This window comes from Vibrio sp. UCD-FRSSP16_30 (assembly GCF_001676025.1).
In the GTDB taxonomy this organism is placed as follows: Bacteria; Pseudomonadota; Gammaproteobacteria; order Enterobacterales; family Vibrionaceae; genus Vibrio.
In genome coordinates this window covers 1-46497 of sequence record NZ_LZFW01000017.1, presented here as the reverse complement: position 1 = coordinate 46497, position 46497 = coordinate 1, and the positions used below count along the sequence as shown (strand labels likewise).

Sequence of the window (46497 nt, the reverse complement as noted above, 5' to 3'; positions counted from 1 at the left end):
CAAGAGCATGCGGGTCACTTACTAGAAGTGCTTGAAGATCGTTATCAAAACAGCAGCACAATCGTCATCAGCCAATTACCCGTAAAGGAGTGGTACAACATGATCGGTAACGCTACCGTTGCAGACGCGCTAATGGATCGGCTCGTACACAATAGTCATCGAATAGAACTGGGAGGTGAATCAATGAGAAAACTGGCGCAATCCGATCACTTAGAGTAAAAATAAGAAGAGAGAAAAACGGCAGGATCTGGTGATCGGAATAAACCGAAACAGCTGATCGCAATCACCGGAATACGCAGTGTAACTGCGCGACGCGTTTTTGTTGATTTCAACATAGCATGTGCTTCTTCTATGCCCTCCGCGTCATTTCTTTCTTGAGCTGTAGCAAGTAATTGCCTTGCTAATACAGCTTCTTCGCGTTGCTCATCTGTTTGTGCTTGATATAAAGAGTGCACATAATCTGTAGCACTGGCCGCATGTGCGCCACTGCTACCGTCGTTTGCAAATACTCGAATCACCGTCATAACGTCGAATCCTCACGCAGACGTTTTAATAACAACTTTGTACTCAGCGACGTTTGCAATGTCGAAAACTCTGTCGATAACGCATCAAGTTGAGTAAGAACAGCAATAGCGTCCGCTGCGGACTTGTAGGTGTTACACCACTTAGCGAGTTGATTAACCAAAGAATTAAAGCGTACTAATTCTTGTGCTATGGCATTCAACTCAGTTGTTGGCATGACATGTATATTCACTCGTGTCATTGCCGACTCGACAGTCTGAGATAAACTTCGAGTAGTTAGGTCCGATTTATGCTGCCACAGCATTTTGTTTTCTATCGATGTACGAAGTTCAATGCGCGCTTTTTTGTCATTAAGATAGTACTGACAGAAAGCATCAAACTTTGCATCTTCAAATTGTGTCGATTCTTTAAGTGCACTCTTTGTGACTGCTTTACTGGAGATAATTAACGAATGCAATGCAGCGCTAAAAATCTCATGGTCGGATTCATTTTTTAAAAGTGAAAGGGCAACTGCCCTTGGAGTTGTGGACATAAGCGTTACCTTTGTTTTTTTATTATTGGTAAATAGCGACAGCACAAAGTGACATGCGAAGTCAGCATCAAGCTTGCAGCTTTGACGCAAAGACTGAATAGAACGGTTTGATTGAAAAACAAGCGATACGCAAGAGGTAATATCACAATGTAGATGTGATGAATAATGAAGTGCGCTTGTTAATGGCAGAGTTTTAGCGAGAAAACTCTCGCAAAATTGAAGGGTGAAACGATGTGATATTGAGTCTAGTTTAGTTCTAGTTTTTTCCGTTATTAGCATGAAACTTTTTATCTTATTTGATTAAGTTATCTCATACTGAACAGAAGAACTCAACATTTAATAAAAACTTTTTACTCTCTATCGATATCGAATATAATCCTAATTTATACATTATTTTATGCAATACAGCCAAATACTTTACAGCTTACCTAGACCTGTAAACCACGTTATTGAGTGTGAATGTGCGAGATTACGCGGTCTGGGCGCGTAGCTCAGGCGGTTCTTAGGTGGCAACCTAAGCAAGGTCTGAAGACGGAGAAATTTGAAAAATTTGTACGGCGAAAGAGTAACCTTGCTGTTCGCTTTTATCTTAATCTCAGCATCAAATATTAACGACAGAAATGTCAATTTAGTAGGTGGCAATTCTCCAGTATTTCACACGACTTACCCACTCAAAATCACTTCATTGAGAACAGAATAAAAATAGGCAACGAATACTCGTCACCCATTTTTGATACGATAATAGCTTAGTGTAAAGCATCATATTTGGATTGAAGATAATCCAAAGCGTTCGTCGCGAGACCATTTTTTTCATACCCCGAGAGTACACAACGCTGAAGAAACACCGTCATCGCACCAGACATATGGTAAGCCGTTTTTAACGATTGTTGTCTTGGAATGCTTCGTTGTTGTAAACGCATAAAAATAAGCTGCCTTAGCTCATTTTGATAATGCTTCCAGTCATAGTTTGATTCTTTAAATTGGTTGGGGGTTTCTAGTACATCTAGAATGCAACTAGAGCAATGTACTACCAGGCCTGCATAATTTGTCGTAGTCATAACATCCCTTACAAATCTGTTAAGTTGATTGAATTCTCTCCCTTTCTCTGTAGCAAAAAAAGGAAAGTTGCAGTACATTACACATCATTATTTACCATTAAATGAGCTAAACGCACGTTTACCGTGTATTTATAGTAACACTACAGAAGCTCATTACAAGTATTTTTTACACGGAAAACGTACACAATGAACATTAAATGCAACCTATCTCGAATTCTCGGTGAACGGAGAATGAAGATTTCAGATTTATCAAGAGAGACAGGGGTCCACAGGAACATCCTAACCCGTATCTATAACGAGACGGCTAATCGAGTCGACTTAGACGTAATTTCGGCAATCTGTATAAATTTGTCTATTGATGTTGGAGAGTTGTATGAAGTTTGCTCTAAAGATAAATAACGCACTAAAAAGTAGTTTTTGTGGCGAAGGACTGCTGCTCTGCCTGTAGGATCACAAATTTGGAGTTATGCTGACTATCACGGTTCTGGACAAAATCACTTAAGGAAAATATATATTAGCTATTCATGAATAACGGCAAGTATGGGAAAATGCTTAATCAGGATCAGGGATCAAATACTGATGGTACACTTCAGGTAAACTGTTACAGACTCCAGTTAATATAACGCAATCAGTCCCAACAATTGAAATCCAACTCAAATTAGTTCATGCAATGCCCTACTTCAACTCCGAGCTGCAACATCCTAAATATTCAGATAGCCTCCATCATTTCTTTACAAATTACAGCAGGTTGTTTGAACCTCTAAACTAAACACTAGCGAAATCTATCTTTTCTTAGTCGAATTTGAATAAATGCTTCACTTATATAACTTTTATTTTTTCTGTCATAGGTAATAGTAATTGGGTCAGAATTTTTAAAAATGACTGCGAGTGACTTAGCCTTAAAATCGATTATGATCTGGTCGACAATTTTCAATAACATTTGTTTCAGCTGAACTCTCAAATCTCCTGATTTAATGTCCTGACATTCATCGACTAACTGATTGAGCTTGATATGATCTTCACATCTAAGCTGAGGGGTTTCTGTTTCTAGTTCAGCAAGCTCATCTTCGAGTTTAATCTTTTCTTTTTCTAAGCTCTGTATCTTATCTTTCGCTTGAACTAAGAAATCGTTATCATTTATATCTAACAGTATTTCAAACATTTTCGTCAACTGAGTTTTTAAATCTCCTATTTCAGCTTTCTTTGAATCAATGCTGTCTAAGTCTATACTCTTCTCTTTTATTTCAGATGCTGAAATATTTGAAGCAACAGCAGATAAAAAGGCTTTTTCCAATTCAGACGCTTCAAAACTCTTACAGCAATCAAGAGTCTCCTTGTGCTTGCCACAGTGAAGTCTATAAGCCGTTTTTGTAAACTCCCCTTTTCGGTTATACTGTTTTTGCAATTGGGAGCGAACCGTTGTTCTACATACGCTGCAAACCACTTTATTTTTTCCATATGATGAGAGAAAGTATGTATTATTTCCGTACGATTCCCTGCTGTTTGTCCTTGAAGCTTTTGCTGCTTGAATCGACAAAAAGTTAGCTCTTGTTGTTATAGATGGGTAATACCCTTCTAATTCAAATTTTTCAATTATCTCTCTGCCATTTAGTAATGATTTCATCTTGAAGGCTTTAAGCCCGTATAATGCAGGATTATCAAGAATTTTGCGTATAGTTGTCACGCCCCATGAATCGCGTTTGTTAGAAGGTGTCGAATACCCATTTTCAGTTAAGTAACGAGCTATTTGATTCAAGCCTTTGTTATTTAAATACTGTTCGACTATCACTTTAACGGAATCACTATTTTCATTGAGCTCATAACCATTTGGGGTTTTTGATATCCAATACGGAGTTGAACCAGCTACATCACCACTACCATCGAGCTTGAACTTCTTAACTTGTTGCTTAATAAAAGCTACAGAGCGCTTTTGTTTAGTCAACGACTCATCATGAGCACGTATCATCAAAGCAAGAGGTTGTATAAATTGTAAGGGTTGTTCTCGCAGAGATTGTTGGCTATAAACTTGTTCATCTATAGCGGTGACTATCGTAATCCCGCGATTTACCAGACTCAAAAACAAAGTTTGTGCTGACAAAATGTCTTCCCGACTAAGGCGATCAAGAGATTCAATAATTAAGACTGACCCTTCATCTACAAGACCGCTTTCGACTGAACTCATAAACAGACCTAACGCACCCCGTTTAAGATGCTTAGCATGAAACGCAGATAATCCCTCATCCGTCATAATCAATTCATCATTTATTTTCAAACCATATTTTTTGGCGATGTTCTTTGCATATTCTGCCTGACGTTCGAGTGAGCCTCCTTTTCTCTGTTCAACACTTGAGAATCGATTGTATAAATAAACTTGAGCTGCCATCTGAAATCCATTATCCATTTTAACAAAACCAATATACATGCAGGATACATTTAACACTAGGGCGATGGAAGTTTCGGCTACTTCCCAAGCTACACCCTAGGCGCGATGTATGCAGCGCAATTTATGGCGGCAATGAAGAAAACAGTCAATGTTGATGGTGTAATTGAAAGCGGAGACCTTTCTCCTATTTTTACATGGTTATCGGATAATATCTGGAGTAAAGGCAGTTCATTAACGACGGATGAATTGGTAAAACAAGCAACCGGTGAAACACTTAATGCTCAGTTCTTTAAAGATCATTTAAAGAACCGTTATCTATAAGCTATTAATCAAAAGAAAGACTATCAAAGTGGCAGCGGTTATTCCTGCCACTTTGTTTAACGAAATACAAAGCTTTATCTGCCTCAACAAATAAGGCATTAAACTCCGCCTTGCCAGTATGATCTATCGTGGTTGCGCCAATACTCAAAGTGACGTCAACATGAGTGGTTTCTAACTCAAAACTGACCGGTTTTTGCAATCGCGTCATAACCTCAATCACTTCGGTTTTATTGGTGTTTGGGCAAAGAATAATAAACTCATCCCCTCCCCAGCGCGAAAGCAAATCATAGCTACGAACTTGTTTTCGCAAGTGATCAGCAACCGCGATTAAGGCTTTATCACCCACCTGATGCCCATAATTATCGTTAACGCTTTTAAAGTAATCGATATCAATCAAAATAAGAGAGGTATTGGCTTTGTTTCGTTTTGCGCGAGAAAGCTCCGTTTTAGATAGGCTCTCAATCGCGCGCTTATTAAATGTATTTGTCAGAGGTTCAATTTCAGCAATACGATTTTGATGTACAAACATCTTGTGAACGCCAAAGGTCGCTAAAATCAACCCGCTAATGGACAATATATCACCCACAAATATCTCCAAAAACGCACTGTCATGAAGAATATGTTGCAGCTCTGCAGCTTGCTCAAGACACTCAAAAAACTCTCGAATCAAGATACACAATAAACCCAGTGTAATGGTGATATCTAATGTTTTGCGGCCAAAAACGACAATTCCGGTGATTAGAGTAAATGACAAGGACTCAAGTAAAAAATCAGTAAGGTTTATAATCTCGAAACTAAAGAAGATAAATATTGGAATGCAAATAGTGGGCAAAATAAGAAGGTAGCTCATATCAGGTCACCTCCTTGACTAATCGAGACTGAAATAATACACATAATAATTTTATGGAAATCACTGTATTACAATAATTTACAATACCTAATGAGCATATCGTTTCATAAGTATAAGTGCAAATAGAGTCTGGTTTTTAGCCGTTTTTACTCGGTAATAATTACGGCTAAAAGGGCTAGATAAGAGAAATGTGCTAAATACAAAACATTAAACAAAAAATGCCCCATTTAGGGGCATTTAAATTAAAGACTGATTGATCAATATTTCTTATAAGAAATGGAAAGTCGCATTTAACGTATAAGTATCAACAGCATCATGGCTTAGTTCAAATCTTTGGTAACCTGCACCAACAGAAATCATATCCATAACAAAGTACTCAGCGCCTACGCCGTACATGATATTGAAGCCATCATCATCTTGCGCGCCTGCATTGCCACTCAAGTCGTATTGGTGAGCACCTAAACGTCCGTAAAGGTGAACCGGACCTAAATCAATGCTTGGTTTAATGCCTGCATAGAATGTTTGAAGCTCATAGTTTCCTACTGAATCATCAAATGATCCTAGGTTCCAGTAGCCGGCTTCTAAACCAATGATAGGTAAGATACCCGTACCAACATGAAACCCGAAGGTGGTGTTGTTATCACTTTTAAAAGAAGACTGCCCTACTGAGCCACCTGCGTATAGCCATGAGTCCGCAGCGGCCATTGATGACGCGCCCATTAGGCCAATTGCAAGTGCATATTTAACGTACTTCATTCTAACTTCCTGTTTTGTTACTGCTTTTGAATCATATTATTATGTATCACAAATGAGAGTTTCGCAGTAAAGATTTACACATTTTGTATCGCATTTCGTATTCTCTTATCCGATATAGGATAAGGAGTACCCAATTGTTGAGCAAAAAAGCTCACCCGCAGTTCTTGTAGCATCCAATGAATCTCTTTAACAGACTCAGGTACTACCGCCCCTTTGGGTATTTTGTTCTTCAATTCTTGATATTCTTTAGCCACCGCTTCTACTTTTAGAATATGCAGTCGGTCGCGATTAGGGTCGATTGGCAGTTTTTCCATTCGTCTTTCAATTGCGCGCATGTATCGCAAAATATCAGGCAATTTTTTCCAACCACAATCGGTGGCAAAACCGCGATAAATAAGCCCTTCCAGTTGCGCTTTAATATCCGATAGCGCAAAAGCCATGCTTAAATCAACGCGACCTTTCAGCTTTTTATTAATGCTAAATGCAGTGGTAAGAATGGTTTCCACTTGTTTAGCGATATCCACGACTGTATCACCAAGCTCTGCACGAACATGTTCTTTTAAGGCTTCAAACTGTTCGGCTTGCCAAACCAATCCGCCACGCTCTTGAATCAGTTTATCCACACCACAGGCAATACAATCATCAATCAAATCTAAGACTTTACCGTATGGGTTAAAGTACAAACCAAGCTTTGATTTGTTCGGTAGATTTTGATGCAAATATTTAACCGGTGACGGCACATTCAAAAGCACTAAGCGGCGCTGACCTGCTTGCATTGCTTGCTGCTGCTCATACTCAGTTTCAAACAGCTTGATCTCAACACTTTGCTTTGCATCAACGATGGCAGGATAAGCTTTCACCTGATAGCCACCACGTTTTTGCTCATACACTTTGGGTATTTCGCCAAAGCTCCAAGTGTGTAGATCTTTTTGCTCTATATCGTCATCAGCCACTTTAGACAGTGTTTGCTGAACCTTTTCTTTTAGCGAGTCTTTTAGCTCGTATAAATCCGCGTGCTCTTTTAGCTTACGGTGACGATGATCAACGGCGCGGAACGTTACTTTAAGATGATCTGGGATTTGTTCAATTCTCCAATCTTCTCTTAACACTTCAGTACCGGTCATACGGCGCAGTTCTTTTTCTAAACTGTCGAGTAACGGCGCTTCTAATGGGGTCACTCTTGATAAAAAGGCGTCCGCGTAATTGGGCGCAGGCACAAAATTACGACGTAAAGTTTTTGGCAGTGATTTAATTAAGCTGACCACAAGCTCCTGACGTAAGCCCGGGATTTGCCAATCAAAACCTTCCGGTTGTACTTGGTTTAATACCGGTAACGGAATGTGTACCGTGACACCGTCACTATCATCACCGGGTTCAAATTGATAACTAAGCTTGAGCTTCAAGCCGTTTTGATGCCAGAAGTTAGGGTAATCAAGCTCGGTAACATGAGAAGCATCACTTCTAAACAGCATTTCCTTTTCAAAGTTAAGTAACTCTGAATTGGTTTTACGCTCTTGATTCCACCAGCTATCAAAATGACGCCCAGAAATCGCTTCTGTAGAGACACGTTGATCGTAAAAATCAAACAACTCATCATCATCAACCAAAATATCACGGCGACGAGATTTGTGTTCAAGCTCTTCCACTTCTCGTAATAACTTACGGTTTTGCTTAAAGAAACTGTGTTTGGTTTCCCAATCCCCTTCGACCATAGCCGAGCGAATAAATAACTCACGACATAAAGGTGGATCAATTGGGCCGTAATTAACCGTACGTTTAGGGACGATTGGAATGCCATACAAAGTCACTTTTTCGTGAGCTTGCACTGCGGCAGGTTTCTTCGCCCAATGAGGCTCACTGTAGCTACGCTTAATTAAGTGCCCAGCAAGGGGTTCAATCCATTCAGGCTGAATTTTGGCAACAATTCGCCCCCATAGACGCGATGTTTCCACCAGCTCTGCGGTCATCACCCATTTAGGCTGTTTCTTAAATAACCCAGAGCCTGGGAAGATATGAAAACGCGCATTACGCGCCCCTTGATATTCGTTCTTCTCTTGATCTTTAACACCAATATGCGACAACATGCCACTAAGCAGAGCGCAATGCACCGCTTCGTAATTTGCCGGTTCTTGGTTTACTTTAATGTCTAATTCACGCAGTGACTGGTTTAACTGGAAGTACAAATCTTGCCATTCACGCACTCGCAAATAGCTCAAGTAATCTTGCTTACACTGACGGCGGAATTGATTGGAAGACAACTCTTTTTGCTGATCTTTCAGATAATCCCAAAGATTAACAAAACTTAAAAAGTCTGAGTCTTTATCAGCAAAACGGCGATGCTTTTCATCAGACGCTTGCTGCTTGTCACTTGGGCGTTCTCTTGGATCTTGAATCGATAAAGCAGACGCAATCACCATCACCTCTTTTGCACATCCCAAACGAGGCGCTTCAATCACCATGCGACCTAAACGAGGATCAATAGGTAGGCGAGCTAATTTGCGACCAATGCCTGTTAAGCGTTTACGAGGATCGGTTACCGAACCATTAATTGCGCCTAACTCTTCAAGTAGACGCACACCATCTTGGATATTACGACGATCTGGCTTTTCGACAAAGGGGAACGCTTCAATGTCACCAAGCCCTAGTGCGGTCATTTGCAAGATAACCGAGGCAAGGTTGGTTCGCAGAATTTCCGGATCGGTAAACTCTGGACGCGATAAGAAATCTTCCTCATCGTACAGACGTATACAAATACCTTCCGCTACACGTCCACAACGACCCTTACGCTGATTGGCACTGGCTTGAGATACAGGTTCAATAGGCAATCGCTGAACCTTAGTGCGGTACGAGTATCGACTAATACGGGCGCTACCTGGATCAATAACATAGCGAATACCCGGTACGGTCAATGAGGTTTCTGCCACGTTGGTTGCTAGAACAATACGGCGACCAGTGTGAGACTGGAAGATACGGTTTTGTTCAGAGGAGGATAACCTTGCGTATAACGGCACCACTTCCGTGCTGCGAAGATTACGTTTGGTTAACGCATCCGCGGTATCACGAATTTCTCGCTCACCATTCATAAAGATCAGGATATCCCCTAACCCTTCATCACACAGCTCATCTACTGCATCAAAAATACCTTGCAGCTGATCTCTATCCTCATCATCGTCACCCGATAATGGACGATAGCGAGTATCCACAGGATAAGTCCGTCCCGAGACTTCAATGATTGGCGCGTTATTAAAGTGCTTTGAAAATCGCTCAGGATCGATGGTTGCTGAGGTGATGATGACTTTTAGATCGGGGCGCTTTGGCAAGATATTGCGCAGGTAACCCAATATGAAATCGATATTAAGACTGCGTTCGTGCGCTTCATCAATAATGATGGTGTCGTATTGGTTTAAGTAACGATCATGTTGGATTTCGGCCAGCAAGATACCATCGGTCATTAGCTTGATTTGTGTGTTTTCACTGATCTTATCGTTAAAACGAACTTTATAGCCAACAAACTCACCAAGCTGGGTTTCCATTTCCTCGGCAATACGACTGGCAACGGAGCGCGCCGCTAAACGTCTTGGCTGAGTATGACCAATCAGCCCGGTTTTACCACGACCCAGTTCGGCGCAAATTTTTGGCAGCTGAGTGGTTTTACCCGAGCCTGTTTCACCGGCGACAATCACGACCTGATTATTGGCAATGGCTTCGCTAATTTCGTCACGCATTTGGCTGACGGGTAAAATTTCTGGGTACTCAATGGTCGGCATATTGGCGCAACGCGCCTGCACCGTCATCATTGATTTAGCAATATCTAAGGCTATTTCATCAAATACGGCATTTTTAGCGCCCTCTTTATTGATGCGACTGGCACCTTGAATGCGTTTAGAGAGGCGAAAACGGTCTTTAATCATGCACTCTTTAAGTGCTGATTTTAATGAAGAAGCGGTGTTTGTCTGTTTTTGAGGATGAGATTGGGTCAAAACAATTCCGAACTGATAACGATTGAAAGGTAGAACTGGATAAATTGTATCACAACAACCATAAAAAAAGCGCAGACCATTTTGCCTGCGCTTTACTTGTTGTATTCAAAAACGATTAACTCACACTAAAAATCAAATTGAACGTACACAGAGTTGTAGTTACTGCCGCCTTTAATGCGTCCATATTGCGACGATTTTTCAAAGATGGCCGAGCGATGGTGAATGGAATAACCAAGCCATACATTATCAATTGAGCGCGCGTTAAACATTGAGCCTAAGTTGACGTCCAAAGAGAAATCCAAGTAATTGAGGAAATTATTTGGCTCTTTGCCTTTAGTAGCAAATTCGTTCTTCTCTAGTGAATTGATCTTAGAGGTATAAGACATCCCCTCAGCAACACCAAAGCGCCAATCAAACGGCCATGTAAAAGTATAATAAGCTTTGATGGCTAAGATATATTCTTGGCTAGAAGCTTGATCTTGATGACTCCAATGCCAAGCAAAACCTGGGGTTAAGTAAATATCCAGTGGCAATCCAAACAAGCTATCCGTCAGTGGATGACCATAAAATAACGAAGTCAGTTGGCTGTTGTATGGATCATCTTCAATCTCTCCACCGATGATATCGCCAAGATTGGATGGCGTACCCCAGCCATGGGCAATTCTTAAATACGGTTTATTCGATAGGTGAGATTTACGCTTTTTATCAGGATCATTGAAAAAACCAATCCCTAAGTAGTATTCCGTCTGTAACTGGTCATCAATAACCGCAGAATGTTCAGCGTTATTATCCAACATATGCAGATTTACAGCGCCAAGCAGATACAGATTTGAGATAACATGATAATTGGCGCGAATACCAGCAAAGTAATCCACCCCTGCATCGATATCTTCAAAACCTAGAGCGTAATAAGCGCTGTTAAAATCACTACTTTTTAAACGAAGTGAGGCGTGGGGTTGCAGCGTTAAACTGCCAAATGCGTATTCGCCTTCTGTGCCTAGCGTGGTATACCAATTACCGTGTTTATCCGTCATTAACTCCGAATAGGCAAACCAATCCTCACTATACTGATATTCGCCGCGAAGCCCCATATCCAAGGCATCGGCGCCATACGCATTTTGAATTTCAGCGGGGATATCAACAAATCGAAGGCGACCCAATAACGATACATTCCAATCACTGTCTTTAGGGTTATAAACATAGCCCCCAATGGTGAGTCCCTTTACATACACATAATCATTTTCAAAATAAAGCATAGGGATAAAGGTGGTGACACGCTCGGCATCATCAAGATCGAGCCCATTGACATAAGGGACAGAAGCGGAGCGTACCACCCCGGCAAGACCCCAAGTTTGTTCAGGGTTTTGAGATTCTAATGGGGGCTCTGTTTGTGTTTGTGCTCGCGCCGCGGTTGCTAATGGCTTTTCTTCAACCGTTTTTTCTGCCTTGTTTTCCGCCATGGCAGGTGAAAGAGCAACTAATAAAGAGGCCGCAAGTACCCTTGGTTTAACTGTATTCATAGAGTCCTTTCATAAATAAGTAGTGTTCAAACTAAAAACCACTATTTATTATAGGTTTACATCTATGAAATGTGACAGTTTATTGCAAGTTAAGATGATTTTTTTGTTAGCAAATACCCTGCCAAATCGCATAACTGCCACTGACTAAACACAATAATAACGAAATGCGCCTCATCCACTGTTTAGACAAATACGCCACACTGCGCGTTGCCGCCCAATAGCCCAGCATGGCACTGGGAATAAGCGGTAAAGTTAACCCTACGTGTAGCATGGTAAATCGCCCAACCGCAAACAGTACTGCCAGAGAAATAAACGAACTGAACACAAAAAATGCGGATAAATTGCCTCTGAGGCTATTGGCTTCCTGATGCTGTAGCAATAACGCCATTGGCGGGCCACCGATCCCCGAGCTTGTGCCCATGAAGCCCGACAAAAAGCCGGCAACTAACATTCGATTTGGTGTTGGTTCTAAGCGATACGGTAATAAACTAATCATAACGGCTAATAAAACGAAGATACCCAGCGCCAGTGATAACATACTGGCAGAGACATACAATAGAATCATGCCTCCTAATACAGAGCCAGGAACTCGTGCATATAACGCCAGTTTTAATCCGCCAAGACTAATATCAGTACGATACTTGAGAGCATTAAACAGCGAGATACACAGCCCCACCAAACAGATGGGCGCAGGAATGTAATCCATAGAAATATGAAACAGTAACGGCGCTGAAACTATGGCTAATCCAAAGCCGATGCTAGTCTGAACAAACGAGCCAAGGAAGATTAATAACATGGCTAATAAGGTTGAGGTTTCAAATAAACCAAGCGTGTGCATGGCAACTCCAAAGTAGTTTTGCAAAATTCGTTATTGACTTCATAGCCTCTCCTGCTGCATAAAATGATGAGTTAAATCACAACGCAAAGGTAAATCGCATGTTCAATACGCTTCAATCTCTATTTAAAAAGCTATTAGATGGCAACGATCTCGCCAGTCATACTCAAGCTCAGCCAAAGCTCGCGATTGCCGCTTTATTGTGTGAAGTTACCGCAGCCGATCATGCACAAACAACCCAGGAGCTCACGGCTGAAGTTCAAATGCTGCAAAAACTGCTTGATATGACAAAGGAAGAGGCAAGCAAATTGTTAGACAATGCTCGGCAACAAACAACACAATCTGTGTCACTCTATGATTTCACGTCTCAGCTAAGAGACTTACCTCGCCCACAAAGAAATGAGCTGATTAAAGCGATGTGGACAGTTGCCTACGCTGATGGTGTGCTTGACCCTATTGAAGAGTCAGTCATCCGAAAAGTGGCAGAGCTTATTTATGTCGATCACAGTGACTTTGTGAAAACCAAGCTAGAGATCCAAGAAACGCAATTAAAAGATTAGCGATTAAAAGACAGCTTAAAGCATCGTAAGAGCAAGTTTTGCCAAATTATAAGCGTCGGCATAACCTGAGTGTTGTCGACCTTCCCACTCAATATTGACCGCTTCTTGCGCCGCTTTATGCCCAATGCGTTTTTCTTTTAGGCGATGTTGCATGCGATACAAGGTCGCTAAATTGACGAACTCAACAAACGGAAAATCGATGCCTTTAGCAAGGCATTCATTTCTAAAAATAATGTCGTCACGTCCCCAACTGGCGTAGATTTTATTTGGGCCACCAAAGTTTTTAATCATTGATTGCATCACCGCTTGCAATGGACGCCCTTGCTTTTCAACGGTTCTCGGGGTGATGCCCGTCAATTCCACACAAAACTTAGACACTTCGTCTTGCTCTGGTTTCACGTAATATTGGGCACGTTTAACAATTTTTTGCTTAGCGAGATCAATCTCAGCTAAGCCAATTTCGATGATTTCACCAGTTATGCCCTTGCCGTTTTCATTCCAGCAACACATTTCTAAATCAAAACAAACAACTCGGTTATAGTTCATTAAATCTTGTTCATAAGCGGGTTTAATTGTCGCTAAGTTTACCTTAATTTGACACACTCAAACACTAACTAAATTCATTTAACACCTTGAATTTCTCTTTATTAGCCCGCACATTTAGAGCAATTACCTTTTTCCATAACCTTATCTAACGAGACTGAAATCATGATCATCGACCTATCCGTGCCACTGACCACGTTTGATATGCTTCATGCAGGTTTGGCCGCATCAAGTGTAGTCCTGCTGATTATCGCAATTGCACGTAAGCCAAAGACCATCGAAAAAATTGTAGAAAAGCCGGTTGAGAAAATCGTCGAAGTTGAAAAGCCTGTCGAAAAAATCATTGAAGTAGAGAAAATTGTTGAAGTTGAAAAAGTGGTTGAGAAAGTCGTTGAAGTAGAGTCAAAACTCAAAACTGCCTCAACGGATTCCGCGCTACAACTGTTGTCTCTTTTGCAACAAGAAGCTCGCCTTATCGACTTCCTAAAAGAAGACATCTCCTCTTTTGCCGATGACGAAGTGGGCGCAGCTGCACGTGTTATTCACAGTGGCGGACAAAAAGTACTGAAAGATTATGTTTCACTTTCTCCAGTACGTGACGAATCAGAAGAAAGTAACATTCAAGTTGTTGAAGGCTTTGATCCTCAACAAATTCGCTTGGTGGGTAACGTAACAGGTCATGCACCTTTTAACGGCGTACTCATCCATAAAGGTTGGAAGGCTGATAAAATTGAGCTTCCAAAACTTGCAGAAAACTATAACGCAACAATTATTGCGCCAGCTGAGGTTGAGCTTTAATGACTGAATCTTCAAAATATATCGTTGGTATCGATTTAGGTACGACTCACAGTGTGCTGTCATTTGTTGATAAACAACAACAAGATGCCAAAGTACAAGTAATGCCTATCGCCCAACTCAGTGCGCCAGGTCAGGTGGAAAGCCTAAATCAACTGGGTTCGTTTATCTACCAACCCAGTGAGCACGAAATGGGCGCAGGCTCTCGCACGCTTCCTTGGACGCAATCACCAGAAGCGTTGGTTGGCTCGATTGCCAGAAAATTAGGCAGCAAGACCCCTATTCGTTTGGTTGCTAGCGCAAAGTCTTGGCTTGGTCACTCAGCGGTTAATCGCCGTGAAGCCTTCCTACCAGCTGGTAGCCCAGAAGAAATCACAAAAATCTCGCCACTGCGCGCGACAGAGCTGTATTTAGAGCACTTAATGCAGGCGTGGAATCATCAGCACCCAGACAACTTATTACAAGATCAAGATGTCACCATCACCGTCCCAGCTTCGTTTGATCCTGCGGCGCGCGATCTTACCGCAGAGGCGGCGCGTAATCTTAATCTGCACCATCTGACCTTGTTAGAAGAGCCACAAGCGGCGCTGTATAACTGGATTGAGAAAACCGGTGATGATTGGCGCAACCAACTGAGCTTAGGCGATGTGGTGTTAGTGGTTGATGTGGGTGGCGGTACGACCGATTTATCACTCGTAGCTGTTACGGAAGAAGATGGCAACTTAACGCTAGATCGTGTCGCGGTCGGTGAGCATATATTGCTTGGCGGTGACAACATGGATCTTGCCTTAGCTTATCGCATCAAAATGAAGATGGCCGAGCAAGGTAAAGAACTGCAACCTTGGCAAATTCAAACCATAGTACACGCTTGTCGTGATGCTAAAGAAGCGCTGCTGAACGATAAAGAATTGAGCTCAGTACCGATCGTGATTCCTAGTCGCGGCTCAAAGCTTATGGGCAGTACGCTAAAAACAGAACTGACAGCAGAAGAAGTGCAACAAACATTGGTTGATGGTTTCTTCCCTGTGGTGGACATTAATGAGCATCCAAAACAAGCTCGTCGCGGTGCATTAACTCAAATGGGTTTACCTTACGCGCAAGACGCTGGTGTCACTCGTCATATTGCCGCTTTCCTTAGCAAGCAAGCCGAATCTACCTCAGATGTGTTTGGCGGTATGTTTGGCTCTGATAAACCAGATTTTGTTAAACCAACCGCGATTTTATTTAATGGTGGCGTACTCAAAGCGGACACATTATCAGAACGCTTATTTGAAGTGATTAACCTTTGGCTGTCAGGCGCTGATGCACCGGAAGCGAAACTTCTACTTGGTTCTGATCTGGATTTAGCCGTGTCATCAGGCGCGGCTTATTACGGTCAAGTGCGCCTTGGTAAAGGGGTTCGCATTCGCGGCGGTATCGCATCGAGCTATTATGTTGGCATCGAAAGCGCCATGCCGGCTATTCCAGGTATGGCTCCGCCTATGGAAGCGCTTTGTGTCGCGCCATTTGGTATGGAAGAAGGCTCTGCGGCAGATGTACCGAGTCAAGAATTTGGCCTTGTGATTGGTCAACCTGTGCATTTTCAGTTTTATGGATCTAGTGTGCGCCGTGATGACAGCGCAGGTACACACCTAGATTACTGGCAAGATAGTGAACTGGATGAACTGCCGGAAATTCAAGTTACTTTGGATGCTCAAGAAGGCCGACAAGTGGGCGAAATTGTCGCGGTAAAACTGGCATCTCGCGTCACCGAGCTTGGCACCTTATATCTTGAAGCTATCGCCCAAGACAATGGCCAGAAATGGCACGTAGAATTTAGCGTCAGAGAAGAGTCCCCTTCTCTTTAATCGACAATCCTGCAACAGCACTGAGTCATTCAGTGCTGTTTATTCTATTCTGGCTTTGAGTTAATTATGGCAACCTCAACAAAATCTCGCTTTCTCGTCGGCATCGATCTTGGTACCACCAATACCGTGGTCGCCTTTTGTGAAAACAGTGACCCTCTCAAAGAATCACCGTTACAGCTGTTTGAAATTGATCAATTAGTCGGTCAAGGAGAAGTCGCTCGTCGCCCGCAATTGCCTTCATTTCGCTTTCATGCAACTGCTGAGCAATTTTCCCAAGATGCTCTGCAACTGCCCTGGACGCAGACAGCCATTGACGGTGATATCGAACATGTGATCATCGGTGAATGGGCTCGCGAGTTGGGCTCTCAAGTAGAAGGTCGACAAGTTTGCAGTGCCAAGAGTTGGCTCTCGCACAGCAATGTTGATCGCGAGTCTGAGATTTTACCTTGGGCAGGCGCAGACGATGTAGAAAAAGTCTCCCCTGTGATTGCCAGTGCCAGTTACTTAAATCATATTCGACATGCGTGGAATCACCGCAACCCAAGCCACCCTTTAGAAGAGCAGGAAGTGGTGATTACCGTCCCAGCCTCTTTTGATGAAACGGCGCGTAACTTGACGCTAAAAGCGGCAAAACTGGCCAATCTAGGTCAAGTGTTATTACTTGAAGAGCCACAAGCGGCTTGCTATGACTGGTATGCCCGCTTTGAACAACAAGATAATCCCGATCTTTCCGATATTCCACTGATCCTAATTTGTGATGTGGGTGGCGGTACGACTGACCTTAGCTTAATTAAAGCCAACTATACCGATGGCCAGTTAAGCCTGAGCCGTATTGGTGTGGGTGAGCACTTGATGTTAGGGGGTGACAATATTGATTTAGCGCTGGCGCACATCAGCGAGCAAAAACTCAATAGTAAAACGCCGATGAAAGCCCAAGCATTAGGCAAACTCATCTCGCAAACCCGCGCGGTAAAAGAAACCTTGCTCGGACTTGATGCGCCAGAAGAAGGCAAAGTGACCATTCTTGGCGGCGGCTCACGTTTAATTGGTGGTGCGCGCAGCGTGGCCATCAGCAAAACAGAAGTGCAACAACTAGGGTTAGAAGGGTTTTTCCCAAGTGTTGAACTTGACCAATTACCAAGCCAAAAACGAAGTGCGGTTGTTGAATTTGGACTGCCGTATGTTGCCGATCCTGCGGTAACTAAGCATGTGGCTCAGTTTCTTACCCAGCATCAGTCAGCTTGCGAAGATGCTCTTAACACCCAAAATGGCAACGCGATACCCGTCGCACTATTGGTCAATGGCGGCGCATTTAATAGCCCATTAATCAAACAGCGTATGCAATCGGTACTAGAGCATTGGCGTGGTGATGCCATCACCCTGTTGGATAATCCTCATCCAGATTATGCGGTTGCTTATGGCGCGGTTGCTTACAGCAAAGCTCGTCGCGGTGCACAGTTAAAAATTGGGGGTGGTAGCCCCCGCTCTTACTTTTTACACCTGCCAAGTAAAAAGAGCCAAGCATTGTGCTTACTTGGTAAAGGCGCAGAAGAAGGCACTGAAATCCGCCTAACCGGAAGACGCTTTGCTCTGACCTTAGATCAGCCTGTGCGCTTTAACTTGCTCACCACCACCGTAGACTCGTTAAGTGACTCTTCCATTCCTAACAATGGCTCACTGCACGCCGTTGATAGCGATTTAATGCAAGCCCTGCCGCCGTATGTCGCGTCACTTGATAGTGGTCATGATGATCATCTGTCGGAAAATCAAAAACGCCGAGTGGAAGTACAGCTAAGCAGTAAACTTACCGAAGTTGGTACTTTGCAACTTGAATGTGTCGACATCAATAACGATGAAAATCGCTGGCAAGTTGAGTTTGAAGTACGCAATCAAAAAACGGTAGAAGAGCAGGAAATCTCTGTTAGTTTACAACACTCTAAGACGCTGATTTCCACACTCTATAGTGGCAGTAAAAAACAAACCGACACCAAGGAAATCAAACTGTTACCTAAACAGTTAGAGCGTAACCTAGGTAAGCGTGAACAGTGGGATCTCAGCACCTCTCGTCATCTGTTTGATGCTTTTGCTTTAGGTAAAAAACGCCGTCGCCGCTCAGAGCCACACGAAAAAAATTGGCTGAGACTGGCTGGATTTAGCTTACGACCGGGTTTTGGCGATCCTGTCGATTCATGGCGTATGGAACAAGTATGGCCTTTATACCAACAAGGTATTCAGTTTAAAAATCAGCAAGGTTGGAGTGATTGGTGGATATTCTGGCGTCGCGTGAGCGGTGGATTAAATCAACAGCAACAAGAGACTATTCTAGGTGATATTGCCAAGTATCTTCATCCAGGCGCGCTAAAAAATCCGCAATCGGCAAAAACAGCCCATGAACACGGATATGAAGCGATGGTGCGTCTGTCCGCTTCCTTAGAGCGACTGCATTTCGACGATAAAACTTTGCTGGCAAATTGGTTTATTAGCAAAGCAACCAATAACGAACAGTATCGTGATGCACACTGGTGGGCATTAGCTCGCCTAGGCAATCGACGTCCATTATATGGCAGTCAGCACAATGTCATTCCAGTTAAGGACGTGCAAGCTTGGGTGGTGCGTCTGCTAGAGCTTGATTGGAATAAACAAAGTATGGCAGCGTTTGCAGCAGTAATGATTGGCGGTAAGACAGGCGATAGAACCCTAGACATTTCAGCCGAACTTCGCGCTGAGATCGTGGCTAAAGTAACTAAAAGTAAAGTCCCACAAACTTGGCTTCATTTATTAGAAACTAGAGAAGACTTTAATCAAGAAGAAGCACAAAAGGCCTTTGGCGATACTCTGCCAGCAGGTTTACAACTGCTTCGAGACGAGTGATTCTCACTCTTTAATGGGTACTAGCCCTCACATATATGGCTAATAAAGACAGTGGTTACCCTGATATGGTGACAGGGTAACTCACTGTATAACCCTTCATTTAAACTTATCCTCCCTTCTAGGGCGAACGCATGAGTGAATACTTATCGACCAATCATGCGCATCATCTCCACAAGACGCCGTGAAATCATCCTTGATGGCTTCATCGTGGCATCCATGCCACAAATCCATATTACAAAGAGTTGTTCCGATAATGCACATGATTTTGCTCAAATAACGTTCGTAATCTCACCCTATCCTCTCTTCCCTTCGTATATCCTAAAATTAATAATAATTTTATTGCCATGAAATTTTTTTGGTGCTGAGACTTTCTAATAGGAAGACAACTCTGGTAAGGACTACGAGGTTTTGTATGAAACGACTGTATAGCGCACTTTTAGCGATTGTGATTGCTTCCCCCTTTATTTGGATGGTATCTGCATCCTCTTTAGCAAAAGACAATAAATCACCGCAAACAATGGACACAGCCAGCAACATTGAAACCGCAACTCTGGCTGGTGGATGCTTTTGGTGTACAGAATCTGACTTAGAAAAATTACCTGGCGTAATCAATGTCGTGTCGGGTTATGCCGGTGGCACACAGAAAAACCCAACCTATAAGCAAGTATCATCAGGAAAAACTGACCATATCGAAGCTATTCAGCTCACGTTTGACGCTGATAAAGTCAGTTACCGACAAGTGCTTGATCAACTGTTTCGTCATATGGATCCCACCGATGATCAAGGATCGTTTGTTGACCGAGGTCGCCATTACCGCCCTGCTGTCTTTTATCACAATCAGCAGCAATACGATATTGCCTCAAAATTTATTAAAGACGTTGATGCATTAGGTGTATTTAAAAAGCCTTTAAAAACTGAGCTGATTCAATACAACACATTTTGGGATGCGGAAAATTATCACCAAGATTATTACAAGAAAAACCCAATCCGATATAAATACTATCGCAATGCGTCAGGCCGAGATGATTATCTAGATGCAATTTTTGGTGAAGACAGAGAAACCAATGGCGTCACCTTAATTTCAATGATTGATGCTTCATCTGCGCAAACTCAATCTTCTAGCACTCAGCAATACAACAAACCCAGTGATGCGCAGATAAAGAAACAACTGACTGAGCTTCAGTATTACGTCACCCAAGAAGAAGGGACTGAAAGACCATTCAAAAACCAATATTGGGATAATAAGAAACAAGGTATTTATGTCGATATTGTCTCCGGAGAGCCACTGTTTAGCTCAACCGATAAATACCGCTCTGGTACAGGTTGGCCAAGCTTTACCAAACCAATAGACGAGCAGTTTATTACCGAGCACAAAGACAAGTCTCTGTTTTACACTCGCATAGAACTAAGAAGTCGCTTTGGTGACTCCCATTTAGGACATGTATTTGAAGACGGCCCTGAACCAACCGGTTTAAGATATTGTATTAACTCCGCTTCTTTAAAATTCATACCTAAAGAGAAGTTAGCTGAAATGGGATATGAGCAGTATACATCACTGTTTTAGCACTGCATTTAGCCAACCATCGGTAACATAAGTATGTGATGTTTTAGCGTCAATGTACTCAAACCACAAAGCACTGTATAAAAACACAGTAACCGAGGTTTTATACATTAACTGCCAAAATTAGAGCAAGCTGTAGTCTATAAGCTCAGCATAAAAAACGGGCAGTAAGCTAATTGTTAGCTTACTGCCCGTTTCAATTTGAATCTCCGAAAATCAATTCAAATGATTCTAAACTAAGGACGGTTACCTAATTTAACTTGCCCGTCAGTGTTAAACCACAAGGCTTGTTTACGGCGACGGCCGAGTAGGATTGGGCCATCATCGAAGAATAAGAAGTTCTTCCAATGTTTTTTGAATGTAGCCCAAGTTGTTTGTACTACATTGTATTTTTCGTAGCAAAAATAGATGGTGACATCATCTTGCCAATCAATGTGTTCGGTGATTTCCGTTGGCAGCTCTTCGTTATCCGACTCCCATCGGCTCATCCAATTTACTGAGTTGGGCCAGTTTGCATCTGTGGTTGGCCAGTCTTGGCTGCTCATGCGCTCGGCATCTGGGCTTTGCTTGCTGACATTGTCTTTCCAGAATTGCGCACTTTTAGCTTGGCTCATAGGCTGAATCGCAGCTAAATCCTGCTCTGGAATTGGCATTGATTGGTGGGTAAAGATCCACTTACGTGAATAGTCATCTAAAGATATATAGTCCATATTACTCGTCTTTTAACCAGCCGTTTTCGACAGCTTCGTTTATGATTTGCAGCGCTTTCTGCCAAAGGGTTTCTGACCCCTGTTGAATGCGACTGTTCACTGCGATTACTTGGCTGCGCTTAACTTGATGCTCAACCCAGCTTTGACCTTGATTATGATAGTTCAAAAACATCGGGATAAAACGATCTAATGCTTTAGCGAACTTGGCGTCATCAGACGTTGCGGCTTCAAACTCATCCCACAAACTGCGCAGCTCTAGCCTTTGATCGTCAGGCAAAAAACTAAACAGTCTATCGGCAGCGAGCAGTTCGTTTTGCTGCTGCTCTTTGGATGCAACCGCATCGTAAACAAACGTATCGCCTGCATCAATTTCCACAATGTCATGCAAAAGTAACATTTTTAGCACGCGACTGATATCAACCTGACTATTGGCATGCTCTTGAGTTAACAGTGCCATTGTCGCGACATGCCAACTGTGCTCTGCGCTGTTTTCTAAACGGCCCTGTGCGCTTTTGACTCTGGTACGTCTTAATACATTTTTTAATTGGTCGATCTCTTTCAACATATCAAGTTGTTGATTTAGTCTTTGCATACTTCTTTCCAATCTTTATTTGTCAGTGACGTCAGCACATGGTCTTGCCAACGGCCTGCAATTAATAGGTAATCTTTCGCTAAGCCTTCTTTTTCAAAGCCAAGCTTATATAACACATTGGCGCTTCGTTCATTATGAGGAAGAAAAGCGGCCTGAATTCGGTGCATATTGAACGTGGAAAATAAATACTGACACGCAAGATCTAAGCTGTAATGCATCAGACCATTGCCTTGCTCACTCTCATCAAGAGAATACCCTAAATTGCAGGTATAACATGGATTACCGACAATATTGCTAAAGGTAATCACACCAAGAACTTTACTCTCACTTGCATCAAGAATCAGTAAATACAAACCTTGCCTGAGCTTTTCAAGCTCCTCTAGGCGCGTGATTTTATACTTCCAGCCAGATTCTGTGTAGAAACTATTATCTCGCAATGGATCCCACGGAGCTAAAAAAGCTTTGTTTCGTACAAAATAGTCCGATAGTAACTGCGCATCAGCGCGAGTCACCGAGCGGATAGTCGGCTCATTTGATGAACCACTTTTTTTAATTATGGTGGGTTTAAAACTAAAAAACATCTCTACCCTATTTTTTACCAATTTCATAATCACGAAGCTTGTTCGCAATCGAGGTATGAGAAACATTCAATCGTTTTGCCAGTTTCCTGCTTGATGGGAATGCTTGATATAACTTATCTAAAATCTGAGACTCGTGACGCTTCATTATTTGGTCAAGAGACCCGTCCATATCAATTTTTGCATCGGTACTGTGTAAACTGTCTAGCGTTGGCAGATGAAAATGCTGAGTAGAAAGCTCATTTCCTTCTAATTCAGTCAGAGCACGTAAAGCGGCATTATCCAACTCACGAATATTACCCGGCCATGTATAGCTAATTAGTGCATCCATTAAGGTTGCTGAGCAAGTGGGTTTTTCTAGAGCTAATTGCGTACTGTGTTTTAATAACAACATATCAAGCAGTGGCGCAATATCGGTTGTGCGCTCTCGCAATGGTGGGATTTTTAAGTTCAATACATTGAGCCTAAAATAAAGATCCTGACGAAATGTACCCAACTCTATCAATTGTTCTAATGTGTGCTTGGTTGAGGCAATAACTCTAACATCAACACTGACTTCTTTATCTTCACCAACACGTCTAAAAGTGCCGTCTTGTAAAAACCGCAGTAACTTGCTTTGCAGATGAGGCGACATTTCACCAATTTCATCTAGAAAAACCGTGCCGCCATCAGCATTTTCAAAAATGCCTTTATGGGGCTTACCTTGTTTAAAAGCACTTTCTGCATGACCAAACAGTTCAGTTTCTGCCACATCATCAGGCATCGATGCACAACTTAATACAATAAAGGGGTTGTGGGCACGATGCGAACGAGCGTGACAAGCGCGAGCTAACATTTCTTTACCTGTCCCTGTATCGCCTTCAATAAGCAAAGGTTGCTCAAGCATAGATAATTTCTTGGCTTGGGTGATTAACGCTTTATGTCTATTGGAAATACCAACAAAATGCTCAAAGCCTAACGGATCATGATCGGCCACCGATTCAGCACATCCGGCGTTACTGCCAGATTGTCTTAGCTGAAAAACCGTACTGGCATGAACCAAAGTGTCACTGTTTTGCTGTAAATGCACCGGTATGACTTCCATTTGGTAATCAATACCATTAATCACTAGCGTATGCTTTTCTCGCTCGCCTGACTCTTCAAGCCATGTTTGGTAAGCAAATTTAGGCAAAAGTTGCATAATAGAACTGCCAAGCAGTGATTCGTCATTACTATGGAAAAGCTGCTTTGCCTTTTGGTTTGCCATATTGATTTGTCCATTTGGACAGACCGACAACAGCGCTTCTGATAAATTATCAAGCACGGCAGTCAGTTCAGTATTCTTTCTTTCACTAGGCATAAACTGAATTCGCCTAACATCAGACACACCTTCAATACGTCTAATCTGAGCCATTAATGCACTAAAGGAATCAAAGTCGAGTTCAGGGCAATTTAGATAAATGATGCCTTTAGGATCAAGTTCAATGCCTCGTAAATTAATCTGTTGCGAGGTCAGGATATCTAATAATTCACGAGTTAAACCTAAACGATCTTCACACAATACTTCTAAACGCACGTCCGACTCTCTAGTGTTCATTAATGTTTACAAGAGTGTCTAGCAGAAGAGTGCCTCAGTCAAGCAATATCAGGCTATATAAGGGCTTAGCGCTACTCTGAGCGCTCAGAATTTTGTAAACGATGTTTAACAGAGAGGAAAATTTGATCTCTAACATCTTTTAGCCTCAGTTGATTTCCCTCAGAAAATGGAATCGGTCTCATCAACTGCACCGCTTTAATGCCCAATCGAGCGGTTAAAAGCCCGATCCCAACCCCTTGCGCTGCGCGACTTGAAAGTTTGGCAGTTAAGTCCATCGATACAAGATCCATCCCTGCGTCGAGTGCTAATTCGGTGCCACCGGCTGCTGCCATATTAATTAAGGTTAATCTCAATAACTGAATACGCGACCAGTAACCCAACTCAACACCGTATTCTTTGGCGATGCGATTGATCAGTGAAATGTTGCGCCAAGCCACCAGCAACATATCAGCGGCCGCCAATGGACTCACCGATACCATCACAGCCGCTTCCGAGGAATATTTGGCAATGGCTCTATTAACTTTTTGATCAATGGGCGATAACACGTAGCCTTGATAAAGGTCGAGGGTGTCTCTGTCTGAGTGATTGTCAGTACAATGCTGTGACCACTTAGATAAACCGATATTTTCAACGCCTTTTGATGCCAAAGAGTGCGACAACCCCTCACAAAAACGTTTCGCATTGCCATAGCCGTTATCATCGTATATTTGTTGGGCTTGCACTTGCACGTCCCCTTGACGGCGCAGACGGCGCATTTTTATCAGTTCGCGAAGCAAAGCTCCCGCACCGATGATTGCGCCGCCACAGACTAGCGCAGTCCATGCCAGCGACAAATAATCAAGTGATTGAAACGAAGTGATAAAAGAATCAACTAACTGCCATAAACTCAGAGAGCCTAAAGTAGCAAATAGCAATTTCCACTTTAAAGGCACCTTCTTTTTGTTAAACAAGGTCTGCACTTTTTCTTCAATCGGTTGTTGCTCAGTAGTCACTAATAGCTCGGCTTTAACGAACTGATGCTCGGAAAATGTTTGTTTTGCGCCTAGTTCAGACTCTTGCTCATAATAGTGAGCAGACTCAGATTGCTGCGCTTTGTCATCATTAACCGTCGATGAATTAGACGTGTCCGTAAAAACCTGTTTTTGTTTATATTCGCTCACAGTGCTACCTCAACTTATCGCCGAATAAAAACTGCATGATCTTATCCATACCAAGGTGTGGTAATGGGTTCGCCTCTACATAGTTTTTAGGTCTAAAGCTTGAAAAATCAAAACCTTGTTTTTGCCAAAAATCGGCTTTAGGTAAGGTTGCAGGAACTTCACCGGGGTATAGCGTCACCGACTCCCCCTCTAATGTGGTGCCATGGATCACCGGAGTAGAACCTGATTTTTGCTCAACATAGCCCATATCCGTGGATTGAATCGAAGCAAAAGGCATGCATTCCATAGCAACACTTTCAAACGAGACGTGTTGCCATATAGGCTGAACTAAATGGCGCAACAACAAGCTTAAATTGACGTGTTGATCAGGGGTAATGTGATCGGCTTTAGTGGCGGCAAATAATAGTTTATCTGTACGCGGCGCAAACAAACGGCGCATCAAACCATTTTTTCCGTAACTAAAGCTTTTCATTATTTCAGTTAAGGCAACCTGCATATCACAAAAAGCATGTTCACCTTGATTTAGAGGTGTCAGAACATCCACCAGCAAAATTTGGCGGTCAAACGATGAGAAATAATGACGATAAAAAGGCTTTATCACTTGAGATTGGTATTCTTTATAGCGCTTCACCAATAAATTAACTGCGCTACCCTTTGCCACTTTTTCTTCTGTCACATAAGGGAAAAACAACACTACCGGAGCATCGGCAAGCTCACCGGGGAGTACAAAACGGCCCGGTTGAATGAGCTGATAGCCTTGAGATTTTAAGCTCAGTAATAGTTGAGTAAACTCCGTTGCCACTTGATTAATCAGCTTATCATCGTGCTCAGACGCTAAATCCAACGTGGCAGCGCGCTCAATCCAAGCTTTAACTTCGGATAAATCAATTTGCTTGAGACGTTTAAGTTGCTGCTGCGACCAAGTAGTAAAGTCCATCTCCAGCATTGGAAGATCAAGTAGCCATTCCCCCGGGTAATCCACTAAATCGAGATACAAAGTGGCGGTACGACTGAGCAACTTTCGTGCTCTGTTATTTGGTTTATATTTAATTGCGATACGAATTTCACTAACGTCACGCGTCGGTGTTGGCCACTGCGGTGGTGACGCGCGTAACGACTCATAAGAGCCATCAAGATTAAATCTAGGAGTCAGTAAGTTTTTTTGCGGGACACGTCTTGCGCCAAGTAACCTTGCGTCACGACTGGCCGCAAGTAGCGGTAAATTATCATGGGTCGAAGTATGCAGTAATTGGTCGACAAATGAGGTGATAAAGGCGGTTTTACCCGCACGAGAAAGGCCGGTGACACCAATTCTTAGGTGTGCATCCAGCCCTCTATTAAGTAGTTGTTTTGCTTCGTTTGTTATTTTGTTCATATCACGCTCCTAGCTTCAAGATATTGAATTAATCTCCAAATATCCAGCGTTAGAGCGCAACATTAACAAGATTTAATCATCGGCGATGAGTTTATAGATAACAAATAGAGACAGTTCGAGAAGTAACGTCAGTACAATCGTTATAGTGATGTATTTCTCGTGGAAGATAGCAATTCCGTTAAGAATTAGGTCATAGCAAAGAAAGCCACCAATAACGATAGCAACAATCATTTGAAGAATTTGTACAAAGCGTGGCATAACATCCCCTGTTAAATATAGTCACGGTTAATTGTATCAGCTATCTCGCTGAATTTTCGGCAAAAAGCGCAATCTTTGGTTTCACCTAGCTCTGATACTCCATCACTAGTCATTCACACAACAACTGCACTTTAAGCTTAAGACAAATAGCTATTCCATTTCAGCTATTTTTACTTTCCAAATATCCGGCCCAGTTTGGTGAGCATTCACGCCATTTGAATCGACCGCCACCGTTACCGGCATATCTTCGACATCAAACTCGTAAATCGCTTCCATTCCCAGTTCTTCAAAGGCAATCACTTTAGCGCTCTTGATTGCTTTTGATACTAGATAAGCCGCGCCGCCTACCGCCATTAAATAAACGGCTTTATTTTGTTTAATCAACTCAACGGTTTGCGCGCCGCGCTCCGCCTTACCTATCATGCCTGCGATACCAGTCTTTGATAGCATCATATCGGTGAACTTATCCATGCGCGTTGATGTTGTCGGCCCTGCAGGCCCAACCGCTTCATCACCCACCGCATCGACAGGCCCAACGTAATAAATAAACTTACCATTAAAATCAACGCCTTCAGGTAAGCCCTCGCCGCTTTCAAGCAACTGCTGAATGCGTTTATGCGCAGCATCGCGACCGGTGAGCATTTTACCTGAGAGTAGTAAAGTTTCTCCTGTTTTCCAGGTTTCAATTTCTTGCTGTGTGACAGAATCAAGATTAACACGGCGAGCTTTAGCGCCAGCCTCCCAAGTGATCTCTGGCCAATCTTCAAGCTTTGGCGGCACTAATTTAGCCGGCCCAGAACCGTCTAAAGTGAAGTGTACGTGACGCGTGGCCGCGCAGTTTGGAATCATGCACACCGGCTTTGACGCCGCATGCGTTGGCGCACTTTTTATTTTCACATCAACAACGGTCGTTAAACCGCCTAGACCTTGCGCGCCAATACCGGTGCGGTTGGCACGTTCAAAGATGTCCAAGCGCATTTTTTCTTCGGTGGTCTGTGCGCCGCGCTCCATTAATTCATGAATATCAACCGGATCCATTAAGGATTCTTTTGCCAATACCGCCGCTTTCTCAGCCGTACCGCCAATACCAAGCCCTATCATTCCCGGTGGACACCATCCTGCGCCCATCGTCGGCAATGTTTTTTCAACCCACTCACCGATATCATCAGATGGGTTAAGCATGGCCATTTTGGTTTTGTTTTCAGAGCCGCCGCCTTTAGCCGCAATTTGAATATCGACTTTATCACCCGGCACCATGTTGATGTGCACAACCGCGGGCGTGTTATCTTTTGTGTTGATTCGTTTACCCGCAGGATCTAATAAAATTGACGCTCGCAGCGGGTTATCTGGATTGGTGTAGGCTTGTCTCACCCCTTCGTCTACCATTTCTTGTACGGTAACGTCGGTGTCCTCCCACTGAACTTTCATACCGATATTCACAAAACAGGTAACAATGCCGGTATCTTGGCAGATTGGTCGACGCCCTTCGGCAGATAAACGGGAGTTAATAAGTATCTGCGCAATCGCATCCTTGGCGGCAGTACTTTGCTCAGCGTGATAAGCTTTTTCCAATGCTTGAACAAAATCAAGCGGGTGATAATAAGAGATATATTGAAGTGCATCAGCCACGCTGCTGATTAGATCTTGCTTACGAATTACAGTCATTCGTCGAGCTCCTTGTAGTCAGTCTAATTCCATTTCATATTGCGTATAAGCCAAAGAGTTTACACACGCTCTGAACTTAACATAAATGTATGATACCCTTGCGATGATTATCAAACCACACTCACCTTTATGGTGTTGTCACATTTCAAGCAATTTGATAGATGTCTGATTTAAATATTAAAACCTTAGCGCTTAGCTACCGAAAAAATCTTGCCATAGAGCTATTTGAACAACTCGAACAGCGCCCTTACGCCATGTTACTTCGGTCAGCTTCCAATGACCATCCTAATAGCCGATATGACATAGTGGTTGCTAACCCTATTTTGACTGTCGAAACGTTCGGCAATATCAATGAAATCACAATCGGTGACACGGTAACTAAAAACTCAGACGATCCCTTTGAGCTACTGCGGACACTTCAACGCCAACATCTTGCTGATGCCAAGAACCCACAACAACTGCCCTTTATTGGCGGATGGCTTGGCTACTTTGCTTATGATTTAGGTCGCTGTATTGAAAACATCGATAGCATTGCCGAGCATGATTTAACGGCCCCTGATATGGCGGTAGGCTTGTACGATAAAGCCTTAATTGTGGATCATCAGCTAAAATGCGCCTATTGGGTGGGAGAAAACCTTGCAGCACTGCCTACTTCTCTGACTATCAATGACCAGCACGCCTCTAAACAAGCAAGCTCGCCATTTCAGTTAAGGAGCCAATGGCAAGCTAACATGACCCAAGACGAGTACCAAACTCGCTTTGAAACGGTGCAAGATTATTTGTTATCCGGTGATTGCTATCAAATCAATTTGGCGCAACGTTTTAGTGCTCAATATCAAGGCAGTGAATGGCAAGCTTATCAAACCCTTGAGAACGCCAACCAAGCGCCTTTTTCCGCTTTTATTAGACTGCCTCAACACACTATTTTGAGTGTATCGCCAGAGCGATTCTTGCTTTGTCATGACCAGCAAGTAGAAACAAAACCGATTAAAGGTACGCGCCCTCGCTTTAAAGACCCTATCCTCGATCAACAGCAAATTGATGATTTAAAAGATGCGCAAAAAGATCAGGCAGAAAACCTGATGATCGTTGATCTTCTGCGTAACGATATTGGTCGAGTGTCTACCCCAGGCACAGTAAAAGTGCCGTATTTATTTGAAATTGAAAGCTTTCCCGCAGTCCATCACTTAGTGAGCACGGTAACGGGTGAGCTTGATGCCCGTCATGACGTGTACGATCTTTTAAGAGCGTGTTTTCCCGGTGGTTCTATTACCGGAGCGCCAAAAGTTCGCGCCATGCAAATCATTGAAGAGTTAGAACCCCATCGCCGCAGTGTCTATTGCGGTAGCATTGGTTACATTAGCCGCTGCCAAAATATGGACACCAGTATTACTATCCGAACGTTAATTACTGAGGATCAGAAAATATACGCATGGGCCGGTGGTGGCTTGGTGGCTGACAGTGAGTGTCAGTTAGAGTATGAAGAAACCTTGCACAAACTTGGTAAAATTCTGCCAGTATTAGAATGACTTAAATCCATCGGCTCACATTAGAGGACTGCATGACCAAAAACGAATTTATACTCGCGTTTACTGCTGTTGAGCCTTTTGACTATGACTCTCTGAGCTTGCAACGATTAGGCTTTATTGATCAAAGCCAATTGCGCCCTGCCGCGGTGTTAATTGGTTTGGTCGAGCGCAACAATTCTCTATATGTTGTTTTGACAAAGCGAGCCGCTCATTTAAAGCACCACCCCGGTCAGGTGAGTTTCCCCGGTGGCAAATTTGAACAAAGCGATGAGCAATTAAGTCTTACCGCCATTCGTGAAACCCATGAAGAAGTGGGCATCGAACCTTCGATGATCAACATTATCGGCGCTTTGCCTGCCATTCCCACTATCAGCCGATTTGCCGTCACGCCGTTTATTGCCATGATTGATGCGAATTACCAATCAAAGATAGACCCAAACGAAGTGGCAGAGGTGTTTGAAGTCCCCGCACAATTTCTTTTTTCTTCGGCTAATTTGTTTCATTTTCATTTTGAGTTAAAGACTGTCACGCATAAAGTCTTTGCTATTCCTTATCGTCAGCATTTTATTTGGGGCGTTACTGCACAAATTATTGACGCAGTGCAAAGGCAGCTGTCTCATTTTGGTCGAATAAACAGCGCTTAAAAAAAATTCTAGATAAATCGGCACTCAATACTTGATGCAATTTTATTGGCGGGTAAACTGGTAGGTTCTATTTCTTTTCTATTTCTCAATAGCATCTATTGGAGAGTTATACCAAATGACTTACGCGCCTGTAACAGACGTACTAAACGGAAAACTAGCAGTAAACAGTGAAGTCACTGTTCGTGGGTGGATCCGTTCACGTCGCGATTCCAAAGCTGGAATCTCTTTTCTCGCCATCTATGACGGCTCTTGTTTCGACCCGATTCAGGCCGTGGTCCCAAATAATTTGCATAATTACGACGAAGAAGTCCTTAAGCTGACAACAGGTTGTTCTGTTGAAGTAACGGGTACTATCGTTGAATCTCCGGCAAAAGGTCAGGATTTTGAACTAGCCGCTACCGCTGTCAACGTAGTGGGTTGGGTTGAAGACGCAGACACTTACCCTATGGCTAAGACTCGTCACTCAATTGAATACCTTCGTGAAGTTGCCCACCTTCGTCCACGTACTAACGTGATTGGCGCGGTTGCTCGCGTGCGTAACTGCTTGTCTCAAGCAATTCACCGTTTTTACCATGAGCAAGGTTTCTTCTGGACATCAGCTCCGTTAATCACCGCTTCTGATGCAGAAGGTGCTGGTGAGATGTTCCGCGTATCTACGTTGGATCTTGAAAACCTACCCCGCACTGAGCAAGGTAAAGTAGACTTTAACGAAGACTTCTTTGGTAAAGAGACTTTCCTTACAGTATCTGGTCAGCTAAACGCAGAAGCTTATGCTTGTGCATTAAGCAAAGTGTACACTTTCGGCCCGACTTTCCGCGCTGAAAACTCAAACACCAGTCGTCACCTTGCTGAGTTCTGGATGGTTGAACCTGAAATTGCATTTGCTGATCTTGATGACGCAGCAAAACTGGCAGAAGACATGCTTAAATACGTGTTTAAAGCGGTTCTTGAAGAGCGTCGTGACGATCTTGAGTTCTTTGCTCAGCGTATTGATAAGCAAGCAATCTCTCGTCTTGAGCAGTTTGTTGATGCCGATTTCGCGCAAGTTGATTACACCGATGCAATTAAGATTCTTCAAGACTCTGGCCGTAAGTTTGAGTTCGATGTTGAATGGGGCATTGATATGTCTTCTGAGCACGAACGCTACCTTGCAGAAGAGCACTTCAAAGCACCGGTTATCGTTAAGAACTACCCGAAAGACATTAAAGCATTCTACATGCGCCTAAACGACGACGGTAAAACCGTTGCTGCTATGGATGTTCTAGCTCCGGGCATTGGCGAAATCATCGGCGGCGCACAACGTGAAGAGCGTTTAGACATTCTTGACGAGCGCATGATTGCAATGGGTATCGAACCTGAGCACATGAGCTGGTATCGTGACCTTCGCCGTTACGGCACTGTGCCACACGCAGGCTTTGGTCTTGGTTTTGAACGTCTAGTGTCTTACGTAACAGGCATGGGTAACGTTCGTGACGTAATTCCATTCCCACGTACACCACGTAGCGCTAACTTCTAATTAAAGTAGAAAAATAGCCCGTAAATGAATATTAAGAGCGTACATACTGTGTAAATAGTGTGTACGCTTTTTTATGCCTGAAAGCTTTGTGAGGCCATGCTCTCATTGTCTGAAAGCATCATTCCCCCCAGCTAAAAGATATTTAGGCTATGATGGTTCATTATGTTGATGCTCTCACCTCACACTTGGCTCATCAACCAAAAGCGAATCAAGGCGAAATGTTCATACCTTTGTTGCAAACATGAGAGGTATGCGTTGGGATTGTAAACATCCTTTTTTAAAGGCCACTTACCTACGGCTATTAGCCTATGGTAAGCCTAAGAAAGTCGCAATCATTGCATACGTCAAAAAAATGGTGCTGGTCTTAAATTCTATGCTGACAGATAATACTATGTGGGATGAAAACAACGTTAAAATTTAGTTATTGACGCCATAGTCGTTTGTTATGGTGCTGGTTCCTCGTGAGGCTCAACATCATTGTCTCTAACTATACGGTCAGTAAGGAAATGCAAAGCAAGTAATGTTGTAAATATAATATTACTAACCAATGTACAGTAGATAAAAATAGCTATCAGTTTTACTTGTGTAAAATAGTCACCAAAGGTGCCTTTCCAGATTTTCATTGTTAACTCAAGAACACCACTACCAAAATAAACAGCAATACTCATGAATGCTAAATAACCAAACATATAACAAAGATACTGCCTACGGGTAACATCTTTTCCGTTCAAAGTTGGAGCCTTACCTCTCATTACTTCATCCATACCGGGACGCTGAAAAGTTGCTACTGCCGCTAAAGATGCAACAAAAAATCCAACTAGGATTTGAAGCAAACCGTTAACCAGTTGCACTAAACCGCTTTTGCCTACAAAAGCGATTTCAACAGGAGCACGAGAAAGCAAAAATAAGAATAATGCAGCCACTATTAGTGGCATATATATGTCTATAAATAGCTTTTGCTCATGCTTAATTCTGAGATAGTAAAGTGGCTTCAGTAACTTCTTCGCTGTTGCTTTCAACATATTCCACCCCACACTCTTTACATATTAAGGATTTAATTTTCCTGACTAGTTGGCTGTGCTGACTTTCCTGACATTGATGAATTTGGTTTTCGGTAAAAACTTTACTACGTTTACTAAATACACCTGCTGCTCGTTTAATCACGTCTTCTTCTAACGAGTCAAACTTACCCGTTCTGATACCACGATTTTCATCATCGTACTGTACTTTTAGGGTTGAATACCCTTTGTCTTTCGCCTTTCTAGAAAGTCGATAAAGAAGCTGCTCTGCAGCCTCTTCTTTCATGTTAGCACCAATTGCATAACTGACTTGAGTTTCCTTAGTAATGAGGTCATCTTCATCAAAGTCATCCTCACTTTTCTTATTAACAAGTGTGACACCTGTCAGGCGGCGAGTTTTCAACCCTTCCGTTAAGCTCTCTGAAGCTAAGTTATTCAAGCAAAAACAAGGGCGACATAACTTACTTTTCTCTTCGCCGCTAGGTTTAAACGTCCATTCAGGGCGACTAATTATTTTGTTAAACAAGCTAGTTAAAGCACGTTCAACTAGTGATTTGCTTATGCCTGGAACAACCTCTAGTAAAGCTAAGTGAACCGATGCTCGCTGCCCTTTAAAGTGTTTCAGATCTACAACTAGATGAGCTGAAACAGCAATTCCTTCCCCCTTTGACTTTCCTGCAATGCGAACAGAACCAGATGTCATATTCTTAAATGCTGGATCGGTGAGGTTCGTGTCTGTGTAATGGAAAAGAATAACAGCGATTTCATTCACATCGTCTACATCGACAGAATGGACATGTAGAGAGGCAGTGTTATTCTTTGTCGAAAATACTGCTGTCTTTTCATCTGCAGCTTTCTTTAAATGAGGAATGATGTGTTTATTTAATTGAAAACGAACATTTCCTTTAGTCGGGATTGACTTAAGTTCTAATTCAAGATAGTCAATATTGCGCTCATAGTATGACAGCATAGATAACCTTATAATAAGTACATACTTTAATGACAAATACGCAACAAGGCCACCAAGCAAGGGAGCGCATAAATCGCTCCCTATTTGAAGAACCATAGCGCCGCATGAAGGTGTAAGCGACGCTAAGCTATACTTGAGCGAAGCGAAACTGCCAAGCGTTGCGAATCAATCTTAAATGGTTTTGTTATTTGCGATTCAACTGTTCCGTCACAACTTTTACCCATTCAACTTGGTCTTTATATACTTGAGGTAACGGATGATAGTAAGAATGCAGAGTTTCCGCTTTTTTCAAACCTACTGGGTCAGAGCAGTTGATCGCTTCGATTGCCAACTTTGCCAATGGTTCAAGAGCTTTATTAACGCCCCATCCGTAAATGACAGGTACACCTTGAACAAATAGGGATTTAAGTTCTTCTTTACGTTTTCCGTCAAAAATTGAGTGAGGAAAAGTCTCTGATTGTGATGATTTAATGAACTTATATAATTCATTGGATTTAGGTGTTCTAAGATCAGATAAATTCAATATACGAGCATAATCAAAATTTAAATTATCCATGATTTTCATTATTTGATCTTGAGTCTTGTCTGGTACTGCTGGCGAAGCAACCATGTTGTTATCAATACTATCTAGTGGATATGAAGAACCAGGGTTCATCATTACCACCATAACATCAGGCAAAGCCTGCAAAGAGTCGACTCTTTTTATGTCGAGGTACTTTCGACACTTAAAGTCACCTTGCTGATAAAATAAGCCTGTTACTTCAAATTTGTTTCTCATAGCTTTCTTATATTTCCTGTTAGCACATAACAACTTATTATGTAGCAGCTCGATAATGTGCCAGCTTAAATTCAACTAAGTGGTCACCATACTATTCCAAACAACTGTTTATTAAAAAAAAATGTATAGTTCTAAACCAATTTTATTAATTTAAGCTCACAAAAATGAGCGTCATAATATATGATGTCTCGACAACATTCTCTAAGTTCTTTTATTTCAATAGCTTATCATATTTTATGGTTTGTATTGAGCAAAAATAGGTGATCTTATGCTCACTTTTATCGCAAATTTTAAAACACAAATTCAACTGTGTATGCATACAGTTGAACTCAGGTGTTGCGATGAGTTCTGTATGCTTATTCACATTACTATTTGAACTTGTCACCCTGTACAAATCAGAAGGTCAATCCCATCTTCGCCAATTGTTTCGGTACATAAGGCTTAGACAAGGTGGATTTCTCTGCCTGAATACTTAACCTTCTCCTGTTTAAGTTGCTCTGTATGATTTGTTTGCGGTTTTTAATGCATAAATTTCAAAAAAACTTGATATCAAACAGCAGATAAACGATACCGCTTCAAATTAATCACAAATCTGTTGTTTTGACGTTTTTCTACAGGTATAAAAGAGTATTGTCACTTTCCATTAATTCTATTTAACACGGACGATTCTCATGTTTGAAAAAGTAGTCGCAGCTCCTGCCGATCCTATCCTTGGTTTAACTGAAGAGTTTAAAAAAGACTCTCGCGATACAAAGATTAACCTTGGTGTAGGTATTTACAAAAATGAACAAGGTACTACCCCTGTTCTTGCCACTGTAAAGAAAGCAGAGCAAGCAATCCTAGATACTGAAACCACTAAGTCTTACCTGACTATCGAAGGTACAGCTGAATACGGTCTAGCAGTACAAAAACTACTCTTTGGCGAAACAAGTACTATCGTTTCTAATAAGCTTGCTAAAACAGCACAAGCGCCAGGTGGTACCGGTGCTCTACGTGTTGCTGGTGAGTTTATTAAGCGTCATTTGGGAAGTGCTAAAATTTGGGTGAGTAACCCAACTTGGGCAAACCACAAAGGTGTATTTAGCGCAGCGGGCATCGAAATTGCTGAGTATCGCTACTACAACGCAGAAACCAAAGCAAAAGACTTTGACGCTATGCTAGCCGACCTTGCTCAAGCATCTGAAGGCGACGTTGTGCTTTTCCACGGCTGCTGTCATAACCCAACCGGTATTGATCCTACAGCTGAAGAGTGGCAAACACTGGCAAAACTTGCCGCTGACAAAAAACTTATCCCACTGTTTGATTTTGCTTATCAAGGCTTTGCTAAAGGCGTTGAAGAGGATGCGGCAGGCTTGCGTGCATTTGCTGAGCAAAACAGTGAAATTCTTGTGGCGAGCTCATTCTCGAAAAACTTTGGTTTGTACAACGAGCGTGTGGGTGCATTTACCCTAGTAGCGGCCAGTGAAGAAGTTGCACAAACAGCGTTTTCTCAAGTAAAAGGCATTATCCGTTCAATCTACTCTAACCCACCAGCACATGGCGCGGCAGTAGTGACGTACATCTTAAACAATGCTGAACTTCGCCAAGAGTGGGAAGCAGAAGTAAAAGAGATGCGTGACCGTATTCAAGAAATGCGTACTCTGTTTGTTGAGACACTAAAAGCGCAAGGCGTGGATCGCGACTTTAGCTTCATTGAAGGTCAAAATGGCATGTTCTCTTTCTCTGGTTTAACCAAAGAACAAGTTACACGTCTTAAAGATGAATTTGCAATTTACATTGTGGGCTCTGGCCGTATCAGCGTTGCAGGCATGACTAAAACGAACATGCTGCCTTTGTGTAAAGGCATCGCTGCCGTTCTTTAATTCATTGAGATTGAATTGATAGAGCTTTAAATAGTTAGCATTCAAAAAGGGCTTGTTCATACAAGCCCTTTTCTATTTATTAGAAAGCGTACTTAACCACAGCCCCACCTTGATCTAAGGTACTGTGATTATTCCAAATGGTGCGTCCATAAGCGCCTAAAGAAAAGTGCTCTGTAAAATAGTAATCTGCTGATATCTCAAACGATGCCTCATGGGTAATATCGTAATCTAGATATTCAAGTACCATATTGCCTTGAATTGCATCCGTCAGACGATAATTTACGCCCGCAAACGCGCCAAGCAGAAAGCCTTTTTCAGACTCAACTGTCGAACCATTTTGATCTCGAAGTTTGACCTTTACCCCACCCAGTTTTGCGCCAGTATAAAAATCACCTTTTTGCATAATGGCGAAACGTCTTGCAACAGAAAAGGTAATGTAGTCCGCGCGGTCATTTTCATCGCCAAAGTGGGTAAAGCGAGCCTTGTATTGCAAATTACTGATCCACCAGTCTTGGATTAACCAGCGAGCATTAATATCACTGACGGTGACGCCATCGCGCCCTTCCAGCAAATCTGAATTTAGCTTTCCTCCGCCGATCGCCAAACTAATGTAATCATAATTGACAGGGATGCTTGCCACTTTGGCGTTGCTGGCTTTAGAAGCAGCTTCTTCAGAATCAGCCTCTGTAAAATCGGAGCCCTCAGCCAGTATGTCAGTTGTGAAAAGACACCCTATACTGAGTAATGTTATTAATGAATATCTAACCATAAATTATTACTCCATAACCTACTAACAGTCATCAACGATTCTCTATTAATCATAGTCCATCAGTTGCTGGGTCTTATGGATATATTGTTATTTTTCATCAAACTAAACGTTTTTAGTCAATCTAAACTATGGATATTCAGGTTTTCGTTTTATGATTGAAAAAGCAAAAAATACACACATTAAGGCAGATCATGGAAGTTGAATTACTTGAGATAAAACAGTTTCTCGCGCAATACCCGCCGTTTGAAGAGTTACCTGACGATGTGCTCAGTCATATTGCACTAGAAACTGAGATCTCTTACATTCGCAAAGGCGAAGTCGTCGTCAGTCATGGGGAAGCGATTTCAGATTTCTTTGTGGTGCGCAGTGGCGTTGTGGAAATATCAAGACGTAATGGTTCTCTATTTAACCGCCTTGATGAAGGGTCTGTTTTTGGGCAAATGGCCTTATTGAGTAACGGTAAAGTCATGTTTCCCGCAACCGCGATTGAAGACTGCCTTCTTTATTGTATTCCTGCCGATAGTTTTCAAACTCTGTATGACAACTACGACTCCTTTGCTGATTTTGTCGCCTTAGATGACGGTAAAAGATTACGCAGTGCCATCGCCAATAATGATGAACTTACCACAGCAAAAGTCACCTCATTAATCAATCATCCTGCATCAACCATCTCTGAGGATTCCTCCATTAGAGAAGCGGCTGTGCTTATGGATGACGAAAACACCTCATGTTTGCTGGTGGTGGATAATGAACAAACCAATACCAGCGATCGATTACGCGGTATTCTCACCGACCGTGATTTATGTACCCGAGTGATTGCGCAAGGTGTCTCACCCGATGACACGGTAAGATCGGTGATGACTCTGGAAGTTATCTCACTAGACAGTAACGCCTATGTTTCTGAGGCATTGCTCACCATGCAGCGCTTTAACGTTCACCATCTACCGATTGTTAAAAAGAACAAACCTATCGGGGTTATTGAAGCCAGTGATATTGTACGTTACGAGTCGCAAAACTCTTTGCTATTAGTTAGTTCCATCTTCCAGCAAAATACCATCGAAGATCTTGCCGTATTATCAGAGCAAGTCAGTGATAGCTTTGTCAGAATGGTCAATGAAGATGCCAACTCACACATGGTTGGCAGTGCAATGGCCATTATTGGTAAGAGTTTTAAACAGCGAATTATAGAACTGGCAGAAGAAGAATTAGGCCCATCCCCTGTGCCTTATTGTTTCCTAGCATTAGGCTCAATGGCGCGTGATGAGCAATTGATTGTCACAGACCAAGACAATGCCATCATTTTATCTAACAGTTTTGATAAAGATAAGCATGATGAGTACTTTGCTACTTTGTCGCAAAAAGTCAGTGACGGTTTAGACAAATGTGGTTATCCGTATTGTACTGGCGGCATTATGGCGACCAACCCAATGTGGCGCATGACACAAACCGAATGGGAAGAGTGTTTTGCCGATTGGATAGATAAGCCGAATGCGAAAGCTTTACTGAATGCTTCGATATTTTTTGACTTAGTGGGTGTTCATGGCCAATTAAAATGGGCGGAGAAATTAAATCGTTTCATTACCGACAGAGTGAAAAACAACTCTAAATTTTTGTACTGCCTTGCACGTAATGCGCTAAACCGCACTCCACCTCTTGGCTTTTTCAAAAGTTTTGTTATGGAAAAAGATGGTAAGCACAAAAATTCGATTAACCTAAAACGTCGAGGCACAGCACCGCTTGCCGATCTAATTCGTGTGCACGCGCTAGCCGTTGGCTCAACACAGCAAAACTCTTTTGAACGTTTAGATGACATATTAGATGCAGGTATCTTGCCAAGAGGACGCGCACAAGATCTAAAAGATGCATTGGAGTTTATCTCTCTGGTTCGTATTCGTCACCAAGCAATTGATATTCAAGAAGAGCGTGAGGCCGACAATAATATCGAGCCTGAGAACATTTCTGATTTTGAACGTCGTAACCTTAAAGACGCATTTCAAATATTAAGTAATGCACAGAACTTCTTGAAATTCCGCTATCAAGGGACATCGATTAAGTAGCCTATGTTTAAAAAAAGCACACCAAAAGATGTATTTACATTACCGATAAATGATTGGCAATCACATTTTGCCTCACTACTGGCTAATAGTAATCATGGGCACTTAAAACGCTTTTATGCGGCAGGGACGATTAGTGAAACCACGCCTCTTAAAGAAACGCCCTTTCTCGCTTTAGATTTTGAAACTACCGGTCTCGATGCTTCTAAAGATGAGATCATATCAATTGGTCTAGTGCCGTTTGATTTGAATCGAATCTATCTTAGACAGAGTCAGCAATGGCTAATTAAACCGCAGAAAGCACTAAAAGCGGACTCGGTTGTGATTCATGGTATTACTCACACAGAGTTGCAGCATGCGCCTGATTTTATGACGGTATTACCAGAGATCCTTGAGGCAATCGCTGGAAAAGTCTGTGTGGTGCATTATCGACAAATTGAACGTGGATTTTTAGACAATATCTTAAAGCGTCGGCTCAATGAGGGGATACAATTTCCCGTCATCGATACTTTGCAAATTGAATGGAATGTTCAGCAAGAATTTGCAGCAGGTTTTATGAATCGTTTAAAAGGTAATAGGCCCGGCTCTGTTCGACTAGGCGCAAGTCGCAAACGCTATAACCTACCGAGTTATACCCCTCATGACGCATTAGTTGATGCGATTGCAACCGCAGAACTATTACAAGCGCAAATAGCTCATCACTTTGACGGTAACGATCCAGTAGATACATTATGGCTTTAATCGCATCATACTTTTGAGCGAGTCATACCAAGCACAGTAAGTAAATGGTCAGAGATTTACTACGATTGGTATCATTATTAAGTTATCTATAAAGGCGATTAGCCCTTTATAGATAACTCATTTCACAACAAGCTTACCCTTTCTATTCGTTATACCAATTCATATTTGATCACAAACAATTGTTTGATCCCTGGGTATATATCCGCAATAACCTCTTTTAATTCAGTCAAGGTCATATTCTCTTGCTCGGCGTGAAAGTCGGTCAAATCGTCAAACAATATTGGTGTAACCGAAGTAATCCGCAGTGCGCAAAATCGTCGACCTTGTTCAAAGGTAGACACTTCAACAATAGAGTCAGGTGCATAGTGACACTCACTGCTGTCTCGGATAGTAATGGTTTTCTTACCCGATAAAATGTCTGTTTCAAAACGCTCAAAAAAGGTCATTTCAGTTAATGGTGCAGGTGTTGTTAAAGGCATAATACCCTCTTATCGATTATAAAATTTCAACAAAAAAGGACCTGAAAAACAGGTCCTTTTGGTTGGTCATTATTGGCTAACTTAAAGCTTAACGCTCTTCAGTTGCCATACCCATCAACAAACTCACACACATGGCAAGCAGGATAAAGGTAAATGGTAATGCTGTGGAAATAGCGCCGGCTTGAAGTGCTTGGACGGCTTCAGAACCACCAACCCAAAGCATTGCAACTGCAATAGCACCTTCCATAAATGCCCAGAAAACACGTTGAGGTACAGGTGCATCCAATTTACCACCAGCAGTAATGCTGTCGATAACCAGTGAACCAGAATCCGAAGATGTTACAAAGAATACCATGACAAGCACGATACCAATGATTGATAGCATGTTCGCATATGGCATTGCGTCAAACATTTCAAACATAGCTAAAGACACATCAGTTAGGCCTTTACTGCCCAAAATACCAACGTGATTTATCACCTGGTCAATCGCTAGACCGCCAAAAGTCGACATCCATAGAAGAGTCACTGTTGTAGGAACAAGCAATACCGCTACCATGAATTCACGAACTGTACGTCCTTTTGAAACACGAGCGATGAACATACCAACAAATGGGGACCATGAAATCCACCACGCCCAATAGAATACAGTCCAACCTTGGAACCAAGCTTCATCAGTACGGCCGTGTGGGTTACTTAATGGAATGATATTCTCAACATAAGACAAGAAGGTTGTTGAGATGCTGCTAAAGGTCACGTGATAGCCGATAAATGCAACACAAAGTAACAACACAAGCGCAATGATCATGTTGATATTTGAAATGACTTTTACGCCACCGTCTATTCCGCGAATAACCGATATGATTGCTAATAAAGTAACAAATGCAATAACACCAATTTGCAAGCCTAGTCCTGAGGTGATCCCAAAGACATGGTTAATACCACTTGCAGCTTGTTGCGCTCCTAGACCTAATGATGTTGCCAGTCCAAATAGCGTTGCTAGTACGGCAAGAATATCAACAATATGCCCAGGCCAACCCCATGTTCTGTCACCTAAAATAGGATAGAAAATAGAACGAATAGAAAGAGGTAAACCTTTGTTATAAGCAAAGAATGATAGAGATAAAGCAACAACAGCGTAGATTGCCCAAGGGTGTAGACCCCAGTGATACATAGTCGCACCAAGTGCTAACTTAGCGGCTTCAGGCGTATTTGCAACAACGTTTAGAGGAGTCTCATACCAACCAGTATAATACGCAACCGGTTCTGCAACACTCCAGAACATCAAACCAATACCCATGCCTGCTGCAAATAACATTGCAATCCAAGACATCATTGAGTATTCAGCTTTTGCTCCTTTACCACCTAAACGAATTTTACCGAAAGGTGAGACGATAAGAGCTAAACAGAAGATAACAAAAATGTTACCGGCCCAAATGAACAAGGCATCGAAAGATCCAATGATTTGCCACTTTAAGCCATCTAGTGCTGCCTTTGCAGTATCTGCATCAAGAAACACCATAGCAAGAAGAAAGAGAATGGTTAGACCGGCACTGGCGGAGAATACCGCATTGTGCACATCAAAACCCCATTTTTGGACATTATCCTGCCCTATTTGATAGTCAGTACTGTCTATACTGTACTTATCAATACCCTTGGTCATTTGACCTCCTTTATGTACAAAATCGTACGAATTACTATTACTTCATGTAATTAACTTTCAATTATAACGTAACTAGCCAAATAATTCGATATATCAAGAAATTAACTTACATCGACAAGCCGTAAATCCCAGGAAACAGCAATAAAGATGCAAGAACAACAATCTGAATAGCGATAAAGGGCATAACACCTGAATAAATATCCCTTGTCGTCACCTCTTTGGGGGCGACACCTTTTAGGTAAAACAAACTAAATCCAAACGGAGGGGTTAAAAATGAGGTCTGCAAATTCATCGCAACTAAGATGGCAAACCACACCATATCAATGCCTAACATCTCAGCCACAGGCGCAATCATCGGCACGATAATAAAACAGATTTCGACAAAATCGATAAAGAAACCCAGCAACAAAATAACCAGCATCACTAAGATTAAGAAGCCCCACTTCTCTCCCGGAAGTGCCAGCAACAACTCTTCAATAATGTAGTCACCACCGGTATAGGTAAACGCCATTGAAAACGCGGTTGCGCCAAGCAATATAGCAAATACCATCGCCGTCACTTTTATGGTTTCTTTAGATGACTCATACAGTAATGTCCAACTAAACTGGCGATAGAGTAGCGCTAATACGATGGCGCCTGCCCCGCCTAATGCGGCGGATTCGGTTGGGGTCGCAACACCGGCAAAAATAGAACCAAGCACTACGATAATAAGGGCCAATGGTGGAATAATGGCTTTAAGTGCGGTGATGATTTCTTGTTTACGACTTTGGTCATCAAGCTTTGGCATTGCCTGCGCAGCTTCTGGTTTGAAGTAGGCATAAATTGCAATATACAAAACATAGGCAATCACCAGAACCAGCCCCGGCCACAATGCTGCCTGAAATAAATCCCCAACGGGAACACCCAATACGTCACCCAATAAAATCAAGACTATCGAAGGTGGGATAATTTGTCCTAATGTGCCCGAGGCACAAATGGTGCCGCAGGCTAATTTTTTGTCGTAGTTATACTTCAACATGACAGGTAAAGAGATTAAGCCCATCGCCACAACTGATGCGCCCACCACACCAGTTGAAGCGGCTAACAATGCGCCAACTAATACCGTTGATATCGCAATACCACCACGCATACCGCCAAATAATCGTCCCATTGCTTCAAGTAATTGCTCTGCTAAACGGGTTTTTTGTAGCACTAAGCCCATGAAGATAAACAAAGGAACAGCCATTAATACGGTATTTTGCATTATCGATTCGATGCGATAAGGCATGAATGCGAACATATCCCAGCCTTCGGCCCACACGCCAAAGATCAACGCAATGCCGCCAAAGGTGAATGCGACAGGGAAACCGAGGAGGAGCGCAAATAAAGCGACCGCAAACATAATAATCCCTATCATGCTTCTTCCTTATTATGGGTGTTTGGATTGAGAAATTGATTCAATGACTTACACAATAGCCCTAAGCCACTTATCGCAATGAACAAAAATGAAATAGGTATCACAGCTTTAATGATCCATCGATAAGGAAGGCCACCAGGATCGCCGGAAGTTTCTCCCATATCATAGGCCTGATAAGCAAAATCGATACCATACCAAGCTACAAGCAGACTAAATGGTAATAACCAAACTAGTGTGCCAAAAATATCGATTAAGGCCTGCACTCGTGGAGAAAAGCGTTCATAAAAAATATCAACGCGAACATGACCACCGGTTTTTATGGCGTAGGGTACGCCGAGCAAGAATACTGCTGAAAATAGGTGCCATTCCATTTCCTGAAAGGCAATCGATACATCGTTAAAGACATAACGCATCAGCACGTCATAAACAACGTTTGCCACTAAAAGCAGAAACAACACACTAGAGATATGCCCTAGTGTGTTGCTTATTCTATTAAATATCCCTTCTAATATCGTCAGCAATTGACCTCCCTGTCTGCTGAAACTGGAACACTAATGTTGGTTATAGTGCTCGCAGTTAACCTTTTAATGTTGATTAACACTGCGAGTCACTATTGGTTACGCTTCTTATTGAGCTGAACTGTTTAGGTAAGCTCGTTTTGAAATATCACTCCAAGAGCGGGTTTGCTCTAGGTATTGCGCTTGTGACATTTGGATTTTCTTCGCCATTGCGTCTTTCGCGGCATGCTCTGCAAGAAGGCTATCATTAACTGCGCGCAGTTCTTTCATTACCGCAGGTGGGAACTGTTTTACTTGCACATCTGGATAGTCTGTTCTGATGCTTGCCCAGTTTTTACCACTTTCGTGAGTTGACTGGATATACATATCATAAGCGGCAGTTCGCATTGAAACGCGTAAGATCTCTTGCAGATCGGCAGGTAATTTTTCCCATACACGCTTGTTCACTAAGAACTGCAACTCAGTTGCTGGCTCATGCCAACCGGTATAGTAATAAGGTGCGATTTTATGAAAGCCCATACGCAAGTCTAATGAAGGACCTACCCACTCTAGTGCGTCGATGGTTTTTCTTTCCAGTGCGGTATAAAGCTCTCCCGGCGCAATATTGGTCGGTTTAGCCCCCACTTTGGCAAGGATTTCCCCAGCAAAACCCGGGATACGCATTTTCAGACCTTGTAGATCTTCAACGCTGTTAATTTCTTTTTGAAACCAACCACCCATTTGCACGTCGGTGTTACCACCAGGGAATGACATTAGGTTATGAGGGCCATACACTTCAGCCATCAACTCCATTCCGCCACCATGGTAAAACCATGCATACTGCTCTTCGGCAGTCATACCAAAAGGCATTGTGGTGAAATATAGGGTATTGGGTACTTTGCCTTTCCAATAGTATGAAGCGGAGTGCCCCATATCATATTGTCCAGATTTAACCATATCAAACACGCCAAACGGTGCTTTATGTTTGTTAGATGAATCAACGCGGATCTGCAAACGTCCGTTAGACATTTTCTCCGCCATTGCCGCCATATTTTTGGTCGCGTCACCAAAAATCGGGAAATTGGGACCCCAAGTTTCCGCAAGCTTTAAACGATATACTTTATCCGCGGCTACCGCCGTGCTCATACTCGCGACCCCAACTAGGACAGCTAAACTACGTACACAGGCTTTAACCCATTTTGATTTTACTACCATGTCAATTGCTCCTTGTGCAGCCAAAATGTCTACAAATTCGGATTAACTATGGTTCAGATTTTAAAGGGATGCTAAATAGTTGTTAAAAGTGTGGGGTAATCGATCTTATTTAATTATTTATTAGATGGTTGATTTGTATATTGAAGAGATTAGTTACGGCTAGATTTTCTAATACGAACATTGAAAGTGGTATAGTGTAAGACGAACGCATAAGTGAACACTTAGAGACTGTCCTAAATTCTGTGTAACTGCCTACACTTAATGCCGTAATGGCTAAGGAAAGGCAACATGGATAAGAAAGCACTTGAAGCTTTTGCTAAAGAAGCAGCAAAAGGAATTAAAAGCCCTGAAGATTTAACCGAATTCAGTCAGATGCTCAAAAAGATCACTGTTGAAGCAGCTCTCAATGCTGAAATGGATGAGCATCTTGGCTACGAAAAACACCAACAATCCAAATCAAAAAACAGCCGTAACGGAAAGAGCAGCAAGCGGATCAAAACCGAAGATGGGGAGTTCGAAC

General features: G+C 42.4%; 40 protein-coding genes and 3 pseudogenes. 16 read left to right on the top strand and 27 right to left on the bottom strand.

The genetic code is table 11. From position 1 onward, the window contains the following. Nucleotides 1-219 (top strand): annotated as a pseudogene (istB, locus tag A9260_RS09355) (IS21-like element ISVch3 family helper ATPase IstB); the annotation flags it as partial. Here the strand turns inward: istB and A9260_RS09350 are convergent. From A9260_RS09350 to A9260_RS09340, 3 genes are all read right to left on the bottom strand, one after another. Beyond that, entirely contained in the window at nt 207-524 is a 318-nt protein-coding gene (locus A9260_RS09350; RefSeq protein WP_068698356.1) for a hypothetical protein, read from the bottom strand. The pseudogene istB and the gene A9260_RS09350 sit on opposite strands and share 13 nt — an antisense overlap. Continuing rightward, nucleotides 521-1054 (bottom strand): plasmid mobilization relaxosome protein MobC, encoded by a 534-nt coding sequence (locus A9260_RS09345; RefSeq protein WP_068698355.1) that lies wholly within the window; start codon nt 1052-1054, stop codon nt 521-523. The genes A9260_RS09350 and A9260_RS09345 overlap by 4 nt, the downstream gene beginning before the upstream one ends. Before the next feature lie 746 nt (nt 1055-1800). Continuing rightward, complete coding sequence (locus A9260_RS09340) at nt 1801-2112, bottom strand: hypothetical protein (RefSeq protein WP_156684032.1); 312 nt, start codon at nt 2110-2112, stop codon at nt 1801-1803. 186 nt (nt 2113-2298) lie between these two features. Between A9260_RS09340 and A9260_RS16695 the strand changes: the two genes are divergently transcribed. Further along, nucleotides 2299-2511 (top strand): helix-turn-helix domain-containing protein, encoded by a 213-nt coding sequence (locus A9260_RS16695; protein WP_082957104.1) that lies wholly within the window; start codon nt 2299-2301, stop codon nt 2509-2511. 373 nt (nt 2512-2884) lie between these two features. Here A9260_RS16695 and A9260_RS09335 read toward each other — a convergent pair whose 3' ends face one another. Further along, entirely contained in the window at nt 2885-4495 is a 1611-nt protein-coding gene (locus A9260_RS09335) for a recombinase family protein (protein WP_197485274.1), read from the bottom strand. A 63-nt stretch (nt 4496-4558) separates the two neighbouring features. Between A9260_RS09335 and A9260_RS09330 the strand changes: the two are divergent. Further along, nucleotides 4559-4816 (top strand): annotated as a pseudogene (locus A9260_RS09330) (carboxypeptidase M32); the annotation flags it as partial. A gap of 4 nt (nt 4817-4820) precedes the next feature. On the opposite strand, the gene A9260_RS09325 reads toward A9260_RS09330, so the two are convergent. From A9260_RS09325 to A9260_RS09305, 5 genes are all read right to left on the bottom strand, one after another. Beyond that, nucleotides 4821-5666: a GGDEF domain-containing protein gene (locus A9260_RS09325; protein ID WP_068698347.1), complete on the bottom strand. Its 846-nt coding sequence runs from the start codon at nt 5664-5666 to the stop codon at nt 4821-4823. Nucleotides 5667-5933: 267 nt separating this feature from the next. After that, a complete protein-coding gene (locus A9260_RS09320; protein ID WP_068698345.1) occupies nt 5934-6422 on the bottom strand; it encodes a porin family protein in 489 nt (162 codons plus the stop codon). 74 nt (nt 6423-6496) lie between these two features. Beyond that, the gene (gene hrpA / locus A9260_RS09315; protein ID WP_068698343.1) at nt 6497-10402 is read right to left on the bottom strand and encodes an ATP-dependent RNA helicase HrpA; all 3906 of its coding nucleotides are present in this window, start codon (nt 10400-10402) and stop codon (nt 6497-6499) included. Nucleotides 10403-10527: 125 nt separating this feature from the next. Further along, entirely contained in the window at nt 10528-11922 is a 1395-nt protein-coding gene (locus tag A9260_RS09310; RefSeq protein WP_068698341.1) for a MipA/OmpV family protein, read from the bottom strand. A gap of 106 nt (nt 11923-12028) precedes the next feature. Then, complete coding sequence (locus A9260_RS09305) at nt 12029-12718, bottom strand: sulfite exporter TauE/SafE family protein (protein ID WP_068698364.1); 690 nt, start codon at nt 12716-12718, stop codon at nt 12029-12031. A gap of 140 nt (nt 12719-12858) precedes the next feature. On the opposite strand from A9260_RS09305, the gene A9260_RS09300 reads away from it, so the two are divergent. Beyond that, the gene (locus tag A9260_RS09300) at nt 12859-13317 is read left to right on the top strand and encodes a TerB family tellurite resistance protein (protein WP_068698339.1); all 459 of its coding nucleotides are present in this window, start codon (nt 12859-12861) and stop codon (nt 13315-13317) included. 15 nt (nt 13318-13332) lie between these two features. Here A9260_RS09300 and A9260_RS09295 read toward each other — a convergent pair whose 3' ends face one another. Next, the gene (locus tag A9260_RS09295; RefSeq protein WP_068698362.1) at nt 13333-13863 is read right to left on the bottom strand and encodes a 3'-5' exonuclease; all 531 of its coding nucleotides are present in this window, start codon (nt 13861-13863) and stop codon (nt 13333-13335) included. A 162-nt stretch (nt 13864-14025) separates the two neighbouring features. On the opposite strand from A9260_RS09295, the gene A9260_RS09290 reads away from it, so the two are divergent. The 4 genes from A9260_RS09290 to msrB all read left to right on the top strand — a co-directional run bounded on the left by A9260_RS09290 (nt 14026) and on the right by msrB (nt 20937). After that, nucleotides 14026-14658 carry a DUF2760 domain-containing protein gene (locus A9260_RS09290; RefSeq protein ID WP_068698337.1) on the top strand — a complete coding sequence of 211 codons (633 nt, stop codon included), beginning with the start codon at nt 14026-14028 and terminating at the stop codon, nt 14656-14658. Next, nucleotides 14658-16502: an Hsp70 family protein gene (locus tag A9260_RS09285; protein WP_068698335.1), complete on the top strand. Its 1845-nt coding sequence runs from the start codon at nt 14658-14660 to the stop codon at nt 16500-16502. The genes A9260_RS09290 and A9260_RS09285 overlap by 1 nt, the downstream gene beginning before the upstream one ends. 66 nt (nt 16503-16568) lie before the next feature. Further along, on the top strand, nt 16569-19373 hold the full coding sequence (locus tag A9260_RS09280) for an Hsp70 family protein (RefSeq protein ID WP_068698333.1): 2805 nt from the start codon (nt 16569-16571) through the stop codon (nt 19371-19373). A gap of 412 nt (nt 19374-19785) precedes the next feature. Continuing rightward, nucleotides 19786-20937: a peptide-methionine (R)-S-oxide reductase MsrB gene (gene msrB, locus A9260_RS09275; RefSeq protein ID WP_068698331.1), complete on the top strand. Its 1152-nt coding sequence runs from the start codon at nt 19786-19788 to the stop codon at nt 20935-20937. Nucleotides 20938-21170: 233 nt separating this feature from the next. Here msrB and A9260_RS09270 read toward each other — a convergent pair whose 3' ends face one another. The 8 genes from A9260_RS09270 to A9260_RS09235 form a co-directional block, all read right to left on the bottom strand. Further along, on the bottom strand, nt 21171-21644 hold the full coding sequence (locus tag A9260_RS09270) for a DUF2947 domain-containing protein (RefSeq protein ID WP_068698329.1): 474 nt from the start codon (nt 21642-21644) through the stop codon (nt 21171-21173). A 1-nt stretch (nt 21645) separates the two neighbouring features. Continuing rightward, nucleotides 21646-22236, bottom strand: a complete 591-nt coding sequence (locus A9260_RS09265; RefSeq protein WP_068698327.1) for an HD domain-containing protein — start codon at nt 22234-22236, stop codon at nt 21646-21648. Next, nucleotides 22224-22817: a ribosomal protein S5-alanine N-acetyltransferase gene (gene rimJ, locus A9260_RS09260; RefSeq protein WP_068698325.1), complete on the bottom strand. Its 594-nt coding sequence runs from the start codon at nt 22815-22817 to the stop codon at nt 22224-22226. Before rimJ ends, A9260_RS09265 begins: the two co-directional genes overlap by 13 nt. Before the next feature lie 7 nt (nt 22818-22824). Then, on the bottom strand, nt 22825-24369 hold the full coding sequence (gene tyrR, locus A9260_RS09255) for a transcriptional regulator TyrR (RefSeq protein ID WP_068698323.1): 1545 nt from the start codon (nt 24367-24369) through the stop codon (nt 22825-22827). Nucleotides 24370-24461: 92 nt separating this feature from the next. Then, nucleotides 24462-25550 (bottom strand): YcjF family protein, encoded by a 1089-nt coding sequence (locus A9260_RS09250; protein WP_068698321.1) that lies wholly within the window; start codon nt 25548-25550, stop codon nt 24462-24464. A gap of 4 nt (nt 25551-25554) precedes the next feature. Continuing rightward, the gene (locus A9260_RS09245; RefSeq protein ID WP_068698319.1) at nt 25555-26925 is read right to left on the bottom strand and encodes a YcjX family protein; all 1371 of its coding nucleotides are present in this window, start codon (nt 26923-26925) and stop codon (nt 25555-25557) included. A 72-nt stretch (nt 26926-26997) separates the two neighbouring features. Next, nucleotides 26998-27183, bottom strand: coding sequence for a hypothetical protein (locus A9260_RS09240; protein WP_068698318.1), 186 nt, complete (start codon nt 27181-27183; stop codon nt 26998-27000). A 150-nt stretch (nt 27184-27333) separates the two neighbouring features. Continuing rightward, complete coding sequence (locus tag A9260_RS09235) at nt 27334-28848, bottom strand: fumarate hydratase (RefSeq protein ID WP_068698315.1); 1515 nt, start codon at nt 28846-28848, stop codon at nt 27334-27336. A gap of 161 nt (nt 28849-29009) precedes the next feature. On the opposite strand from A9260_RS09235, the gene pabB reads away from it, so the two are divergent. The 4 genes and pseudogenes from pabB to A9260_RS17135 all read left to right on the top strand — a co-directional run. Further along, nucleotides 29010-30377: an aminodeoxychorismate synthase component I gene (gene pabB / locus A9260_RS09230; RefSeq protein WP_068698313.1), complete on the top strand. Its 1368-nt coding sequence runs from the start codon at nt 29010-29012 to the stop codon at nt 30375-30377. 32 nt (nt 30378-30409) lie between these two features. Beyond that, the gene (locus A9260_RS09225; RefSeq protein WP_068698311.1) at nt 30410-31021 is read left to right on the top strand and encodes a CoA pyrophosphatase; all 612 of its coding nucleotides are present in this window, start codon (nt 30410-30412) and stop codon (nt 31019-31021) included. Between the two features lie 115 nt (nt 31022-31136). Beyond that, on the top strand, nt 31137-32537 hold the full coding sequence (gene asnS, locus A9260_RS09220) for an asparagine--tRNA ligase (RefSeq protein ID WP_068698309.1): 1401 nt from the start codon (nt 31137-31139) through the stop codon (nt 32535-32537). A gap of 268 nt (nt 32538-32805) precedes the next feature. Next, a pseudogene (locus tag A9260_RS17135) lies at nt 32806-32958 on the top strand (IS110 family transposase); the annotation flags it as partial. A gap of 22 nt (nt 32959-32980) precedes the next feature. On the opposite strand, the gene A9260_RS09210 reads toward A9260_RS17135, so the two are convergent. The 3 genes from A9260_RS09210 to A9260_RS09200 form a co-directional block, all read right to left on the bottom strand. Then, nucleotides 32981-33463, bottom strand: a complete 483-nt coding sequence (locus A9260_RS09210) for a hypothetical protein (RefSeq protein ID WP_068698360.1) — start codon at nt 33461-33463, stop codon at nt 32981-32983. A 40-nt stretch (nt 33464-33503) separates the two neighbouring features. Next, the gene (locus tag A9260_RS09205) at nt 33504-34526 is read right to left on the bottom strand and encodes a hypothetical protein (protein WP_068698305.1); all 1023 of its coding nucleotides are present in this window, start codon (nt 34524-34526) and stop codon (nt 33504-33506) included. A gap of 184 nt (nt 34527-34710) precedes the next feature. Continuing rightward, a complete protein-coding gene (locus A9260_RS09200; protein WP_068698303.1) occupies nt 34711-35304 on the bottom strand; it encodes a DUF1643 domain-containing protein in 594 nt (197 codons plus the stop codon). A gap of 671 nt (nt 35305-35975) precedes the next feature. Here A9260_RS09200 and A9260_RS09195 point away from each other — a divergent pair. Continuing rightward, nucleotides 35976-37166 (top strand): amino acid aminotransferase, encoded by a 1191-nt coding sequence (locus A9260_RS09195; protein WP_068698301.1) that lies wholly within the window; start codon nt 35976-35978, stop codon nt 37164-37166. A 79-nt stretch (nt 37167-37245) separates the two neighbouring features. Here the strand turns inward: A9260_RS09195 and A9260_RS09190 are convergent, their stop codons facing one another. Then, nucleotides 37246-37935 carry a hypothetical protein gene (locus tag A9260_RS09190; protein WP_082957103.1) on the bottom strand — a complete coding sequence of 230 codons (690 nt, stop codon included), beginning with the start codon at nt 37933-37935 and terminating at the stop codon, nt 37246-37248. Between the two features lie 191 nt (nt 37936-38126). Here A9260_RS09190 and A9260_RS09185 point away from each other — a divergent pair, with 191 nt between their 5' ends. Next, on the top strand, nt 38127-39992 hold the full coding sequence (locus tag A9260_RS09185) for a putative nucleotidyltransferase substrate binding domain-containing protein (RefSeq protein WP_068698299.1): 1866 nt from the start codon (nt 38127-38129) through the stop codon (nt 39990-39992). A gap of 3 nt (nt 39993-39995) precedes the next feature. After that, a complete protein-coding gene (locus A9260_RS09180) occupies nt 39996-40730 on the top strand; it encodes a 3'-5' exonuclease (protein WP_068698297.1) in 735 nt (244 codons plus the stop codon). Between the two features lie 149 nt (nt 40731-40879). Here A9260_RS09180 and yqfB read toward each other — a convergent pair whose 3' ends face one another. The 5 genes from yqfB to A9260_RS09155 all read right to left on the bottom strand — a co-directional run bounded on the left by yqfB (nt 40880) and on the right by A9260_RS09155 (nt 45977). Then, a complete protein-coding gene (yqfB, locus tag A9260_RS09175; protein WP_068698358.1) occupies nt 40880-41176 on the bottom strand; it encodes a N(4)-acetylcytidine aminohydrolase in 297 nt (98 codons plus the stop codon). A gap of 121 nt (nt 41177-41297) precedes the next feature. Continuing rightward, entirely contained in the window at nt 41298-42869 is a 1572-nt protein-coding gene (locus tag A9260_RS09170; RefSeq protein ID WP_068698295.1) for a BCCT family transporter, read from the bottom strand. A gap of 106 nt (nt 42870-42975) precedes the next feature. Further along, nucleotides 42976-44265, bottom strand: a complete 1290-nt coding sequence (locus A9260_RS09165) for a TRAP transporter large permease (protein WP_068698293.1) — start codon at nt 44263-44265, stop codon at nt 42976-42978. After that, nucleotides 44262-44786, bottom strand: coding sequence for a TRAP transporter small permease subunit (locus A9260_RS09160; RefSeq protein WP_068698291.1), 525 nt, complete (start codon nt 44784-44786; stop codon nt 44262-44264). Before A9260_RS09160 ends, A9260_RS09165 begins: the two co-directional genes overlap by 4 nt. Nucleotides 44787-44891: 105 nt before the next feature. Next, nucleotides 44892-45977: a TRAP transporter substrate-binding protein gene (locus A9260_RS09155; RefSeq protein ID WP_068698289.1), complete on the bottom strand. Its 1086-nt coding sequence runs from the start codon at nt 45975-45977 to the stop codon at nt 44892-44894. Between the two features lie 288 nt (nt 45978-46265). Between A9260_RS09155 and A9260_RS09150 the strand changes: the two genes are divergently transcribed. Then, nucleotides 46266-46497 (top strand): transposase (locus A9260_RS09150; protein ID WP_197485273.1); only part of this gene is annotated, 232 nt, incomplete at its 3' end.

Excerpts from the sequence above, each read along its gene's own strand:
- A9260_RS09350 (WP_068698356.1), bottom strand. The coding sequence starts at position 524 with ATGACGGTGATTCGAGTATTTGCAAACGACGGTAGCAGTGGCGCACAT.
- A9260_RS09205 (WP_068698305.1), bottom strand. The coding sequence starts at position 34,526 with ATGCTGTCATACTATGAGCGCAATATTGACTATCTTGAATTAGAACTT.
- yqfB (WP_068698358.1), bottom strand. The coding sequence starts at position 41,176 with ATGACCTTTTTTGAGCGTTTTGAAACAGACATTTTATCGGGTAAGAAA.
- A9260_RS09305 (WP_068698364.1), bottom strand. The coding sequence starts at position 12,718 with ATGTTATTAATCTTCCTTGGCTCGTTTGTTCAGACTAGCATCGGCTTT.
- A9260_RS09225 (WP_068698311.1), top strand. The coding sequence starts at position 30,410 with ATGACCAAAAACGAATTTATACTCGCGTTTACTGCTGTTGAGCCTTTT.
- A9260_RS09295 (WP_068698362.1), bottom strand. The coding sequence starts at position 13,863 with ATGAACTATAACCGAGTTGTTTGTTTTGATTTAGAAATGTGTTGCTGG.
- A9260_RS09240 (WP_068698318.1), bottom strand. The coding sequence starts at position 27,183 with ATGCCACGCTTTGTACAAATTCTTCAAATGATTGTTGCTATCGTTATT.
- A9260_RS09325 (WP_068698347.1), bottom strand. The coding sequence starts at position 5,666 with ATGAGCTACCTTCTTATTTTGCCCACTATTTGCATTCCAATATTTATC.
- A9260_RS09195 (WP_068698301.1), top strand. The coding sequence starts at position 35,976 with ATGTTTGAAAAAGTAGTCGCAGCTCCTGCCGATCCTATCCTTGGTTTA.
- A9260_RS09245 (WP_068698319.1), bottom strand. The coding sequence starts at position 26,925 with ATGAACAAAATAACAAACGAAGCAAAACAACTACTTAATAGAGGGCTG.
- A9260_RS09190 (WP_082957103.1), bottom strand. The coding sequence starts at position 37,935 with ATGGTTAGATATTCATTAATAACATTACTCAGTATAGGGTGTCTTTTC.
- A9260_RS09185 (WP_068698299.1), top strand. The coding sequence starts at position 38,127 with ATGGAAGTTGAATTACTTGAGATAAAACAGTTTCTCGCGCAATACCCG.
- A9260_RS09235 (WP_068698315.1), bottom strand. The coding sequence starts at position 28,848 with ATGACTGTAATTCGTAAGCAAGATCTAATCAGCAGCGTGGCTGATGCA.
- A9260_RS09345 (WP_068698355.1), bottom strand. The coding sequence starts at position 1,054 with ATGTCCACAACTCCAAGGGCAGTTGCCCTTTCACTTTTAAAAAATGAA.
- pabB (WP_068698313.1), top strand. The coding sequence starts at position 29,010 with ATGTCTGATTTAAATATTAAAACCTTAGCGCTTAGCTACCGAAAAAAT.
- rimJ (WP_068698325.1), bottom strand. The coding sequence starts at position 22,817 with ATGTTTTTTAGTTTTAAACCCACCATAATTAAAAAAAGTGGTTCATCA.
- A9260_RS09180 (WP_068698297.1), top strand. The coding sequence starts at position 39,996 with ATGTTTAAAAAAAGCACACCAAAAGATGTATTTACATTACCGATAAAT.
- A9260_RS09170 (WP_068698295.1), bottom strand. The coding sequence starts at position 42,869 with ATGACCAAGGGTATTGATAAGTACAGTATAGACAGTACTGACTATCAA.
- A9260_RS16695 (WP_082957104.1), top strand. The coding sequence starts at position 2,299 with ATGAACATTAAATGCAACCTATCTCGAATTCTCGGTGAACGGAGAATG.
- A9260_RS09335 (WP_197485274.1), bottom strand. The coding sequence starts at position 4,495 with ATGGCAGCTCAAGTTTATTTATACAATCGATTCTCAAGTGTTGAACAG.
- A9260_RS09290 (WP_068698337.1), top strand. The coding sequence starts at position 14,026 with ATGATCATCGACCTATCCGTGCCACTGACCACGTTTGATATGCTTCAT.
- A9260_RS09340 (WP_156684032.1), bottom strand. The coding sequence starts at position 2,112 with ATGACTACGACAAATTATGCAGGCCTGGTAGTACATTGCTCTAGTTGC.
- A9260_RS09310 (WP_068698341.1), bottom strand. The coding sequence starts at position 11,922 with ATGAATACAGTTAAACCAAGGGTACTTGCGGCCTCTTTATTAGTTGCT.
- A9260_RS09285 (WP_068698335.1), top strand. The coding sequence starts at position 14,658 with ATGACTGAATCTTCAAAATATATCGTTGGTATCGATTTAGGTACGACT.
- A9260_RS09280 (WP_068698333.1), top strand. The coding sequence starts at position 16,569 with ATGGCAACCTCAACAAAATCTCGCTTTCTCGTCGGCATCGATCTTGGT.
- A9260_RS09270 (WP_068698329.1), bottom strand. The coding sequence starts at position 21,644 with ATGGACTATATATCTTTAGATGACTATTCACGTAAGTGGATCTTTACC.
- msrB (WP_068698331.1), top strand. The coding sequence starts at position 19,786 with ATGAAACGACTGTATAGCGCACTTTTAGCGATTGTGATTGCTTCCCCC.
- A9260_RS09320 (WP_068698345.1), bottom strand. The coding sequence starts at position 6,422 with ATGAAGTACGTTAAATATGCACTTGCAATTGGCCTAATGGGCGCGTCA.
- A9260_RS09265 (WP_068698327.1), bottom strand. The coding sequence starts at position 22,236 with ATGCAAAGACTAAATCAACAACTTGATATGTTGAAAGAGATCGACCAA.
- asnS (WP_068698309.1), top strand. The coding sequence starts at position 31,137 with ATGACTTACGCGCCTGTAACAGACGTACTAAACGGAAAACTAGCAGTA.
- A9260_RS09155 (WP_068698289.1), bottom strand. The coding sequence starts at position 45,977 with ATGGTAGTAAAATCAAAATGGGTTAAAGCCTGTGTACGTAGTTTAGCT.
- A9260_RS09300 (WP_068698339.1), top strand. The coding sequence starts at position 12,859 with ATGTTCAATACGCTTCAATCTCTATTTAAAAAGCTATTAGATGGCAAC.
- A9260_RS09200 (WP_068698303.1), bottom strand. The coding sequence starts at position 35,304 with ATGAGAAACAAATTTGAAGTAACAGGCTTATTTTATCAGCAAGGTGAC.
- A9260_RS09165 (WP_068698293.1), bottom strand. The coding sequence starts at position 44,265 with ATGATAGGGATTATTATGTTTGCGGTCGCTTTATTTGCGCTCCTCCTC.